This window comes from Microbacterium sp. B19(2022) (assembly GCF_012030385.1).
Classification (GTDB): domain Bacteria; phylum Actinomycetota; class Actinomycetes; order Actinomycetales; family Microbacteriaceae; genus Microbacterium; species Microbacterium oxydans_B.
The window spans coordinates 56,438-114,108 of record NZ_JAAUVO010000004.1; the positions used below are offsets into that span (position 1 = coordinate 56,438).

Annotated in this window: 51 protein-coding genes (2 of these 51 running past the window's edge); 17 read left to right on the forward strand and 34 right to left on the reverse strand. The window is 68.1% G+C overall.

Annotation, left to right across the window (positions count from 1 at the left end):
* The 3 genes in view from efeB to efeU are tightly spaced (at most 38 nt apart) and all read right to left on the reverse strand, a layout consistent with a single transcriptional unit that may run on beyond the window.
* A protein-coding gene (efeB, locus tag HCX50_RS04600; RefSeq protein WP_167633172.1) for an iron uptake transporter deferrochelatase/peroxidase subunit crosses the window boundary here: on the reverse strand, positions 1–887 show its 5' portion. The gene continues 418 nt to the left of window position 1, outside the view; the window shows 887 of its 1,305 coding nt (coding positions 1–887); the start codon lies at positions 885–887; its stop codon lies beyond the left edge, outside the window.
* A 38-nt stretch (positions 888–925) separates the two neighbouring features.
* A complete protein-coding gene (gene efeO, locus HCX50_RS04605; protein ID WP_091033551.1) occupies positions 926–2,158 on the reverse strand; it encodes an iron uptake system protein EfeO in 1,233 nt (410 codons plus the stop codon).
* Positions 2,155–3,099, reverse strand: a complete 945-nt coding sequence (gene efeU, locus HCX50_RS04610) for an iron uptake transporter permease EfeU (RefSeq protein ID WP_091033554.1) — start codon at positions 3,097–3,099, stop codon at positions 2,155–2,157. The genes efeO and efeU overlap by 4 nt, the downstream gene beginning before the upstream one ends.
* 169 nt (positions 3,100–3,268) lie before the next feature.
* Here efeU and HCX50_RS04615 point away from each other — a divergent pair, with 169 nt between their 5' ends.
* Positions 3,269–4,273, forward strand: coding sequence for an isopenicillin N synthase family dioxygenase (locus HCX50_RS04615; RefSeq protein WP_091033556.1), 1,005 nt, complete (start codon positions 3,269–3,271; stop codon positions 4,271–4,273).
* Positions 4,274–4,281: 8 nt separating this feature from the next.
* On the opposite strand, the gene HCX50_RS04620 is transcribed toward HCX50_RS04615, so the two are convergent.
* The 4 genes from HCX50_RS04620 to HCX50_RS04635 all read right to left on the reverse strand — a co-directional run bounded on the left by HCX50_RS04620 (position 4,282) and on the right by HCX50_RS04635 (position 7,700).
* A complete protein-coding gene (locus tag HCX50_RS04620) occupies positions 4,282–4,611 on the reverse strand; it encodes a transcriptional regulator (RefSeq protein WP_091033559.1) in 330 nt (109 codons plus the stop codon).
* Positions 4,604–5,473: a hypothetical protein gene (locus tag HCX50_RS04625; protein WP_167633173.1), complete on the reverse strand. Its 870-nt coding sequence runs from the start codon at positions 5,471–5,473 to the stop codon at positions 4,604–4,606. Before HCX50_RS04625 ends, HCX50_RS04620 begins: the two co-directional genes overlap by 8 nt.
* A gap of 75 nt (positions 5,474–5,548) precedes the next feature.
* Positions 5,549–6,214, reverse strand: a complete 666-nt coding sequence (locus HCX50_RS04630) for a GntR family transcriptional regulator (RefSeq protein ID WP_167381605.1) — start codon at positions 6,212–6,214, stop codon at positions 5,549–5,551.
* A gap of 19 nt (positions 6,215–6,233) precedes the next feature.
* Positions 6,234–7,700 carry a chlorohydrolase family protein gene (locus HCX50_RS04635; RefSeq protein WP_091033568.1) on the reverse strand — a complete coding sequence of 489 codons (1,467 nt, stop codon included), beginning with the start codon at positions 7,698–7,700 and terminating at the stop codon, positions 6,234–6,236.
* Positions 7,701–7,892: 192 nt separating this feature from the next.
* On the opposite strand from HCX50_RS04635, the gene HCX50_RS04640 reads away from it, so the two are divergent.
* The 7 genes from HCX50_RS04640 (at position 7,893) to HCX50_RS04670 (ending at position 16,188) form a co-directional block, all read left to right on the forward strand.
* A complete protein-coding gene (locus HCX50_RS04640) occupies positions 7,893–8,906 on the forward strand; it encodes an ABC transporter permease (RefSeq protein WP_244175991.1) in 1,014 nt (337 codons plus the stop codon).
* Positions 8,907–8,952: 46 nt separating this feature from the next.
* Positions 8,953–10,677 (forward strand): ABC transporter substrate-binding protein, encoded by a 1,725-nt coding sequence (locus HCX50_RS04645; RefSeq protein ID WP_167633174.1) that lies wholly within the window; start codon positions 8,953–8,955, stop codon positions 10,675–10,677.
* Positions 10,678–10,746: 69 nt separating this feature from the next.
* Entirely contained in the window at positions 10,747–11,745 is a 999-nt protein-coding gene (locus HCX50_RS04650; protein ID WP_091033576.1) for an ABC transporter permease, read from the forward strand.
* Positions 11,745–12,767, forward strand: coding sequence for an ABC transporter ATP-binding protein (locus HCX50_RS04655; protein ID WP_167633175.1), 1,023 nt, complete (start codon positions 11,745–11,747; stop codon positions 12,765–12,767). Before HCX50_RS04650 ends, HCX50_RS04655 begins: the two co-directional genes overlap by 1 nt.
* Positions 12,764–13,795 (forward strand): ABC transporter ATP-binding protein, encoded by a 1,032-nt coding sequence (locus HCX50_RS04660; protein ID WP_091033581.1) that lies wholly within the window; start codon positions 12,764–12,766, stop codon positions 13,793–13,795. Before HCX50_RS04655 ends, HCX50_RS04660 begins: the two co-directional genes overlap by 4 nt.
* The gene (locus HCX50_RS04665) at positions 13,782–14,990 is read left to right on the forward strand and encodes an amidohydrolase (RefSeq protein ID WP_167633176.1); all 1,209 of its coding nucleotides are present in this window, start codon (positions 13,782–13,784) and stop codon (positions 14,988–14,990) included. Before HCX50_RS04660 ends, HCX50_RS04665 begins: the two co-directional genes overlap by 14 nt.
* Entirely contained in the window at positions 14,974–16,188 is a 1,215-nt protein-coding gene (locus HCX50_RS04670; protein WP_167633177.1) for an MFS transporter, read from the forward strand. The genes HCX50_RS04665 and HCX50_RS04670 overlap by 17 nt, the downstream gene beginning before the upstream one ends.
* Positions 16,189–16,261: 73 nt before the next feature.
* On the opposite strand, the gene rpsO is transcribed toward HCX50_RS04670, so the two are convergent.
* Positions 16,262–16,531, reverse strand: coding sequence for a 30S ribosomal protein S15 (gene rpsO, locus HCX50_RS04675; RefSeq protein ID WP_017830938.1), 270 nt, complete (start codon positions 16,529–16,531; stop codon positions 16,262–16,264).
* 186 nt (positions 16,532–16,717) lie between these two features.
* Between rpsO and HCX50_RS04680 the strand changes: the two genes are divergently transcribed.
* On the forward strand, positions 16,718–18,010 hold the full coding sequence (locus HCX50_RS04680) for an MFS transporter (protein WP_091033588.1): 1,293 nt from the start codon (positions 16,718–16,720) through the stop codon (positions 18,008–18,010).
* Positions 18,011–18,043: 33 nt separating this feature from the next.
* On the opposite strand, the gene HCX50_RS04685 is transcribed toward HCX50_RS04680, so the two are convergent.
* The 4 genes from HCX50_RS04685 to HCX50_RS04700 form a co-directional block, all read right to left on the reverse strand.
* Entirely contained in the window at positions 18,044–18,598 is a 555-nt protein-coding gene (locus tag HCX50_RS04685; protein ID WP_167633178.1) for a YceI family protein, read from the reverse strand.
* A 181-nt stretch (positions 18,599–18,779) separates the two neighbouring features.
* Complete coding sequence (locus HCX50_RS04690; protein ID WP_029263650.1) at positions 18,780–19,148, reverse strand: FKBP-type peptidyl-prolyl cis-trans isomerase; 369 nt, start codon at positions 19,146–19,148, stop codon at positions 18,780–18,782.
* A 207-nt stretch (positions 19,149–19,355) separates the two neighbouring features.
* Entirely contained in the window at positions 19,356–20,036 is a 681-nt protein-coding gene (locus tag HCX50_RS04695) for an alpha/beta fold hydrolase (RefSeq protein WP_091033595.1), read from the reverse strand.
* A gap of 39 nt (positions 20,037–20,075) precedes the next feature.
* Complete coding sequence (locus tag HCX50_RS04700) at positions 20,076–21,305, reverse strand: PrsW family intramembrane metalloprotease (protein ID WP_237682346.1); 1,230 nt, start codon at positions 21,303–21,305, stop codon at positions 20,076–20,078.
* Positions 21,306–21,394: 89 nt separating this feature from the next.
* Between HCX50_RS04700 and HCX50_RS04705 the strand changes: the two genes are divergently transcribed.
* Complete coding sequence (locus tag HCX50_RS04705) at positions 21,395–22,264, forward strand: fumarylacetoacetate hydrolase family protein (RefSeq protein WP_091033598.1); 870 nt, start codon at positions 21,395–21,397, stop codon at positions 22,262–22,264.
* A gap of 67 nt (positions 22,265–22,331) precedes the next feature.
* Here the strand turns inward: HCX50_RS04705 and HCX50_RS04710 are convergent, their stop codons facing one another.
* The 4 genes from HCX50_RS04710 to HCX50_RS04725 form a co-directional block, all read right to left on the reverse strand.
* Complete coding sequence (locus tag HCX50_RS04710; RefSeq protein ID WP_091033603.1) at positions 22,332–23,792, reverse strand: aspartate ammonia-lyase; 1,461 nt, start codon at positions 23,790–23,792, stop codon at positions 22,332–22,334.
* 61 nt (positions 23,793–23,853) lie between these two features.
* Complete coding sequence (locus HCX50_RS04715) at positions 23,854–24,774, reverse strand: phosphodiesterase (protein ID WP_167633179.1); 921 nt, start codon at positions 24,772–24,774, stop codon at positions 23,854–23,856.
* Positions 24,775–24,833: 59 nt separating this feature from the next.
* A complete protein-coding gene (locus HCX50_RS04720; RefSeq protein WP_167633180.1) occupies positions 24,834–25,169 on the reverse strand; it encodes a peptidase in 336 nt (111 codons plus the stop codon).
* Complete coding sequence (locus HCX50_RS04725) at positions 25,166–26,545, reverse strand: inorganic phosphate transporter (RefSeq protein ID WP_167633181.1); 1,380 nt, start codon at positions 26,543–26,545, stop codon at positions 25,166–25,168. The genes HCX50_RS04720 and HCX50_RS04725 overlap by 4 nt, the downstream gene beginning before the upstream one ends.
* Before the next feature lie 156 nt (positions 26,546–26,701).
* Here HCX50_RS04725 and HCX50_RS04730 point away from each other — a divergent pair, with 156 nt between their 5' ends.
* Entirely contained in the window at positions 26,702–28,801 is a 2,100-nt protein-coding gene (locus HCX50_RS04730) for a prolyl oligopeptidase family serine peptidase (protein WP_167633182.1), read from the forward strand.
* Between the two features lie 55 nt (positions 28,802–28,856).
* On the opposite strand, the gene HCX50_RS04735 is transcribed toward HCX50_RS04730, so the two are convergent.
* The 6 genes from HCX50_RS04735 to truB form a co-directional block, all read right to left on the reverse strand.
* Positions 28,857–29,885, reverse strand: coding sequence for a 6-phosphofructokinase (locus HCX50_RS04735; protein WP_091033617.1), 1,029 nt, complete (start codon positions 29,883–29,885; stop codon positions 28,857–28,859).
* 202 nt (positions 29,886–30,087) lie between these two features.
* Complete coding sequence (locus HCX50_RS04740) at positions 30,088–32,232, reverse strand: DEAD/DEAH box helicase (protein WP_091033620.1); 2,145 nt, start codon at positions 32,230–32,232, stop codon at positions 30,088–30,090.
* A 233-nt stretch (positions 32,233–32,465) separates the two neighbouring features.
* Positions 32,466–33,419, reverse strand: a complete 954-nt coding sequence (locus HCX50_RS04745) for a bifunctional riboflavin kinase/FAD synthetase (protein ID WP_167633183.1) — start codon at positions 33,417–33,419, stop codon at positions 32,466–32,468.
* Complete coding sequence (locus tag HCX50_RS04750) at positions 33,416–33,853, reverse strand: hypothetical protein (protein WP_237682347.1); 438 nt, start codon at positions 33,851–33,853, stop codon at positions 33,416–33,418. The genes HCX50_RS04745 and HCX50_RS04750 overlap by 4 nt, the downstream gene beginning before the upstream one ends.
* Positions 33,854–33,910: 57 nt before the next feature.
* Entirely contained in the window at positions 33,911–34,279 is a 369-nt protein-coding gene (locus HCX50_RS04755) for a hypothetical protein (RefSeq protein WP_091033627.1), read from the reverse strand.
* Positions 34,276–35,175: a tRNA pseudouridine(55) synthase TruB gene (gene truB, locus HCX50_RS04760; protein ID WP_167633184.1), complete on the reverse strand. Its 900-nt coding sequence runs from the start codon at positions 35,173–35,175 to the stop codon at positions 34,276–34,278. Before truB ends, HCX50_RS04755 begins: the two co-directional genes overlap by 4 nt.
* A 108-nt stretch (positions 35,176–35,283) precedes the next feature.
* On the opposite strand from truB, the gene HCX50_RS04765 reads away from it, so the two are divergent.
* Positions 35,284–36,180 (forward strand): A/G-specific adenine glycosylase, encoded by an 897-nt coding sequence (locus HCX50_RS04765; RefSeq protein ID WP_167633185.1) that lies wholly within the window; start codon positions 35,284–35,286, stop codon positions 36,178–36,180.
* Positions 36,181–36,185: 5 nt separating this feature from the next.
* Here HCX50_RS04765 and HCX50_RS04770 read toward each other — a convergent pair whose 3' ends face one another.
* The 5 genes from HCX50_RS04770 to nusA all read right to left on the reverse strand — a co-directional run bounded on the left by HCX50_RS04770 (position 36,186) and on the right by nusA (position 43,089).
* Entirely contained in the window at positions 36,186–38,114 is a 1,929-nt protein-coding gene (locus HCX50_RS04770; RefSeq protein ID WP_167633186.1) for a response regulator transcription factor, read from the reverse strand.
* Positions 38,115–38,423: 309 nt separating this feature from the next.
* Positions 38,424–38,849, reverse strand: coding sequence for a 30S ribosome-binding factor RbfA (gene rbfA, locus HCX50_RS04775; RefSeq protein WP_029263667.1), 426 nt, complete (start codon positions 38,847–38,849; stop codon positions 38,424–38,426).
* 94 nt (positions 38,850–38,943) lie between these two features.
* Positions 38,944–41,694, reverse strand: a complete 2,751-nt coding sequence (infB, locus tag HCX50_RS04780; protein WP_167633187.1) for a translation initiation factor IF-2 — start codon at positions 41,692–41,694, stop codon at positions 38,944–38,946.
* 94 nt (positions 41,695–41,788) lie between these two features.
* A complete protein-coding gene (locus HCX50_RS04785; RefSeq protein WP_081859939.1) occupies positions 41,789–42,043 on the reverse strand; it encodes a YlxR family protein in 255 nt (84 codons plus the stop codon).
* Between the two features lie 62 nt (positions 42,044–42,105).
* On the reverse strand, positions 42,106–43,089 hold the full coding sequence (gene nusA, locus HCX50_RS04790) for a transcription termination factor NusA (protein WP_091033646.1): 984 nt from the start codon (positions 43,087–43,089) through the stop codon (positions 42,106–42,108).
* 127 nt (positions 43,090–43,216) lie between these two features.
* Here nusA and HCX50_RS04795 point away from each other — a divergent pair, with 127 nt between their 5' ends.
* Positions 43,217–44,572, forward strand: coding sequence for a flavin monoamine oxidase family protein (locus tag HCX50_RS04795; protein ID WP_167633188.1), 1,356 nt, complete (start codon positions 43,217–43,219; stop codon positions 44,570–44,572).
* On the opposite strand, the gene HCX50_RS04800 is transcribed toward HCX50_RS04795, so the two are convergent.
* A complete protein-coding gene (locus tag HCX50_RS04800; protein WP_167633189.1) occupies positions 44,541–45,581 on the reverse strand; it encodes a TIGR00730 family Rossman fold protein in 1,041 nt (346 codons plus the stop codon). The two genes, HCX50_RS04795 and HCX50_RS04800, sit on opposite strands and share 32 nt — an antisense overlap.
* Before the next feature lie 143 nt (positions 45,582–45,724).
* On the opposite strand from HCX50_RS04800, the gene HCX50_RS04805 reads away from it, so the two are divergent.
* Entirely contained in the window at positions 45,725–46,228 is a 504-nt protein-coding gene (locus HCX50_RS04805) for a pyridoxamine 5'-phosphate oxidase family protein (protein ID WP_091033651.1), read from the forward strand.
* Positions 46,229–46,263: 35 nt separating this feature from the next.
* On the opposite strand, the gene HCX50_RS04810 is transcribed toward HCX50_RS04805, so the two are convergent.
* Genes HCX50_RS04810 through HCX50_RS04820 form a run of 3 tightly spaced genes read right to left on the reverse strand, consistent with a single transcriptional unit; the run spans position 46,264 to position 49,938 of the window.
* On the reverse strand, positions 46,264–48,021 hold the full coding sequence (locus tag HCX50_RS04810) for a proline--tRNA ligase (protein ID WP_167633190.1): 1,758 nt from the start codon (positions 48,019–48,021) through the stop codon (positions 46,264–46,266).
* A 42-nt stretch (positions 48,022–48,063) separates the two neighbouring features.
* Positions 48,064–48,834 (reverse strand): isocitrate lyase/PEP mutase family protein, encoded by a 771-nt coding sequence (locus HCX50_RS04815; RefSeq protein WP_167633191.1) that lies wholly within the window; start codon positions 48,832–48,834, stop codon positions 48,064–48,066.
* A gap of 48 nt (positions 48,835–48,882) precedes the next feature.
* The gene (locus HCX50_RS04820) at positions 48,883–49,938 is read right to left on the reverse strand and encodes a zinc-dependent alcohol dehydrogenase family protein (protein ID WP_091034491.1); all 1,056 of its coding nucleotides are present in this window, start codon (positions 49,936–49,938) and stop codon (positions 48,883–48,885) included.
* A gap of 107 nt (positions 49,939–50,045) precedes the next feature.
* Between HCX50_RS04820 and HCX50_RS04825 the strand changes: the two genes are divergently transcribed.
* Positions 50,046–51,461 carry an RNB domain-containing ribonuclease gene (locus HCX50_RS04825; RefSeq protein ID WP_167633192.1) on the forward strand — a complete coding sequence of 472 codons (1,416 nt, stop codon included), beginning with the start codon at positions 50,046–50,048 and terminating at the stop codon, positions 51,459–51,461.
* Between the two features lie 61 nt (positions 51,462–51,522).
* Here HCX50_RS04825 and HCX50_RS04830 read toward each other — a convergent pair whose 3' ends face one another.
* Together HCX50_RS04830 and ispG are read right to left on the reverse strand one after the other, a co-directional pair.
* Positions 51,523–52,392: a hypothetical protein gene (locus HCX50_RS04830; protein WP_167633193.1), complete on the reverse strand. Its 870-nt coding sequence runs from the start codon at positions 52,390–52,392 to the stop codon at positions 51,523–51,525.
* A gap of 15 nt (positions 52,393–52,407) precedes the next feature.
* Complete coding sequence (gene ispG / locus HCX50_RS04835) at positions 52,408–53,559, reverse strand: flavodoxin-dependent (E)-4-hydroxy-3-methylbut-2-enyl-diphosphate synthase (RefSeq protein ID WP_208617658.1); 1,152 nt, start codon at positions 53,557–53,559, stop codon at positions 52,408–52,410.
* Between the two features lie 60 nt (positions 53,560–53,619).
* On the opposite strand from ispG, the gene HCX50_RS04840 reads away from it, so the two are divergent.
* Together HCX50_RS04840 and HCX50_RS04845 are read left to right on the forward strand one after the other, a co-directional pair.
* Positions 53,620–54,246: a pyroglutamyl-peptidase I family protein gene (locus HCX50_RS04840; RefSeq protein ID WP_091033665.1), complete on the forward strand. Its 627-nt coding sequence runs from the start codon at positions 53,620–53,622 to the stop codon at positions 54,244–54,246.
* Positions 54,247–54,417: 171 nt separating this feature from the next.
* Entirely contained in the window at positions 54,418–56,301 is a 1,884-nt protein-coding gene (locus HCX50_RS04845; protein ID WP_091033667.1) for a chorismate-binding protein, read from the forward strand.
* Positions 56,302–56,305: 4 nt separating this feature from the next.
* Here the strand turns inward: HCX50_RS04845 and HCX50_RS04850 are convergent, their stop codons facing one another.
* Positions 56,306–57,671: the end of a DUF4135 domain-containing protein gene (locus HCX50_RS04850; RefSeq protein WP_167633194.1), read on the reverse strand. 1,370 nt of this gene lie beyond the right edge of the window; only the last 1,366 of its 2,736 coding nucleotides appear in the window; its start codon lies beyond the right edge, outside the window; its stop codon occupies positions 56,306–56,308.

Sequence of the window (57,671 nt, forward strand, 5' to 3'; positions counted from 1 at the left end):
GCGATCTTGCGTGCGACGAGGTAGGAGCCACCGGCGAGCCAACCGGGCTCATCCTTCTCGGACACCCAGACGTGGTCCGTGAGCGCCTCGGTGTCGTCGGCGAGGATGTTCGCCGTGCCGTCTTTGAAGCCGAAGAGGTTCCGGGGCGTCGCCTGGGCGGCGGTCGTGCGCGAGGTCTTGCCGAATCCCAGCTGCGACCAGCGCAGGCGGGCACGCCCGAAGGCGATGCGGCTGAGGTTGCGGATCGCATGCACCGCGACCTGCGGGTCGTCGGCGCACGCCTGGATGCAGAGATCTCCGTGGGACGCCTGCGGGTCGAGATCATCGCCGAGGAACGCCGGGAGCCGTTCGAGCCCGGCCGGGCGCTGCGCGGCGATCCCGTAGCGGTCGCCGTCTTCGTTCTCGAAGAGGCCGGGCCCGAACCCGAAGGTGATCGTGAGGCCGGCCGCCGGGAGCCCCAAGGCCTCGCCGGTGTCGTCCGGCGGCGCCTCGCCCGGCCCGCCGACCGCTCCACTCGCGCTGACCTCCAGTCCCTGCGACATGCGGGATGCGGCGTAGGACCAGTCCTGCAACAGGGAGATGAGGTCATCGCGGTCACTGCGCGGCATCATGTCGAAGCTCGCGAAGTGCAGATGATCCTGCACCGGCGTGGTGATGCCGGCCTGGTGCATACCGAAGAACTCGTACGCGGAATGCGCGTCCTCCGCCGCGCGGGCACGGCCCAGCGCCACCCCTCCGGCGAGGCCCGCGCCGGCGCCGACCGCAAGCCCTGCCACGCCACCGCCGATGGCGAGGCCGAGGAGTCCGCGTCTGCTCAGTCCGCCCGGAGCCGGGGCATCACCCGTCGATGAGGTGTCGGGCGAGGCCCCCGCGTCTGGTTCGTTCACGTCCGTGATGGTATCCGTTCGATTCCGCTCGACGCTGATCAGTCGAGGACGGTACTGGTGAGCTGCGAGAGCGGCTCGGCCAGTGCGTTGATCAGGTCGGTGAACTCGCGCTTGTCGTCTTCGGTCAGCTCCGCATAGGCGACGAACCCGTCGGTCAGCGAGCCGTGGGCGGCGAGAGACTCCTCGAGTGCGGCGTAGCCGCCTTCGATCTCGTCGACGAGGGCCTCACCGTCGTCACCCTGAGCTGCGGCGAAGTCCTGCACGAGCGAGAACGCCATCTTCGAGCCCTCGACGTTCGCAGCGAAGTCGTAGAGGTCGGTGCCCGACCACCAGTCCTCCTCGCCCGAGATCTTGCCGGTGGCGACCTCGTCGAGCAGCGCGATCGAGCCGTTCGAGATGCCTCCGATGCCCTGATCGTCGAGAGCCGTCGTGAAGTCGTCGGAGTGCACGTAGTCGTAGAGCTCCTGCACGTCGGCGAGCAGCAGGTCGCCGAAGTCGGCCCGCTCTGCCGGTGTCGACGGAGCCCAGTCCTGCCGGGCCGGGGTCTCGCCGTCGGCGTTCAGCGCGTCCTCCGCCGGCACCCACAGGTCCTTCTCGATGCGGTGGAAGCCCGTCCAGTCCAGCCCCTCGGCCACGGCGTCGACCTCGCGGTAGTCGATGCGCGGGTCGAGATCCCCGAGCGCCTCGGCGACCGGCTCGATGCGCTCGTAGAACGCGCGGGTCAGCGGGAACTGCTCGCGAGCGGTCTCGTCGTCACCCGATTCGTAGGCCGCGACGAACTCCTCGACGGCCGGGACGAGCTGGCCGACCTGGTCCTTGACGAACGCGGCGTAGAGGTCGACGGCCTTCTGCTTCTGCTCGGCATCGGGGCCGTCGACGGCGACGCGGTCGCCTGTGACGGTGAAGGCCGCCTTGCCGACGCCGTCGCCGAGCATGCCGGGCTTGCAGAGCGTGAAGTAGTCCCCCGGCTGTGCGACGACCGTGAGGGTGCGCGACGCGGCGGGCGCGATGTTCTCGACCTCGCCGACGATGCGCAGACCGTCCTCGGCCAGCAGATAGAACTCCGAGACCTGATCCGTGTCGTTCTTCACGTCGAACGTCAGCGTTCCGCTCTTCGCCGTGGCCTCCGAGACCGCGCAGTCCCCCTCGGTCGACGAGACGTCGAACGCGGCATCGGCGGCGACATCGCTCTTGGCGACGCAGCCACTCAGGACGAGAACCGCAGCGCCCGCGGCGGCGAGTGTCCCCAGGACACGGTGAGAGGTGGTCATGCTGCTCCTTGTGGTGAGAGAGAGGTCGTGTCGGATTCGGGTTCGGTCGAAGCGCGGGGCTTCGGAGCACGGCGCGAGCGGAGACCGCGGACGTACAGCGACCCGACGATGAGGATGTAGAGAGTCCAGGCGGAGACCTGCAGCCAGGTCATCGCGGGCATGAAGCCGACCGTGGCCTGCAGCACCGCCGCCAGCGGACCGCTCGGAGCGATGGCCGACGACACATCGAAGGCCCAGCCGAACGGGAAAGCCATCCACCCGATCGCGACCGCCCCGGTCGACGGGTCGAGCGGGGCCGCGGCCGTGAACGGGCCCGGCAGGGCGCCCGCCTCCTGGAGATCCATCAGGGCATACGCGAGCACACCAGCCGCGACGATGACGAGGAAGCCGCCGGTCCATGCGAAGAAGCGGCGGAGATCGAGCTTCACGGCTCCGCGGGAGATGAGCCAGCCGATGATGACGGCGGCGGCGAGGCCGAGCAGAGCACCGAGCAGAGCGGAGGGCGCATCGCCGAAAGCCTGCACCATCGACCACAGCAGCAGAGTCGTCTCGATACCCTCCCGCGCGACGGAGACGAATCCGATCGCGACGAGAGCCCAGAGCCCGCCGGTGGTGAGCGCGCGATCGAGTCCGCCCTCGAGCGTCGCCTTCATGGTGCGTCCGGCACGCTGCATCCAGAAGATCATCCACGTGACCATGGCGACGGCGAGCAGCGAGAGCCCTCCGCCGATCAGCTCCTGCGCCTTGAACGTGAGCTCATAGGCGCCGAAGGTGAGCACGGCACCGATGCCCAGGGCCAGGACGATCGCGAGGCCGACGCCGACCCACATCTTCGGCAGGGCGTCCTTCCGGCCGAGACGGCGGAGGTAGGCGACGAGGATGCCGACGACGAGCGCAGCTTCCAGACCTTCACGGAGGCCGATGAGAAAAGTGGCGAGCACGGAGACGATTTCTGTTGCGACGACTGAGGTAAGGCAGCCCTTACCTACGAGACTCTAGCACCGCGGTGACATCATGCCGGAACACCGTTGCCGCCGGCAGACGACGACCCGGCGGTAACGCGGCGCAACAGTCGCCCTCCCTCTCGGAAAGGCGACATACCCTCGGTCCATGCCTGAACTCTCGCTCCCGATCCTCGACCTGTCCCAGCTCGATGAAGGCCCGGAGGCCGCCGCGCGATTCCGCGACGACCTCAGGGCGGCGACGCACGACGTCGGCTTCTTCTATCTCACGGGCACGGGCATCTCCCCCGAGCTGGAAGCACGGCTGCACCGCGCGGCCCTCGACTTCTTCGCGCTCCCGGAGGCGGACAAACTCGCCATCGAGAACGTCAACAGCCCGCACTTCCGCGGGTACACCCGCATCGGCGGGGAACGCACACAGGGACAGGTCGACTGGCGCGAGCAGATCGATATCGGCCCCGAGCGCGAACCCGTCGAGGGCGGACCGGCGTTCAACCGCCTCGTCGGACCCAACCTGTGGCCAGCGGCGCAGCCGGAGCTGCAGGAGGTCGTCGCCGAATGGCATGCGACGCTGTCCGACGTCGCCCGGCGGTTGCTGCGGGAATGGGCGCAGACGCTCGGAGCCGACGAGACCTACTTCGACGATCACTTCGGTGAGCCCTCGACACTGATCAAGATCGTCCGCTACCCGGGAACACACGAGCCCGAGCCGCAGCAGGGCGTCGGCGCGCACAAGGACTCGGGCGTCCTCACGCTCCTCTGGGTCGAACCGGGCAAGGGCGGCCTGCAGGTCGAGCGCGACGGCGCCTGGGTCGACGCTCCCCCGGTGCCCGGCGCCTTCGTCGTGAACATCGGCGAGCTGCTCGAGTACGCCACCGGCGGCTACCTCAAGGCGACGAACCACCGGGTCGTGTCGCCGAAGGCCCCGAACGACCGGATCTCGATCCCGTTCTTCTTCAACCCCGCCCTCGACAAGCGCCTCCCGCTGATCGAGCTTCCGCCGGAGCTGGCGGCCGAGGCGAAGGGTGTCACGAAGGACCCGAGCAACCCGATCCACGCGCTCTACGGCGAGAACGCCCTCAAGTCACGCCTGCGCGCCCACCCCGACGTCGCGGCGATCCACCACGCCGACCTCGTGGAGGCCCCCGCCTGAGCGAACACTCACAGCGCCTGCCCACCGCCGAGAGCGACGATCTCACGCAGGGCCTGGAGGTGTGCAGCGAAGGCATCGCGACCCGTCGCCGTCGAACGGACCCAGGTGCGCGAGCGACCACCGACGTTCGCCTTGCGCGCGAACACGTAGTCAGCGGCCTGCAGATGCGTGATGGCCTTGCTCAGCGGCGAGTCACCGCACTGGAGGACTTCCCGAAGCGTCGGGAAGTCGAGCTCCATCCCGTCACCCAGCGCCGCCATCAAGGAGAACCGGATGGGCGAGGCGAAGTTGTCGTCCAGCTGGGTGCGCGGGTGAGGCCGGGAGGCCGACTCAGCCACGGCTCTCCCGCCCGGGGACGAAGGAGACGAGGGCGAAGAGCAGGATCACGACGACACCCCCGAGAAGTCCCGCCACCCCTCGGTCGCCGAGAGACTCTTCCCCGAGCGCGAGGCCGACGGGGATGCACGCCGCGACGAAGAAGGTGGCGACATGCGGCCAACGCCAGGCGGCTCCGACGGAGGGAAGCCCCAGCGGAGTGTTGAAGGCTACGATCCACGCGAGGAGCATCATCATCACCAGCAGCGTGATCACGCTCCGGAGCACGTCGTCGGGAGCCCCCGCCAGCATGGTGAGCACGCCGAGAGCGGCACCGACCAGGACCGTTCCCCACCGTACGGCGACGGGCAGCGGGGTCCAGGCAGGCCGCGGACGATGCGGATCACCTGACGCGCGGATGAGCTGCGCCACCCCGTAGCCGCCGATGCCGAGCAGAACCATGCCGGCAGGCAGGAGCACCCAGCCGACGGGGAGCGTGGTGTCCAGTGACACGAACCCGAACATCACGACGGCAGCGGCCAGCAGCACCCCTCCGCCCAAAATGACCGGCCACCGCGAACGAGTCATGCGCCACTGCATCCCGTTGCGCTGAGCCATGCCGCTCGCGAGCTGCCCCCACACCAGGAAGGTGAACAGGATCATCTGCGAGGCGATCACATCGTCGTTCCGGAGGACGAGCGCGAACGCGACGAGGTACGCCGCGGTGACCACTGCATTGAGGATCTGGAGCCAGGCGAGCGCACGTCGGTCGATCGCCCGGTCGCGGCGCCCCGCCACCGCATCAGCTGCAGCCAGATACTGCTGCGCGAGATCGGCATCCGGCGGGACGAGCGCGTCCTGACCGGGAATGGGCTTCTGCTCCACGATGGACCTCCTTCACTTTCCACACGGAAAGCTCCTACTTTCCTATCGGAAAGCAGGAGCGGGGTCAACCCGTCGTCACCAGTCAAGCGCCTGCGCGAGGGCTTCGATGATGGGTTCGCGCCCCTGATCGATGTGCGCGTAGGCCTGCGCAGCCGCCACCTCGCCGCGCCCGGCGACGATGGCGTCGAGCAGCTGTTGGTGCTCCACCGCGTGCTCCTGCTCCCGCGTGGCGTGCGTGATCCCGAAGATCCACTGCATCCGGCCGAGCATGGGCAGCAGACTGCGCTCGAGGATGCGATTGCCGGAGAGGCGGACGATCTCGAGGTGGAACCCGAGATTGGACTCCCCCAGCTCGGCCGTGTCACCCGGCGTGAGCGCACGCTCGAGGAGCTCGCGCAACCGATCCGCACTCGCCGCTCCCGAGTGGACACGGTGCGCCGCATGACGTGTCGCATAGGGTTCGATGCACAGCCGCGCGTCGTACAGCTCCTCGACGTCGGCTCTGGTCACCGGAGTGACACTCGCCCCCTTGTTGCGGGTCGTGACGACGAACCCGTCCGTCTCCAGCCGCTGGAGCGCCTGCCGGACGGGCACACGGGACACCTCGAACCGCTCCGACAGATCCCGTTCCTTCAGCCATGATCCCGGCGTGAGCTCTCCGACGATGATCCGGCGCAGCACACCGCGGTAGACCCGCTCGGCGAGGGCGGATCCGTCGGTGATCATGCTGTCGGAACTCATCGCGGAACCTCTCGGGGTATCAGGCATGACGGGGGAAGACCGGAGGGAAGAGCTCGTCCGTCGTTCCGCTCCGATGGTCGCGCCCAGTGTAGGCGTTCCGCATCCTCGCGAAGAGGATCTGCGTGTCGTCGCGGATCGCGTCGAGGTCGATCCCGTCGATCTTCCCGTCCCGCATGACGACCCGGCCGGCGACCATCGTCAGGCACGCATCGCGCGCCGTGCCGTTCAGCACGAGCGTGCGCAGCGGGTCATCGACGGCGCCCATCCGCACGTCGTCCAGCCGGAACGCCGTCAGGTCGGCCTGGGCGCCGACGGCGATCCGGCCAAGGTCCGGGCGATGCAGAGCCCGAGCTCCTCCGAGTGTCACCGCGTCCACGTAACCCGCGAGGTCACCGGCAGCCAGACTGCCGTTCTGCACCTTCGCCACCGACACCCCGGTGTCGATGCCGCGGATGAGGTCGGGCGGGAACGAATCCGTACCGAGGGCGATGTTCACCCCGGCGTCGCGATAACGCTGGAACGTCTCGAGCTCGGAGCCGTAACGCGCATTGGTCAGCGGACAATGCACGATCGACACCCCGGCGTCGACCAATCGGGCGAGGTCGCCGCGGTCTTCCCCGTGCACCCGCGGGTTCACGTCGAGGAACACGCCGTGCGGCACGAGGAGGCGATCGTTCAGCAGCCCCGACTTCTCGATCAAATCGAGCGGAGTGCAGCCGTGGGCATCGAGGATGAGCTCGCGTTCGACCTCCCCCTGCAGTGCGTGCAGCCGGACGATCGCACCACGCTCGGCCGCCGCCGCTCCCGTCGCCGCGAGCAGCTCGGGAGTCAGGGTCTCGATGCGACAGGGAAGGAAGACCGGGGTCAACAGCGGATCGTCGAGCGCTGCGAGTTCGTCGTGGAAGCGGACGGCGTCGGCGAATCCGGCCTCACCCTCCTCCGGAGCGAACCGCACGACGCGTTCGCCCGACGCTGTGACGGTGTTCACGCCCGAGCGATAGGACGGACCGAGGAATCCGCGCAGGCCGAGCCTCCGCGAGAAGTACGCCATCCGGTGGAGATCGGCCGCAGACTCCGCCCAGACCGAGTGCACCTCCGAAGCGATCGGCATGAACGAGGTGATGCCGTGCAGCGCGAGCTGCACCAGCGCGATCTCCCGGATCCGTGCGCGCTCGTCCTCATCGAAGACATGCCGTCGACGGTCGAAGTACTCGTCGGACCACTGCAGTCGGGCGGCCTGCTCCCGGGTGCCCCACGCGTCCAGGATCAGGTGATCGATGTCGGTGAGCGCGTCCAGATCGATGAGTCCGGGCATGAGCAGGCTCTCGCCGAGATCGATGCGCTCGTCGACGCCAGACGGCGCGTCCCCGGCCGGACCGACGTAGGCGATCACGCCATCCTCGACCACCACAGCCCCCTGCCGGAGTTCCGTGTGAGAAGTGCCGTCGAACGCCAGCACATGGTCGGCCGTGAGGAGTGTGCGCATGAGAGCCCCGATGATCTGAGATGCGATTTGGTATCCAAAAACTATCCCACGTCTCCGACCTTCTCAACACACACGCCCATCGCATTCGAGAAAACCGGCTATCTCGCCATGATCTCCGAATTTGGTATCCCAAGCTTGCCCACGCTGGTATACAATTCTGAGCACCCGCTCCCCGGACCATCAAGGAAGATCGTGACGGACACACAGACGCTGACCCCGAAGACGGAAGCGCTGCCCACCGCGCCGCCGAAGATCGCGACCGGACGCTCGCTCCTCGGGACGGCATGGCTGCGCATCCGTCGGAGTCCGGTCGCCCTCGTCTCCTTCGGGGTCGTCGTGGCGATCGTGCTCTTCGCTTTGCTCGCCCCGGTACTGGTCGCGATCGAGGGGCAGGATCCGTTCACCACGAACACCGGCCCGGAAGTCCTCGACAACTTCAACACCCCCGGCCTGCCGCTCCCCGCCTACATGTATCCCTCGGTGGAGCACTGGCTCGGCGTCGAGCCGGGACTCGGACGCGACATCTTCGCGCGCATCGCGTACGGAGCCCAGGTCTCGCTGCTGATCGCCCTGCTGTCTACCGTGGTCTCGGTCGTCCTCGGAACCGTGCTCGGGGCCGCGGCCGGTTACTTCGGCGGCAAGGTCGACATGGTCATCAGCCGCATCATCGACCTGTTCCTCGCTTTCCCGCACCTGCTCCTGGTGCTCTCGCTCACCCCGATCCTGCAGTCCCGGCTGCGCGACACGCCCCTGGGCCAGGGCAGCTTCGTCCCCATCGCCTCCCTCGTGCTGATCCTCGGATTCTTCGGCTGGGCATACCTGGCCAGAGTCGTGCGCGGCCAGGTGCTCAGCATCCGCGAGCAGGAGTACATCGAGGCGGCGAAGTCCTATGGGGCCTCGCACCGGACCATCATCTTCCGTCAGGTGATCCCGAACGTGCTCGGGGTGGTGCTCGTCTACGCGACCATGATGATCCCCGCGAACATCTCCGCCGAAGCCGCGCTGTCCTTCCTCGGTGTGGGCGTGAAGGACCCGACACCGTCCTGGGGGCAGATGCTCAACGCCGCGCAGGCGGGCAACTGGTACCTCAGCGATCCCTGGTTCCTCATCGTCCCCGGCACCGCGCTCATCATCACCGTGCTCGCCTTCAACCTGCTCGGCGACGCCGTGCGCGACGCGCTCGATCCCAAGGCCTCGCGCAGCTGACCTTCCCGACCCCGAACACCCGACCCCCACCGAAAGAGAACGCGTCATGAGACACCGCAGTCCCCTGCTCGCCGCTGCGACCGTGGCCATCGCCCTGGTCGTCACCGGTTGCACCAGCGTCACCGCACAGAACGGGCAATCCGCCCCCACCGGCTCGAAGGACCCGTATGCCGCGCACATCGTGCAGCCGGGCTTCGACGAGGCCGGCGGCAACGTCAACGTCCTGATGTCGAGCGACTTCATGACCCTCGACCCCGGCAACAGCAACTATGTGCAGACCGCGAACGTCGGCCAGCTCTACTACCGCACGTTGACGATGGCGAAGGAGACGGCCGGAGAGCCGCCCACGATCGTCGGCGACCTCGCAACCGACACCGGCACCGCCTCGGAAGACGGCCTCACCTGGACCTACACCCTCAAAGACGGCCTGAAGTACGAGGACGGCACGCCCATCACCGCCGCCGATGTGAAGTACGGCATCGCCCGCACGTTCGCGCGCGACGTCTTCACGCAGGCGCCTCAGGAGTTGAACTCCGCTCTCGACGCCGACGACTACAAAGGCCCGTACTCGGGCGGCGGCGATCTGACGGCCGTCGAGACCCCCGACGACACGACGGTGATCTTCCATCTGAAGCAGCCGAACCCCGACTTCGCCGCCCTCGTGTCGCGCTCGAACACGGCGCCGGTGCCGCAGGCGAAGGACACGAAGCTCGACTACACGAACCACCCCATCTCCTCGGGCCCGTACATGATCGAGAGCTACGACCGCGGCCGGGAGCTGAAGCTCGTGCGCAACCCCTCCTGGGATCCCGCGACCGACGAGAACCGCACCGCGCTCCCGGACACCTTCACCTTCTCGCTCTCGACCGCGCAGGCGACCATCAGCCAACAGCTGATCTCGGATGCCGACCCGACCGCGATCACACTCGACTCGAACGGCGCCCTCCAGGCATCGGACACGTCACGCCTGACCGAGTCGTCCGTCGCCCACCGCACCGCCTCCGGACTGCTCGGCTGCACCGATGTGCTGAACTTCAACACCGAGACCATCACCGACCCCGACGTGCGTCACGCGCTCGCCCTGGCGATGGACCGTGCGGCTATCCAGGTGCAGTACGGCGGTGCGCGCTTCGGCAAGCTCACCAACTCGTACCTGAACGACTCGCAGGTCGGCTACGTCGCCGAGACCACCGACCTCGACATCGACGGCGCCCCGCAGCTCGAGGCCGCCAAGAAGCTGCTCGAGGGCAAGGATGTCCCCGCCTCGCTCACGTACGGCTACTCGAACGCGATCGACCGGTACAAGAACCTCGGCACCGTGCTCCAGCAGAACTTCACCGAGCTCGGCATCGACCTGCAGCTCGTGCCGATCCCTGCCGCGAACTACTACACGGTGCTCGCCAGCGACGAGATGCCCGACCTCGCCCGCGCCGGCTGGTGTGGCGGTGCAGCTTCCGGCTCCACCCGGACAACGGTCGACCCCAACATCGGCCCGAGCCTGGACGGAACGACGTACGGCTTCAGCAACATCTCGCGCTTCTACGACGAGAAGCTCTCCGGTGACATGTACGAGCTGCGCAACACCAACGGCACCTCCGAAGAGCTGAACACGCGCTGGGCCGAGCTCTACAACGAGGCCATGGAGTCGTACCCGCTCGTGCCGCTCATCCGCACCTTCACCAACAGCGTCGTGGGCTCGAAGATCCACAACGCCCAGGTGGGGTACTTCTTCGGAAGCATCGATCTGTCCACCATCGGCGTCGAGCAGTAACGGCCGACACCACACCTTCGGAAAGGACGGGGCCGACCGCTCGTTCGGTCGGCCCCGTACGGGACAGCAATGTTCGGATTCATCGTCCGCCGCGTGACCGCGCTGGTCATCCTCCTGCTCGTCGTGAGCTTCGTGACGTTCGCCCTGTTCCAGATCGGCCCCGCAGACCCTGCGGCAGCCGCCTGCGGCCAGGAGTGCACCCCTGAACGCATCGACCAGGCACGCGTCGCCCTCGGCATGGACAAGCCGTTCCTGGTGCAGTACTTCACCTACATCAGTGGATTCTTCGGCGAACGGCTCATCGGAGCCCCCGGCGCCGAGCAGGTCTGCGCCTGGCCCTGCCTGGGCAAGTCGTTCCAGACCAACGAGAACGTCACCGACGTCATCGTCAGGGCGCTCCCCTATACGCTCTCCATCGCCGTCGGCGCTGTCGTGCTGTGGACCGTGGTCGGCGTCGGCCTCGGACTGCTCGCAGCCCTCCGCAAGGGCAGGGCGACGGACAAGATCATCGTCGGAGCCGCATCCGTCGGCGTCTCGCTCCCCGTCCCCGTCACCGGGCTGCTGCTCCTGCTCGTGTTCGTGAGCGCACTGCACTGGCTGCCGTTCACGAGCAATCAGATCTCCTCCCCGTTCGGCCCCGCCGGACCCGGGGCATGGTTCACGAACTACCTGCTCCCCTGGGTGGCGCTGGCCATCCTGTTCAGCGCGCAGTACATCCGCATCACGCGGAACAACATGATCGAGACCTTCGGCGAGGACTACATGCGCACCGCGCGGGCGAAGGGTTTGAGCCCCGGACGGATCACGAGACACGGAGTCCGTGCCGGCATCACTCCGATCATCACGATGCTGGGCCTGGACATCGGTGCCCTGCTCGGCGGTGCCGTGCTGACCGAGCAGATCTTCTCGGTGCCCGGCCTCGGGTTCACCGCGGTGCGGGCAGCCACCTCGGGAGACCTGCCGGTCACCATGGCGATCACGATGCTCGCCGCCTTCTTCATCATCACCGCGAACGTCATCGTCGACCTCGTGTACGCGAGCGTCGACCCGAGAGTGAGAGTCAACTGATGACCACGCCGATCCTCGACATCCGCGACCTGCGGGTGACCTTCCCCACCGACGACGGTCTGGTCAATGCCGTCAACGGCATGGACCTGACCGTGCAGCGCGGAGAGACCGTCGGCATCGTCGGCGAATCCGGCTCCGGAAAGACGGTGACCAGTCAGACCCTGATGGGGCTCCTCAAGGGGACCAGCGCCAAGGTCACCGGACAGGTGCTCTTCGACGGCACCGATCTGGTGCCGCTCAGCGAGAGCGAGATGCGCCCCTACCGCGGACGGAAGATCGGGATGATCTTCCAGGATCCGCTCTCGGCGATGCACCCCTTCTACACGGTGGGTCGGCAGATCGCCGAGGCGTATCGCGTGCACAACAGGGTGAGCGCGAAAGCCGCGAAGGCCCAGGCGATCGAGATGCTGAACCGCGTCGGTATCCCCGACCCGGTCGCGCGGTACGACTCCTATCCGCACGAGTTCTCGGGCGGTATGCGGCAGCGGGCGATGATCGCGATGGCGCTCATCTGCGAACCGGAGCTGCTCATCGCCGACGAGCCGACCACGGCGCTCGATGTCACCGTGCAGGCGCAGATCCTCGATCTGATCGGATCGCTCCAGGCGGAGACCGGCTCCGCCGTGATCTTTGTCACGCACGATCTGGGCGTCGTCGCCGAGGTCTGCAAGCGTGTCGTCGTCATGTACGGCGGCCAGTGCGTGGAAGAGGCCGACGTGCACGACCTGTTCTTCCGCACCGCGCACCCCTATGCCCAGGGCCTGCTCGCATCGATGCCCTCGATGGTCGACGAAGCAGGGCGGCTCACGCCCATACCCGGCTTCCCGCCGTCGCTGCTCGATCTCCCGCAGGGCTGCCTCTTCGCCGATCGCTGCCCCGTGGCAGCCCTGGTCCCCGACGACAGATGCCGCACCGAGCGCCCCGCCCTCACCCTCGTCGGCTCGGACCACCGCGCACGCTGTCACCTCGCGGAAGCCGACATCCAGACATCCGCGCTCGACCTGCAGGAGGTGGCCCGATGAGCGAACCGCTGCTGAGTGTCGAGAACCTCGCCAAGCATTTCAGCGTCAGCAAGGGATTCCTGCGCGGTTCCTCGCAGGTGAAGGCCGTGGACGGCGTCTCCTTCACACTCGAACGCGGATCGACGCTGGGGCTGGTCGGTGAATCCGGCTGCGGCAAGTCCACCACCGGACGACTGCTGATGCGTCTGCTCACGCCGACGTCGGGGCGGATCCTGCTGGACGGTGCCGACGTGTCGCAACTCCGCGGAGCCGACCTGCAGCAGTTCCGGCGCCGCGTGCAGATGGTCTTCCAGAACCCTTCGTCGTCGCTGAACCCGCGGCAGAGCGTGGGCGCCGCGATCGCGGCTCCCCTCCAGGCCCAGGGCATCTCCCCCCAGGAGGGCATGAAGAATCGGGTCGCGGCTCTCATGGACAGGGTGGGGCTGCGGCCGGAGCACTACAACCGGTTCCCCCACGAGTTCTCGGGCGGACAGAAGCAGCGCGTCGGCATCGCCAGGGCACTGGCGTTGGAGCCCGACGTCCTGGTCTGCGATGAGCCGGTCTCCGCTCTCGACGTCTCGGTGCAGGCGCAGGTCATCAACCTGCTGCAGGACATCCAGGCCGACACCGGCATCTCCTACGTTTTCATCGCACACGATCTGTCCGTCGTGAAGCACTTCGCCGACGAGGTCGCCGTGATGTACCTCGGACGCATCATGGAGCACGGCACCAGGGACGCGGTCTTCGGAGCTCCGCAGCACCCGTACACGCAGTCGCTGTTGTCCTCCGTTCCCAGTCCCGATCCCACCGCCGACCGCAGCCGACGTATCCGTCTCGTCGGAGATCTCCCCCACCCGTCGAATCCGCCCAGTGGCTGCGTGTTCCGCACGCGATGCCCGGTGCTGCCCCTCCTCGACGAGGACCGGCGCCGGCAGTGCGTGGAGCAGGTTCCCATCGGCGCCGCCGCGTGCCATCATCTCGCTGAAGCCGCCGACCTCGCGTCACGGCTCGGCTCCCCCGAAGAAAGGAAAGTCCATGCTGATTCGTGACGTGCGCCCCTGGGGCGGATCCGCCTCCGATGTCCTGATCGAGGACGGGCGCATCACCCGGATCCTCCCCCACGAGGCGGCGCCGGGGTCCGGTGACGACGTCGACGGACGCGGGCGGCTTCTGCTGCCCTCCTTCAGCGATGTACACGTGCACCTGGATTCGACACGGATCGGACTGCCGTTCCGTGAGCACACCGGCGCTCCCGGCGTCTGGGGCATGATGATGAACGACCGCGAGAACTGGCGCAACGCCGAGGTCGACCTCCCCACGCGGGTGGCCGGCACCCTCGAGCGCATGATCGCGCGGGGCACGACTCGCGTGCGCTCCTACGCGCAGGTCGACGTCGACTGCAAGCTCGAGAAGTTCGACGCGGTGATCGCGGCGAAGGAGAAGTTCGCCGCGCACGCCGACGTCCAGGTCATGACCTTCCCCCAGGCGGGCATCCTCCGCGAAGAGGGCACGGTCGAGTATCTGGAGGAGTCTCTCAAGCAGGGCGCAGACGTGATCGGCGGAATCGACCCGTCGCAGCTCGACCGCGACCCCGCGAAGCACCTGGACATCGTGTTCGGTCTCGCCGAGAAGTACCAGGTCGAGGTCGACATCCACCTGCACGAGCCCGGCGCGCTCGGTGTGTTCAGCACCGAGCTCGTGATGGAGCGCACACGCGCGCTCGGCATGCAGGGCAAAGTCACGATGTCGCACGCGTACGAACTCGGTTCGGTGAACGAGGCCACCAGCCGTCGTCTGATCGAGGAGTTCGCCGAGCTGGACATCTCGATGGCGACGGTCGCCCCCTCGACCAGCAATCACCTGTCCCTGGTGCAGCTCGTCGAAGCGGGCGTGCGGATCGGACTCGGTCAGGACGGCCAGCGCGACTACTGGAGCCCGTACGGCAACACCGACATGCTCGACCGCACCTGGCAGCTGGCCTTCACGAACGGCTTCCGCCGCGACGACCACATCGAGATGGCGCTCGCGGTGGCGACGATGGGCGGGGCCAGCATCATGTCCCTCGCCTCGCCGCGCCTGAACGGGATCGACGATCGACCCGGCCTGGCCGAGGGAGACCGAGCCGACCTGCTCCTCGTCGACGGCGAGACGCCCACCAGCGCGGTGATGGACCGGGGAACCGACCGACTCGTGATCCACGACGGCCGCGTGGTCGCCGATGGCCTTCGTGTCCTCCCACTCTGAGCGACGAGGCAGCCAGTTCCGCGATCGGGCGGTCGGGCTCGGCGCAGCCCTGCTGATCGGACTCAACCTCCGCCCGGCGATCACTTCGGTCGCCGCCCTGCTCGAGCCGACCAGGGCGGCGTTCGACCTCGCTCCCGTGCAGTTGAACCTGCTGGCGACGCTGCCGGTGATCGCCTTCGGTGTCAGCGCCCCGATCGGGCCGCTGCTGGCCCGTCGCATCGGTGTGACCAGGGCACTGATCTGGGCCATGGTCGCGCTCGCGGGGTCGCTCGCGCTGCGGGTCGTCGTCCCGGGCGGCATGCTCCCGGGAACGTTCCTCGCCGGGGTGTCGATCATGGCCGCGGGGACGCTGCTTCCCCAGTACCTGAAGTCGCTGCGGGCCGGCGGGCTCTGGATCGGGCTGAGCAGCATGTCTTTCAGCGCGGGTGCCGCGCTCGGAGCCGGCCTCACGGTGCCGCTGAGCAGAGCGACCGGCGGACCCGCCGTGGCCCTCGGCCTTTGGGCCGTCCCCGCGCTGATCGCTGCCGGTGCCATGGTCGCTGTCGCCATGCGGACCGACGCTCCCTCACCCTCCTCATCGCGGATGACGCTGCCACGGTCGGCCCGATCGACGGTCGCCCTGATCACGGCGATGTTCGGACTCCAGGCGATGCTGTTCTTCGCGGTGGCCTCGTGGCTCCCCCGCATCCTCGGAGATCGCGGCGTGGACGCGCAGACCGCCGGCTGGCTGCTCGCGCTGACCAGCGTCGCGGGCCTCGTGCCGACGCTCATCGCGCCGATCCTCGCTCGACGCCGCCGCGTTCTGCGCCTGTTCGGTCCGGGCCTGGGCATCGTGATGCTGGCGGCGTTCATCTGGCTCGCCTCCGGCGACGAGTCGTACATCGCGATCACCGTCGTGCTCGGTGCCGTGCAGAGCGCGACGTTCGGACTCTCCCTCGCGCTCATCGTGATGCTCGCCGCCAACGAGGCCTCGGCGGGCTTGCTGTCCGCTGTCGCGCAGGGCGTCGGCTACGCCTTCGCCGGAGCAGGGAGCCTGCTCGTCGGGGTCCTGCACGACCTCACCGCCGGCTGGACGGCGAGCCTCGTGTTCATGATCGTGTGTGCCGCGGCGCTCGCCGTCGTCGTGGGGTTCGTGATCCGCTGCCGCCCGGTCGATCTGCAGGTGCCGGCCGAGGTGCCCGCACTCCCCCGAACATGACGAAGGCCGCCCCACACCGTGGGGCGGCCTTCTCAAGAATGTTCTGCGCGATTGTACGCAGGTTCGCAGTGCCTTAGCGGCGGAGTCCGAGACGCTCGATCAGCGAGCGGTAGCGCGCGATGTCGATGTCCTGGAGGTAGCCGAGCAGACGACGGCGCTGACCCACGAGCAGGAACAGCCCACGACGCGAGTGGTGGTCGTGCTTGTGCTCCTTGAGGTGCTCGGTGAGGTCCTTGATGCGCTGCGTCAGCATTGCGACCTGCACCTCGGGGGATCCGGTGTCACCGGGGTGCGTCGCGTACTCTTCGATGATCGCCTTCTTGACGTCTGCTTCCAGTGCCATAGATTCGATCCCCTCTCTGCTTGTTGCGCGGCGCCCGACGCCTGATACGTGGGCTCTCTTTATCCGCGGCCGATCAAACGGCAACCTGAAGAGTCTACCAGCCGAGGACTCCCCCGCGTGACAACGCCGAGAGGGGCGCTCGACCGGGGTCAACTAGGCTCGAACGGTGCAGAAGAAGATCGACGAGTGAGCGGCCGACGCGGTCTCCTGATCGACCTCACTCCACTGAAGACCAGTCCCGCCTTCGCACGGATGTGGATCGGATCGACGCTCTCCGGCATCGGCGGTCAGCTGACGATCGTCACCGTGATGCTGCACGTGTTCGTGCTCACCGAGAGCACATTCGCCGTGTCCATGATCGCGGTCGCGGGACTCATCCCGATGATCCTCGCCGGCCTGTACGGCGGGATGCTCGCGGACGCCTTCGACCGGCGTCGCGTGGCTCTGATCGCGGCCACAATCACGTTCGCATCCACTGCCATGCTCGCCGCCCTCACCTGGACGGGCACCGAGACCATCTGGTGGCTCTATGCACTGAGCATCGTCAACTCCGCCGCGAACTCCGTGGGCATGGCCACCCGTACCGCCATCGTGCCGCGTCTGATCCCCCGTGAGCAGCTCGCCGCGGCATCCGCGCTCAACGGCGTCGCCTTCGGGCTCACGGTCATGGCGGGCCCCGCGCTGGCCGGTCTGCTCGTGGCCCTCACCGGCTACGGCTGGACCTACACGATCGATGTCGTGCTGATGCTGTCGATGTTCCTCGGGTTGTGGACGCTTCCGACCCTGCGACCGGAGGGCGAGATCGTGCGCCCCGGCCTGGAATCGCTCGTCGACGGCTGGCGCTTCCTGCGCAAGGCGGGCAACATCCGGATGCAGTACATCATCGACATCATCGCGATGACGTTCGGGCAGCCCCTCGTCCTCTTTCCGGCCCTCGGAACCATCCTCTTGGGCGGCGGCGCCGTGACGACCGGAATCCTCACGGCGGCCGTCGCCGTCGGAACCTTCACGTCGAGCCTGTTCTCGGGGCGCGTCGTGCAGTACCGCTGGCACGGGCGCGGCATCGCGCGCGCGGTCGAGGCGTACGGCGCATCGATCCTGTTGTTCGGCGTCGTGCTGCTCGTCGGCGCCTTCTCATCGCCGGCCAGCGAGACGGCCCCGCACATCGGACTGATCGTCGCCGCCTGCGTCGCGCTGGCGTTGTCGGGCGCCTCGGACAACGTCAGCTCGATCTATCGCAACACGATGATGCAGGCGGCGGTTCCGGATGCGATGCGCGGACGACTGCAGGGCCTCTTCGTGGTGGTCGTCGCCGGCGGCCCGCGCGTCGGAGCCCTGTACGCCGGCACACTCGCCACGCTGACCACCCTGTGGTTCCCGCCCCTGCTCGGCGGTGTCCTGGTGATCGCCCTCGTCGCGATGCTCTCGCGCCGCAACCGCCGATTCCACGACTACGACGCAGAGAACCCCGAGCCCTGACGGACCCGGGGTTCGAGGAACTGCGTGACGGCGTCAGTCCTGCTGCAGCGCGCCCTGCAGGTCGAGGTTGATCGTGATGTCCTTGCCCACGAGCACGCCACCGGTCTCGAGTGCAGCGTTCCAGGTGAGGCCGAAGTCCTCGCGGTTGATCACGGCCTTGGCGGAAGCGCCCGCCTTGTAGTTGCCGTACGGGTCGGTGCCGAAGCCGCCGAAGTCGAGCTCGAAGCTCACCGGCTTGGTGATGCCGCGGATGGTGAGGTCTCCGTCGACGAACAGCTCGTCGCCCTTGACACGCGCGCCGGTGGAGACGAACTCCATCGTCGGGAAGTTCTCGGTGTCGAAGAAGTCGGCGGAGCGCAGGTGGGCGTCGCGACCCTCATCGTTCGTGTCGACCGAGGTGACGTCGACAGAGGCTTCGACCTTGGCCTCGAGCGGGTTCTCGGGCGCGACCAGAGTCGCGTTCTTGACGCCGAAGGTGCCGCGCACCTTGGAGATCATCATGTGGCGGACGCTGAACGTCACCTCGCTGTGCGAGGGGTCGAGCACCCAGGTGCCGGGACGGTAGCCGGGAATGTCGATGCTGGTCATGGTTTCTCCTCCGGAGACATCGGCCGCTGATGCGGCTTCGGACAGGGGCCGCGTTCACCGCGACCTCTGTGACAACTTACATTCATTCGCATATATTCCCCTGAATGCGGAAGTTCTTCCGATATACAGCAGAGACGCCCCTCCTCTGAGGAGGAAGGGCGTCTCTGCGTGCAGTCCGGACTCAGCCGACAGCGACGAGATCGATGATGAAGATCAGCGTCTTTCCGGAGAGGAAGTGGCCGCCGCCGACCGGGCCGTAGGCCAGGTGCGGCGGGATGATCAGTTCACGGCGTCCGCCGACCTTCATCCCGGGGATGCCGTCCTGCCAGCCCTGGATCAGGCCGCGCAGCGGGAACTGGATGGTCTCGCCGCGACCCCAGGACGAGTCGAACTCCTCGCCGGAGTCGAACTCGACGCCGGCGTAGTGCACGGTCACGGTGTCGCCGGGCTTCGCCTCGGCGCCGTCACCCTCGATGATGTCGCGGATGACGAGCTCCGCGGGAGCAGGGGCGCTGGGGGCATCGAACTCAGGCTTTGTGCGATCAGTCATGCCTCCATCAAACCCGAGCCCGCGGAAGGGGTCAACGCGATCGCACCTGCTCACAGCGAACACTTCGACAGGCGCACCGGCAACAGCCTCTTGACACCCTCCACGGTCGGGTGCACCCTGATTACAGACCAACTCAGCGCCCGGGAGACTCGCAGGCATCGCCGCAGCACCGGGCGCTGAGTCTTGCCACGACAGGGGCTCCGGGGATCAATCCAGGTAGCCGACGAGCAGCTCCGCGAGTTCGACCGGCCTGCTCAGCATCGCGCAGTGCCCGCCGGGGATCTCGTCCGCGACGACCCCGAGCCGCTCTCGGGCGAGGTGGCGGAGAAACCTCGGCGGGAAGAACCGATCGTCCGCGAACACGATGAATCGTGTCGGCACATCCGGCCACTCCTCCAGAGGCCACGGCGCCTCCATGGCCGCCTGGGACGGATGTGCGCGCTCCTGCCGCAGTGCTTCGTCGGCCAGCTCTCGCGGCACATCGTTGTAAAAGCTCACGTACGGGTCCTCATTGCCCGTCAGCCCCCCATCGATCGCCGCCTGCGCTTCGGCGGCGGCGACATAGCCCGACTCGGCCCACCACCGCTCCGGCGGCTCACCGGCCGCCGGGATCATCCCGGCGGCCAGCACCAGGAGGTCGGCCGCCAGTCGCTCGGCGACCAGGGGCGCCGTGAAGGCCCCGAACGAGTGGCCGAGCACGACGACATCGCGTCGCGGCCCCACTTCTGCCACCACGGCGTCCGCGTAGTCCTCGAGAGTGAGGGAGTCGTCGTCGGCGGGGAGATCGGGCGCGAAGACCTCGTGCCCGCGCGCCACGAGTTCCGCGGCGACCAGATGCCAGGACCACCCGACATCTCCCCCGCCGTGGATCAGGATGAACGTGCTCATCGCGACCGCCTCCTCAGGACGAGTATCCCGATGTCGAGCTCAATACGCCAGCAATGCGGCCCTCGCGGCACGGGTGCGGATCAGCAGCGCGCGTTCGTCTTCGATGGCCAGCGGATCGCGTCCCGTGATCGCGCGCTGACGGACAGCGGCCAACGCGGTCGCATCCTTGATGAACTCGCGCATGATCGGACGCCGGTCGCCGCGAAGAGTTCGCGCCCAGGTGAGACCGGCCTTGCGTCCACTCGATGTCGCGAGCATCGTGACCTCTTCGGGGGTGAACCATCCGGCGTTCGCATACTCGGCGAGGCGCGCGCGAGTGAGACGCGCCTCCTCGCGGCGGAGGGCGACGATGCCGAGGATGAAGCCCACGAAGAGCGGCACCTGCAGGGTGAAGTACAGCCCGAAGAAGTCGGCGAAGGTCGCGGACCCGTTCCAGAGTGCGTGCAGGAGAACCGCTCCGAGCATGCCCAGCAGGCCGGCACCGATCGCGGAACTCGCGGATCCGTGTCGCCGCGCGACCAGGCCGATCGCGAAGCCGGTGACCGCCGTGAACATGGCGTGCGCGAAGGGAGAGAGGATCGCGCGCACGGCGAAGGTGACGGTGAGCTGCTCGCCGCCGCCCTCGATCAGGCTGAGCGCGAAGTACTGGATGTTCTCAGTGAAGGCGAACCCCGCACCCACCAGCGCTCCGTACACGACACCGTCCACGGGACCGTCGAAAGCACGACGGGCGAGCAGGAAGATGAGGAAGATCCCGAGTCCCTTCCAGAACTCCTCGACGATCGGCGCCTGCACCACCGCGGTGAAGGCGTCGGAGGTGGGGCCGATCAGGATCTTCAGGCCCACGTCGACGAGCAGAGTGAGCCCTGCGGCCGCCAGCGCGCCCCAGGCAATCGCGAAGAACACGAGGCGCTTCGGCTCCGGCTCCCAGCGGTCGATCATCCGGACCCCGAGGAAGACGACGGTCAGCGGGATGAGCGCGAGCACCAGGCCGACGACGGAGGCGAACACACCGAGCGCCCACCCGAAGTAGCCGACCAGAGCGAGCAGCAGGAAGCCCAGGAAACCGAAGAGCCAGAGGGAGATCGTGCGCCCCTTGCGCGTCGGCACCGGCAGCGCAGGCAGCGATTCGGCCGGCGACGGCGCGACCGGCGCGGGAGGTGTGTACGGTGTCGGCTGAGCCAGACGCGAGGCATAGGCCGGCTGCCGCGGGGGCGGCGGCATGTACGGCGAGGGCTGCTGCGGCGGCGGGGGTCCTCCGAAACTCATAGCCAAAGCTTATGGGGAACAAGAGAGGTGCCTCGGGTATGGCGGACTCCTCCACCCGCTCGTCGCCCGCCAGCCGGTAGCGTAGAACCATGCGGTTCGCTCACCTGCGCCGTCCTGACTCCCCGCGCACGGTTCTGGCCGTGGTGCAGGACTCGGACGCCATCCTCGTCTCTGATCTCCTGAACGACGCCCCTGCCACGCTGCAGCAGCTGATCGAGGGAGGGGACCCCCTGCTCGAGCGCCTGCGTGCCGCGCTGGCCGAGGGCGACGCCGTCCGCCATCCGCTCGGCGACTGGGCGTTCTCCTCCGCCGTGATCGCTCCCCCGGCCGTGCTGGCAGTGGGCCTCAACTATGCGGCGCATTCCAGCGAGCTGGGCTTGAAGACCGATGCCGCACCGACCGTGTTCACGCTGTGGCCGAACTCGCTCACCGGGCACGAACAGACCACTTCCTGGCCGCGGTCTCTCAGCGAGGCCGTCGACTACGAGGCCGAGCTCGGGGTCCTCATCGGAAACCCCGCCAAGGATGTCAGCGAGGCGGATGCGCTGTCGCATGTCTGGGGCTACACCGTGGTGAACGACATCACCGCCAGGAACATCCAGTTCTCCGAGGCGCAATGGTCGCGCTGCAAGTCGTTCGACGGGTTCACCCCGACCGGACCGTTCGCGGTGACGGCGGATGAGATCTCCGACCCGCAGGATCTGCACATCTGGGCGGTCGTGGACGGCCACACGGTGCAGGACGCCAGCACGGACCAGATGGTGCGCTCCGTCGCGAAACTGATCGCTCACCTCTCCCAGTCCCTCACGCTGCTGCCCGGCACTCTCATCTCGACGGGAAGCCCCGGTGGCGCCGGGTACTCGCGGGATCCGCAGATCTTCCTGCGCGACCACTCCACCGTGACCGTCGGCATCGACGGCATCGGCGAGCTCACGACGCACTGCCGCATCAGCGACTGAGAAGCCGGACGCACGAAGAGGGGGATGGATGCCGCGGCATCCATCCCCCTCTCACGTTCGCAGGGGGTCAGACCTCGACGCGGTCCTCCGGCGAGATCACCGGGATCGCCGCGGTGATCGTCTCGAGCCCGGAGAGACGCGCCGGCGAGAGCTGCTTGACGACCTCGTCGCGCGACATCAGACCGGCTTCGACGACCAGGTCCGCGACGCTCCGGTTCGTCAGGAGAGCGGTCTTCGCGAGCGCCGCAGCGGCCGCGTAGCCGATGAACGGAGTCAGTGCGGTGATGACGCCGACCGATGCACCGACCATCGCGCCGAGACGATCGCGGTTGGCGGTGATGCCGTCGACGCAGTTGACGCGCAGGGTCCACATCGCCTGGCGCATCCACGTGATCGACTGGAAGATCGAGTGCGCGATGACCGGCTCGAACGCGTTCAGCTGGAGCTGGCCCGCCTCGGCGGCCATCGTCACCGTCATATCGGCGCCCGCGACGGCGAACGCGACCTGGTTCACGACCTCGGGGATGACCGGGTTCACCTTGCCGGGCATGATGCTGGATCCCGCCTGCATCGCCGGGAGGTTGATCTCGCCGAAGCCCGCCTGCGGGCCGGACGAGAGCAGACGGAGGTCGTTGCAGATCTTCGACAGCTTCATCGCATTGCGCTTGAGCGTCGAGGAGAACGACATGAACGAGCCGGTGTCGCTGGTGGCCTCGACGAGGTCGCCGGCCGTGCGCAGGTCGAGCTGCGTGATCTCCCGCAGGTGCTTGAGCACCGCAGGTGCGTAACCGGGGTGCGTGGTGATGCCGGTGCCGATCGCGGTGGCTCCCATGTTGATCTCGAACATGAGCGACGCGTTCTCGGTGAGCCGCGTGTGGTCGTAGCCGAGGGTCGTGGCGAAGCCGTTGAACTCCTGCCCGAGGGTCATCGGCACGGCGTCCTGCAACTGGGTGCGCCCGACCTTCAGCACGTCGTGGAACTCGCGGGACTTGCCGAGGAACGACAGCCGCAGCAGGTCGAGTTCCTCGAGCAGCGAGCGCAGCGTCAGCGACAGACCGATCTTCACTGCGGTCGGATACACGTCATTGGTGGACTGGCTGCGGTTGGTGTGGTCGATCGGCGACAGGAAGGCGTAATCGCCCTTCTCGCGGCCGGCCAGCTCGAGCGCGATGTTGGTGATGACCTCGTTCGCGTTCATGTTCGTCGAGGTACCGGCACCGCCCTGGATGACGCCCACCGTGAACTGCTCGTGGAACTCGCCGTCGATCACGCGCTGCGCGGCACGGTCGATCAGGTCGGCGCGCTCGTGATCCAGCACGCCGATCTCGCGGTTCGCCCGCGCACTCGCCTGCTTGACCATCGCCAGGCCGACCACGAGGTCCGGATAGACCGAGATGGGTCGTTTCGTGATCGGGAAGTTCGCGTCGGCGCGGGCGGTGTGGATCCCCCAGTACGCGTCGACGGGAATCTCCATGCTCCCGAGCGAATCGGTCTCGGTGCGGGTCGGGGTAGGCGCGGCAGAAGCCATGTCACATCCTCGTGGGTCGTGGCGGGTGAGAAAGGTGGGGGATGCCCTCAGTCTACGCCGCTCACCGGGCGGGCTTGCGGGAGAACGCCTCGAGTCGCTCCTCCGGCGTGAGCGCCGCCATCCGCTCGAGCCACTCCGCGGAGAAGTAGTCCCCGGTCGTGGCCTGGGTCACCGGCACCACCGTGTGCGTGATCGTCTGCGGATACACGTGCACGAGCTGGAAAGCCTGGGCTGCGTCCATGCCGTTCACCTCGGCCGACGGACGCGCCACGTTCATCGTGTAGCACGTGGCTGACGCGACGCTCACCGGGACGCCGGCGAACGTGCCCTGCGACGAGTAGTGCAGATGCCCGGCGAGGATGCCGCGGACGTCGGTCCCGCGGATGACCTCTGCGAGCTCGTCCTGATGCCGCAGCTCCAGGATGTCGAAGAGCGGCAGATGACTCGGGAGCGGTGGATGATGCATCGCGAGCAGGGTGCCGTGAGGGGCAGGGTCCGCGAGCGCATCGGCGAGCCAGGACAGCTGCCCCTGATCGACGTCGCCGTGATGCCAGCCGGGGACGCTGGTGTCGAGAGCGATGAGGCGAAGCCCGTCGAGGTCCCAGATGCCCGTCACCGGGTCTTCGGTCGGCTCCGCGTCGAGCAGTCCTGCCCGCAGGGCCGGGCGTTCGTCGTGGTTGCCCGCGACCCAGATGATCGGAGCGTCCAGCTCGTCCGCCACCGGCTCGACGGCGTTCCTCAGTCGACGATAAGCATCGGGCTCGCCCAGATCGGCGAGGTCGCCGGTGACGACGATCGCCGACGGATGCGGGTGCACGGCCTTGATCGCATCGAGCGTTCGGGCGAAGTTCGCCTCGACGTCGTACCGACCGCCGAGCCGGGCTCCCTCGGCGAGGAAATGCGGATCACTGACGTGGATCAGCACATGGCTCGCGGGCTCATGGCGGCCGAAGGCATACACGTTTCCGGTTCCTGCGGACATGCCAACAGCCTAGGCCTCGACCCCGCGCCGGCGTTCGACCTGCAGACGCCGCGCTCGGGTCAGTGCCCGATGACGAGGAGCAGGATGCCGGCGACCACAGCGGCGGCGCACAACGCGAAGCACCCGTACGCGCCGAAGAGCGCCAGGGTCTTCTGCCCCTCGGTGAGCGGGCTCTTGCGCGCCGCCTTCGCCGCCTGCTTCTCCGCGCGCTTGAGCTCCTTCTCCGTGATCACCGTGATCGCATCCGTGAACTCGGCGGGGCTCACCACCGGGGCGCGACCGCTGCGCACCAGCAGACGGAGACCGAGGGCGTAGAAGGTGACGATGGCTGTCGCGCCGATGAGCGCGGCGAGGAACACCTGGAGGAACGCGATCCAGTCGATGACGACGTTCATTCCGAGTCCCCATTCCGATTCGCGTCCGAGTTCTTCGACGACGAGGCAGACTTGGCGCCCTTGACGTTCGCCTTTGCCTGAGCCTTCTTCTTCGCCTTGGCCTGCGCATCCTTCTTCGCCTGAGCCTTCACCTGCTCACGGGCTTCGGCACGGGCCTTCGCCTCGGCCTTGGCCTGCTGGATGCGCTGCTGACGACGCGTCGGCGGCGGCATGTCCGGAAGCTCGATGGCCATGCCCGACTCGGCGACGTCGCTCATCGCATTCGCGGACGTGACCGCGTCGCGGCGCGAGCGCATGAACAGTCCGAGGATGATCAGCACCGCGATGACCGCGTCGATCACCACTCCCCAGTTTCCGAGCCACACGACGAGAAGGGCGGCGAGAGCGCCGACGGCTCCCGCTGCGGGGAGGGTGAGCAGCCAGCCGACGCCGATCCGACCCGCCGTCCGCCAGCGGACCGTGGAGCCCCTGCGACCGAGGCCGGAGCCGATCACAGAGCCCGATGCCACCTGCGTGGTCGAGAGAGCGAAGCCGAGGGCGCTGGAGGCCAGGATGGTCGCCGCCGTCGAGCTCTCCGCCGCGAAGCCCTGTGCGGGCTTCACATCGGTGAGTCCCTTGCCGAGGGTCCGGATGATGCGCCAGCCGCCGAGGTACGTGCCGAGTGCGATCGTGAAGGCGCAGGCGACGATCACCCAGAGCTGCGGTTCGTGGTGCACGCCGGACTGCCAGCCGATCGTGATCAGCGCGAGGGTGATGACGCCCATCGTCTTCTGCGCGTCGTTGGTGCCGTGCGCGAGGGCGACCAGGGAGGACGTGAAGATCTGACCCCAGCGGAAACCGTCGCGACCGTCGGGCTTGCTGTCGTAGCGTCGTGTGATCGAGTAGGCGATCTTCGTCGCTGCGAAGGCGATGAGGCCTGCGGTGACGGGGGCGATGAGCGCCGGCAGCACGATCTTCGAGAGCACCATCCCGAAGTCGATCGCGCCCAACCCGGCCCCCACGAGCGTGGCGCCGATGAGGCCACCGAACAGTGCGTGCGACGAGCTCGACGGAAGGCCGAGGAGCCAGGTCAGCATGTTCCACGTGATGGCGCCGATCAGGCCCGCGAAGATCAGGGACAGGAACAGATCCGCCCCCGCGGAGATGATCGCGTCTTCACGGATGATGCCACCGGAGATCGTCTTGGACACCTCGGTGGACAGGAATGCCCCCACCAGGTTCAGGACGGCGGCGAGGAGGACGGCGGTCTTGGGCTTGAGCGCACCCGTGGCGATCGGCGTCGCCATGGCATTCGCCGTGTCGTGAAAGCCGTTGGTGAAGTCGAAGAAGAGTGCCAGCGCGATGACAAGCACGACGATGAGGGCTGCGGTTTCCACCGTTCGCTTTCGGTCGTTTGAGGAAGAAGGAGATGTCGACGTGATCGACGTGACGAACGAAGAGTTCACCGTGGGTTTGACTTCCGTTAACCGGCCCCGCTAAATCCTCCCACCCTCCCCCGTGCCGGTCAACTCGACCTGGGATAGCGTGGGACGGTGACTGACGCTCCTCTCGCTGCCCGCCGCTCCACGCTCCGCACGCACCACGGTGACACCTTCGACGACCCGTACGAGTGGATGCGGGCGAAGGACTCCGCAGAGGTCATCGCGCACCTCGAGGCGGAGAACGCCCACACCGACGCCGAAACGGCACACCTCGCCGATCTGCGCGAGCGACTCTTCGAGGAGATCAAGAGCCGCGTGCAGGAGACCGATCTGTCCGTGCCCACCCGACGCGGCGACTGGTGGTACTACAGCCGCACCGAAGAGGGCGCGCAGTACGGCATCCATTGCCGGGCCGCAGCAGCGCACGACGACTGGACTCCCCCGAAGCTCGAGGCCGGCGTGCCGGTTCCCGGCGAGGTCGTCCTGCTCGACGGGAATGTCGAGGCCGAGGGGCACGAGTTCTTCTCGCTCGGGGCTTTCGACACCTCCGACGACGCGACGAAGCTGCTGTGGTCGACCGACTTCGAGGGCGATGAGCTGTACACGGTGCACGTGCGCGACCTCGTCTCGGGCCAAACCCTCGACGACGAGATCCCGAACACCGGCGGCGCGTTCTTCACCCCGGACGGCACCGGAGTTCTCTACACGACGCGGGATGAGGCCTGGCGGCCCGACACCCTGTGGCTGCACCGTCTCGGTACGCCGGTCGCGGATGATGTGCAGCTGTTCCACGAACCCGACGAGAAGTTCTGGCTCGGCGCCGGGATCACCCGCAGCCGCCGCTACCTCGTGATCGGCGTCGGTTCGAGCATCACCAGCGAGGAGTACCTCGTCGACCTGACCGGCGACCTCACCGCGGCACCGCGCCTGGTCTGGCCGCGCCAAGAGGGAGTGGAGTACTCGATCGATCACGCCGTGGTGGACGGCGAGGACCGGCTCTTCATCCTGCACAACGACGGCGCCCTCGACTTCGAGCTCGTCTCGGTGGCGGCGTCCGAGCCTCAGGGCGAGCGGCGCCGGGTCGTCGCCCATGAGGCGGGCAGGCGTCTGCTCGGCATGGATGCGTTCCGCGACTTCGCCACGATCGAATACCGCAGCGAAGGGCTCGAGCGCGTCGGGCTTCTCGACTACACCACGAACGCCGTCGACGAGATCCCCTTCGACGAGCCGCTGTACTCGGCCGGAGTGAGCGGGAACCCCGAGTGGCACTCCCCCTTCCTGCGACTCGGATACACGTCGTTCGTCACGCCCGGCACGGTATACGACCTCGACCTGTCGAACCGCGAGCTGGTCCTGCGCAAGCAGGTGACCGTCCTCGGCGGGTACGACCCGGACGAGTATGGCCAGAGGCGCGAATGGGCGACGGCATCAGACGGGGTGCGGGTGCCGATCTCGCTCGTGTGGAAGCGCTCATTCGGCGAGCCCGGCGTGGAAGCACGCCCCGTGCATCTCTACGGCTACGGTTCCTACGAGCATTCGATCGACCCCGGGTTCTCGGTCGCGCGGCTCTCGGAGCTCGATCGCGGCGTGATCTTCGCGGTCGCTCACGTGCGCGGCGGCGGCGAGATGGGCCGCCAGTGGTACGAAGACGGAAAGCTGCTCAGCAAGCGCAACACCTTCACGGACTTCGTCTCCTGCGGAGAGCACCTGGTCGCGACCGGCGTGACCACGCCGAGCCGGCTGGTCGCCGAGGGCGGCAGCGCCGGCGGCCTGCTGATGGGCGCGGTCGCCAACCTCGCGCCCGAACTCTTCGCCGGAGTCCTCGCGGGGGTGCCGTTCGTGGACGCATTGACGACGATCCTCGACCCGTCCCTGCCGCTGACCGTGATCGAGTGGGACGAATGGGGCGATCCTCTCCACGATGCCGACGTGTACGAGTACATGAAGTCGTACTCTCCGTACGAGAACGTCCGAGACGGCGTCCGTTACCCGCGAATCCTCGCGGTGACATCGCTCAATGACACCCGCGTGCTCTACGTGGAGCCGGCGAAGTGGGTCGCACGCCTGCGCGAGGCCGGTGCCTCCGATGTGCTCCTCAAGTGCGAGATGGTCGCCGGGCACGGCGGCGTGAGCGGACGCTACAACTCGTGGCGCGAGCGCGCCTTCGAGCTCGCCTGGCTGCTCGACACGCTCGGCCTCGCCGAGGTCTGAGAGGCGACGACGAAGCCCGCCCGTTCGAACGGGCGGGCTTCGTGGAGCTGAAGGCTCAGCCGAAGAGTGCGGCGGCCTCGTCGTAGCGGTAGCGCGGAACGGTGTTCAGCTCGCCCAGCGCGTCGGCGAACGGGACCCGGACGATGTCGGTGCCCTGCATCGCCACCATCTGCCCCCAGGCGCCGTCGACGAGCGCGTCCGCGGCGTGCAGTCCCAGTCGCGTCGCGAGGACCCGGTCGAACGCCGACGGGGAACCGCCGCGCTGGATGTGGCCAAGGATCGTGGCGCGCGTCTCGATGCCCGTGATGCGCTCGATCTCGGGAGCGATCAGATCGCCGATGCCACCCAGCCGGGGCCGGTTGAAGGCGTCGAGCCCCTTGTCGCTGTATGCCTCGTCCATGCCGAGGAGCTTGAAGCCTTCGGAGACGACGACCAGGGGCGCACGGCCGCGGTCGTGGGCGCTGGTCACCAGCTCGGTGACGTCGTCGATCGACATCGGCACCTCGGGGATGCAGATCACGTGCGCGCCGGCGGCCATACCAGCGTGCAGGGCGATCCAGCCGACATGACGCCCCATGACCTCGGCGACCATGCACCGCTGGTGGGAGTCGCCCGTGGTGCGGAGCCTGTCCATCGCGTCCGTGGCGATGTTCACCGCCGTGTCGAAGCCGAACGAATAGTCCGTCGCCTGCAGGTCGTTGTCGATCGTCTTGGGGACCCCGATGACCTTGATGCCGTCCTTCGCCAGACGGTCGGCGGCGGCGAGCGTGCCCTCGCCGCCGATCGCGATGATGCCGTCGATCTTGTGCCCGTAGAGGGTCTTGGCGATGTTCTCCGCTCCCCCGCGCTCACCCTCGTAGGGGTTCGTGCGGCTGGTGCCGAGGATCGTGCCGCCGACCTTGGACAGGCCCTTCACCTCGTGACGCGTGAGCGGCATGAAGTCGCCGTCGACCAGCCCGCGCCATCCGTCACGGATGCCGACGAACTCCAGGTCGTACGTGGTGGTGCCCTTGAGCACGATGCCGCGGATGACCGCGTTGAGGCCGGGGCAGTCGCCGCCGCTCGTCAGGATGCCGATCTTCATGCTGGTGCCTTCAGACGTTCGGGAGATGGGGGAAAGAGGCGACGCTGCCTTCGATCGACACTAGCGCCCCGCGTACCCGGGCGCCATTCGAAGCCGACGAAAACCGTCGATCTTGACACCGCGATCCGCCGATATCGAGGAACTTCCTGATCTCGGACGCCGAAGAGGCAAAACCGACGTTAAGAATCGGCGTTCTTCGCGCCTATGCCGCGCCCAGAGCCTGACGCAGCAGGTGCATCAACGCCGCCAGCTGCACCGGCTCTGCGGCCGACTCCTCGACGGCCTCACCGTCGAGCGCGCGTGCTGCGAGGCCCTGCTTCTGGTCGATCAACTCCGCGATCTTGGTGTCGATCGTGTGCGCGGCGATGATGCGCCAGGCGGTGACGGGCTCGTCCTGACCGATGCGGTGCACACGGTCGATCGCCTGAGTCTGCTCGGCCGCCGTCCACGAGAGCTCGGCGAGGACGACGTTCGACGCCGCCTGCAGGTTCAGGCCGACTCCGGCTGCGGTGAGCGAGCAGACCGCGATCCCCACGGAAGGGTCGCTGTTGAAGTCGTCGATCGCCTGCTGGCGAGTCGTCGAGGTCTGGTCTCCGCGGATCGACACCGACCGGATGCCCACGGCGGCGAAGTGCGCCTCGGCACGGTCCATGACGTCGATGTGCTTCGCGAAGAAGACGACCTTCCCGACAGACCGCTGCAGCTGCGCGGCATAGTCCGCCGCGAGCTGTGCCTTGGCCTGTCCGATTCGGCGGACCATCGTGAAGACGTTGTCTCCCCCGGTGCCCGCAGCCTTCGACTCCTCGAGCTCGTTCTGGGCGACGAGACGAATGATGTCTTCGTCGATTTCGCCGGGCGCCAGTCCACGGTCTCCGCGGGCCTCGATGATGCGGCGATACCGAGCCGCGAGTCGCTCGCCGAGTTCGCGCTCGGCCTGACGGATGCTGCGTCCGAACTCGTCGTCGAGCTGCACCGGCAGGTCGGCGATCAGCTTGTCCGGCAGATCGGCGGCGACGTCCTTCTTCTTGCGCCGGACGATACCCATCGAGATGACGGCGTCGCGTGCCTCAGGGTAGAACGCCTTGTCGGCCGGGGTGAACCCCGTCGCATCGAGCTTCTCCATCAGCTCGGGACCCGGCTTCTCGCCCGTGGTCCACCCCAGGAAGCGCCAGATCGCGTCGAAGTCCTCGACGTCGTTGATCAGCGGCGTGCCGGTGAGGGCGAGCATCAGGGGATCGTGTCCCGGCGTGCGCTCGCGCACCTGAGCAGCCAGCGAGAGCACGTTCTGGGAGCGCTGCGACGAGAGGTTCTTGATGAAGTGCGCCTCGTCGACGACCATTCCGCGCAGACCGATCGAAGCCAGCCACGACATGTGCCGGTCGAGGATCTCGTAGTTCACGATGAACACGTCGGCGAACGCGTCGATGTCCGTGCCGTCGCCCTGGATGACCGTGGCGCGACGCTGCGGCGTCCACCGCTCCACCTCACGCGCCCAGTTCATCTTCACGACGTTGGGCACGACGACGAGCAGCGGGTAGGCACCGGCCACCGAAGCCGCGAGCACCGACTGCGCCGTCTTGCCGAGGCCGGGCTCGTCTGCCAAGAGGAAGCTGCGGTGCCCGGCCTTCACGGCCTCCAGGAACCGCGACTGATGCACCATGACCTCGAGGCCCTTGGGCGAGAGGTGGTCGTACTCCGGCGCGGGCGGCAGATCCATCGATGCGGCGGATCCGCCGGCACCGGTCTCGAACGCCTTGTACAGCGGGCCCATGAGCTCCCAGCCGTCGAGACGGCGGCGCGGCGTCGCAGCCGGTCGCGGCGTCAGGTCCGGAGCCAGGAACGGGTTCGCCAGCTGCCGAGACTCGACCGACGGCGGTGTGACCTGTCGCTCGGCGATCGCCGCGGGGACCGTGGAAATCTGAACGGGTGCAGCGTCGGCGATGATCAGCTCTTCGGGAGCGAGCTCCGCTCCCGATTCGAGGAGCCAGTCGCGTCGCATGCGCTTCGCCACCGGCGACGTCGCCTGGTCGGCCTCGAGCAGCTGGATGAGCGACGTGTCGCGCGCGGCCGTCTTCGCGAGGATCGTGGCCACACCGTCGAGCCGCTTCAGCAGCTCAGCGCGTGCGGGATCGCCGATCTCGGCGTCAGCCTTCACTCTGGCGCGCTCCTCGCGCACCAGGAACGCGATCACCTGGAACTTCACCCGGTTGGTGGGACCGAGCTTCCCCCGCTGCGACTTCGCCTCGATCTCGCGCACCTTGCGCGCGAGGATCGGGATGAGGGGTGCCTCATCGTCGCGACGGGACGTCTTCTTGCGCCGTGTGGTGGCGGTTGCCGTGGTCGGCATGCTCCTCCTGAGCGTGAAGGCTCGGGCTTCCCCATGAAGCCTCGGGCCGTTCTCGTTGTCCGCGTGTGGCGTGAGCCAGGACCGTACGAACAGTGGGTCGTCTTCCCGTCGAAGCACGCGAGAAGCGTGAGAATCGGCGGGAGCCGACTCCATTCTATGTCATCGGACGGATGTCCTGCAGATCACCCACGCCGAGTCGTCGAACGACGACCGGGAACGCGGCGGCACGGTGACTATCCGGTCGTGATGCCGAGAGCCCGCGCGGCATCCGTGACGTCCGCCCCCATCTGCTCCATCAGCTTCTCGATGCCCTCGAAAGCGACCATGCCCCGCAACCTCGCCACGAACTCGACAGTGACGTCGTGTCCGTACAGGTCGAGTCCGGTCTCTCCGAGAACGTGTGCCTCGACCTGGCGCACCAGAACGTCGTCGAAGGTCGGATTCGTACCGACAGAGATCGCGGACGGATGGCGGATGCCGGTGTCGTGATCGACGAGCCACCCGGCGTACACGCCGTCGGCGGGAACGAAGGCGTCGACGATCGTCGAGAGGTTGGCGGTGGGGAACCCCAGCTCCCGTCCGCGCTTGAGGCCGTGGACGACCTCGCCGCGGACATCGGGATAACGCCCGAGCACGGTGGCCGCCGACGCGACGTCGCCCTCCATCAGCAGCTCGCGGACCCAGCTGGACGAGACCCTCCGCGTGGAGCCGGAAAGATACACGTCGTCGACGACCTCGACGGAGAAGCCGTAGCGGGGGCCGAGCTCGCGCAGCAGCTCGGGGGTGCCCGCACCTCGGTGCCCGAAGCGGAAGTCCTGGCCGACCAGGACCGTCGACACCTGCAGGGAACCGACGAGGATCTCGACGACGAAGTCCTCCGCGCTGCGGGCTGCCATCTCCTGGTCGAACGTGAGCACGAGGGTCGCGTCGATCCCGAGGTCGCCCAGCAGCTCGAGCTTCCGGTCGACGGTGACGACGTTCTCGGGACACCGATCCGGACGGATGGTGGCCAACGGGTTGCGGTCGAAGGTCACCGCCACGGATCGACTTCCGGTGGCGGCGGCTGCCTCGTTCAATCGCGCGATGACGGCGCGGTGTCCGGCATGGACGCCGTCGAACTTGCCGATGGCGACGGCGCTCGGTCCGAACCCGGCCGGTACTTCCTCCGGGCTGCGGAAGACGATCACGCGTGCACCTCGGCCGGAATCACGGCGTCGACGGGGCGGTGCGTGCGCAGCCACCAGATTCCGAACACCGGGAGGACCAGCGGGATGAACAGGTATCCGCGCCCGAACAGCGACCACACCGTTTCGTGCTGGAACAGTGCCGGCATCAGGATGCTCAGCAGCCCGACGACGAGAACGCCTGTCAGTTCGAAGACGATCGCGATCCAGGCGACGGTGTACCACCCGCGCCTGCGGGCGAGCACCAGCGCGAGGGTCGCGAGGATATAGACGACGGCAGCGAGTGCGGAGAGGGAGTACGCCAGCGGCGCCTCGTCGAATCGGCGGACGATCTGCACGAAGCTGCGGCCTGTGGCGGCCAGCGCCATGACGGCGTAGACGATCACGAGGACGCGACCGATTCCGGTCATCCGAGTGGAGGGGGCGGTGGAGCTCATAGCGCATTCCATCCTAGAGCCGCGGGAGGGCACCGGACTCCGCCGCGACGCCTCACGTCACGCGATCTGGACGGTCCAGATGACCTGCATGCGCCACAGCATGATCGCGATCGCGAGCGCAGCCACACCCAGGATCACCGTGCTCCACCGGCTGCGCTCCATGAGCGCCCACAGTACGGCTCCGATGGGCAGGAGCACCGCCGACACCAGGTAGACCCAGTACTCGAGCAGGTCGCCCGTCGGCGGGTTTCCCGCGAGGGGTGCGACGATCGCGACGATCACCTGGACGACGAGCAGCACCTCGACGAGGGCAAGCGCACCCACGCTGAAGTCACTCGGCCGTCTGCCGAGCAGACCCGCGACGAGGCAGAAGACGCCTGCTGCGACCGCGATGATGATCTGCGCGATCGTGAACCACAGGATCATCGGTCAACCTCCGGCATGTTCATAGCGCTCTTGAGGTCGGCGCCGCGCTTCTCGACGATGCCCACCAGAGCGCCGTCCGGGTCGATGGCCGCCGTGACCGCGCCTGGGCCGTCGAAGCGGCCGGCCTGTCCCTGGAGCCGCTTTCCGTGGCGGAGGTCGCGCGCCTCATCGGCCGACACCTCGAGCACGGGAAGGATCCGCCCGGCGGCGTCCGCCGGAGTCAGTGTGGGGGCTCCCTCGAGCCCGTCGATTCCGACCGCGTCGCCCACGACAAACGGCCCCACTCTCGTACGCCGGAGGGCCGTCAGGTGCCCGCCGACGCCGAGTGCCGCACCGAGGTCGCGGGCGAGAGATCGGATGTACGTTCCGGACGAGCAGTCGACGATCACATCGAGGTCGAGAAAGCTCTCCTGCCGACGCCGCTCCGATACGTCGAAGCGCGAGACGACGACGTTCCGTGCGGCGAGCACGACCTCTTCGCCGGCACGGACGCGATCGTATGCACGCCGTCCGTCGACCTTGATCGCGGACACCGAGCTGGGAACCTGCGAGATCTCGCCGGTCAACGCCAGGATGCCCTCGTCGACCGCGGCATCCGTGACCGCGCTCCATGCCTCGGGTTCGGCGGTCGTCAGGATCTCGCCCTCGGCGTCGTCGGTCCCGGTGGTATGTCCGAGACGAATCGTCGCCTCATAGGTCTTGTCCGCGCCGACGATGTAGGTGAGCAGTCGGGTGGCTCCTTCGATGCCGATGACGAGGAGTCCGGTCGCCATCGGATCGAGTGTTCCCGCATGGCCGACCTTCCGTGTGCCGAACGCGCGCCGCGTGCGGGCGACCACGTCGTGGCTGGTCAGCCCAGCGGGCTTGTCGACGAGAAGGATGCCGGGCGAGACCATCCCCCCAGCCTACCGACGACGCGCCTGCCACCCGGTCCGGAAGGGCCGCCGGTGGCGCGCCGCGGATCGCCGACCGGCCGCGGGTCGCGGCTCACGTACGCTGGAGGGATGCCCGGACCGCAGGCCCCCTCCGAAGTCGTATCGCGCCTGCCGACGTGGTACCGCGCGACCGCTCGCGACCTGCCGTGGCGCCGCACCGATTTCCATGACGAGCTCGGCGCCTGGGGCGTTCTGGTGAGCGAGTTCATGCTCCAGCAGACACCTGTCTCCCGGGTCGTCCCCCACCTCGAGGCGTGGTTGGATCGATGGCCGACCCCTGCCACGATGGCGACGGCGTCGGCAGCGGACGTCGTGAAGCAATGGGCGAATCTGGGATACCCCCGGCGCGCGCTCTGGCTGCACCGCGCCGCCGTCGAGATCACCGAGCGGCACGGCGGGATCGTGCCGCGCGACGTCGAGGCTCTCCTCGCCCTGTCCGGTATCGGCGACTACACGGCCCGCGCGGTCGCGGTCTTCGCTTACGGCGACCGTCACCCGGTCGTCGACACGAACACTCGGCGCGTCCTGGCCAGGGCTGTTCAGGGGCGGGCCCAGCCGGCACCGCCCTCGCGGCGCGACCTGGAGCTGATGGACTCCCTCCTGCCCGACTCGCTGGCCGACGCCGCGGAGTTCAACGCCGCCATGATGGAGCTCGGCGCGACCGTGTGCACGTCGCGGGCGCCGCGATGCGAGCAGTGTCCCCTGGCCAACAGCTGCGCGTGGCTGGCAGCCGGCAGGCCGGACACCGGGGATGAACGCCGTCGCCAGGCCGCCTACGAAGGCTCGGATCGACAGGCACGCGGTGCCGTGCTGCGGCTGCTGCGCGACCGCTCCCCCGAACCCGTGCCGCTCGACCTCGTGCTCCCGGACTGGCCGGATCCCCGTCAGCGCGACCGGGCGATCGACTCGCTCATCGCCGACGGCCTCGCCGAAGCCGACGGGATGGCCCTCTCGCTGCCGCGCTGACGAGCTCAGAGGTGATGGTCGGTGCGATGTGCCAGCACCGTCAGCTCGACCCGACTGCGGACATCGAGCTTCGTAAAGACCCGGCCGAGGTGCACCTCCACCGTACGGACCGAGAAGTTGAGCATCTCGGCGATGTCACGGTTCGCCGCCCCGCCGACGGCGTACATCGCGACTTCCAGCTCGCGCGCGGTCAGCTGCAGCGACCATGCGGCTCGACACGCCGCCAGCGGATCGACGGTGGGAACGATGCTCCCCTCCTTGGCGTCCAGCCTGTCCAGCCGTCCGCGGATCGTGCGCGCCCAGGCCGTCGCACCGCACAGCTCGAACAACCTCTCGGCGTGCTCCAGGTGGATACGAGCCGAGGGATGATCGTCGCGGATGGCGTACTGGGTGCCGAGCATCGTCTCCACCCTCGCGCGCGCGAACGGGGAGCGGAGCGTCCGCGCCTCCTCGCGCACTTCGACGCACTCGGAACGCCAGCGACCATCCCCAGCCGTCGCCAGCCGGACGCGCAGACTCTGCGCGAGAGCGATCTCCGGCGGCTCGATGGATGGCGCGGGTGTCGAGCGTCCGTCCGGATCGAGCGCCAGCTCGTCGAGCGCAGGAACCGTCATGGTGGTCCGCGCCGATCCGAGGTCGGCCCAGAGACGGATGGTAGCGGCGGCGTCGTCGAACGAACCGGCGAGGAAAGACTGGATGCCGCGATCGACGAGGCGGTCGATCCTCGAGCCCGCCGGCAATCCCGCAGTGAGCGATCGGGCGTACGGTCCGAGTTCGCCGAGCACGGCCAGGTCGAGACGTCTGGCGAGCACCACACCCAGTCCGGCGAGTGGCAACGCCAGCGGCAGCACGAGTGCCGCCTGGATCAGCCGGTCGCGCGCCAGGCCGATGTCACCGCGCCACACCAGCAGCAGAACCTCGACGACCGCGCGATACGACTGGACGACGGGGCTGTGCTCGAATCCCGGGACGAACGGATCCGCCTCCGCGGACATCCCTGATCCGCCTCTCGCGAGCACGCGCAGCCCCAGGTCGATGTCCCCGTCCATCGCGGCCTGCAGCGCGCGCAGCATCCCTCCCGTCACCGGCCCGGACCCAACGGTCGCGTCGATGTCGCGTTCACCCGCGATCAGCCAGCTCAGCGCGACGACGGGGTCCCTGAGCTCACGCTCGACACCTGTTCGAGTGGCGCCTTCCCGCACGGCGTCGAGCCAGACGCGCATCCCGCGTCGATCGCCCCGTTCGGCGCACATCACCGCGGCCAGAGCAGCGGCCTTCGTCCAGTGAGACCAATCGGCGGCGTCATCCGTGCACGGACGCAGCACTCGCGGGTCCACTTCCGGCACTGCTCCCTGCTCGAACGCCTGAGCGACGAACAGGCCACCGAGTCCCCTGAGCCGCCGATGCTCCGCCGCGTGCGGGTACAGACCGCTGAACCACGCCACCGCTTCCGCGGCGAAACCGGCGCCGACGGCCGAAGCCCCCGCGACGAGATGCGCTTCGTCGCGGGCGCCGCCCACCGCGTGCCCCGCCGCCTCTCTCGCGAGCAGCAGTGCTCGTTCGGGGTGGCCGGCCTCGCTGAGTTGTCGCGCGACGACTGTCAACTCGACCGCGCTCTCCGGAGCCGCCTCGAGGGAAGCGCGAGCGCGGTGCCAATCCTCGCTCACGCGGTCTCCGCGACGCCGGAAGATCACGCTCAGCCGCTCATGGACCCGGGCGATGACCGCGGTGCACGTGGTCGCTCTGATCCAGATGGAGAGGCGGGGGTCGGCGAACCGCGAGTGGCCGGCATGCAGACGTACGTGCTCCCCCACCGGAGCGGCGGCGATCGCGGCCGCCGACCTCCCGTCGAACTCGAGGAGGGCGTCGAGCCCACCGTCGAGGCAGACCGAAAGCGCCGTCAGCAGCTCGCGATCCCTGCCATCGAGCTGCAACGTCTCGAATCTCCGTGTGATCGAGGGTACGAGCGGCAACGGGCTGGGTAGCGGGCGTAAGCCATGTCGTTGATCCGCCGACAGCCGCTCGGCGACTTCGCGGATCGTCGGAGAATCCGCGTCCAGCTCGGCAGCGAGACGGGCGAGCACATGGGGCGCACAGGCGAGGTCGACCTCCAGGAGCTCGTCGAGCAAGAGGCCCAACGCGGCGGGCGCGACGAAGAGAGCCCCCTGTGTACCCGTACCCTCGATGCCGTTCCCCCAGCTTCACGGAAGCGTTCCCGCGAAGCCGAGCGTATCAAACGGCGATCACTCCGGGTCGTCCTCCGTGCGGTACGGATCGGTGTCGCCGGCGTGGGATGCGGAGGACGCGAGTTTCGCGACGTCGGCATCGCGCTGCTGTGCCTCGCGGAGCAGCGCACCGATGTGGTCCGCGTTCTCCGGGAGGGCATCCGGGATGAACTCGAGCGTGGGCACCAGACGGGTGCTCAGCTGCCGTCCGACCTCGCTGCGCAGCATGCCGGTCGCCGAGGTGAGCGCAGCACCGCTGGAGATGCGCTCTTCTTCCGTGCCCAGCACCGTGTAGAACACCGATGCGTGCTGAAGGTCACCGGTCACACGGACGTCGGTGATGGTGACGAAGCCGAGGCGCGGATCGCGCAGCCCCTTCTCCAGCCGCTCGGCGAGGATCACGCGGATACGATCCGCGAGTCGGGCCTGTCGTTCGCCTGCCATTGTTCTCTCCCTGTCCAGGAACCCTCAGGGCGTCCTCCTCTCCGCGCTCCGGAGGAGCGGGAGCGAAGGACGCCCGAAGGTGTTTCGAAATTGATCAGCCGCGAGGCTTCTCGATGAGCTCGGTCGTCTCGATCTCGTCGCCGATCTGGATGTCGTTGTACTTTCCGAGACCGATACCGGCCTCGTAGTCGGTACGGACCTCGGTGACGTCATCCTTGAAGCGACGCAGCGACTCGATGGCGAGACCATCGGCCAGCACGACGCCGTCGCGGATGACACGAGCCTTGGCGTTTCGCGTGATCGTTCCCGAACGAACGATGACACCGGCGATGTTGCCGAACTTCGAGGAGCGGAACACCTCGCGGATCTCGGCGACACCCGACTGGACCTCTTCGTACTCCGGCTTGAGCATGCCCTTGAGCGAGCTCTCGATCTCGTCGATCGCGTTGTAGATGACGGAGTAGAAACGGATGTCCACGCCTTCACGGGCGGCGCGCTCGCGCGCCTTCGTGTCGGGGCGGACGTTGAAGCCCACGATGATCGCGTTGTCGATCGTCGCCAGGTTCACGTCGGACTCGGTGATCGCACCGACGCCGCGGTGGATGATGCGCAGCTGCACCGAGTCGTCGACCTCGATCTTGAGGAGCGACTCCTCCAGCGCCTCGACGGCACCGGAGACGTCACCCTTGATGATGAGGTTGAGCGACTCGACCTTGCCGTCTTCGAGAGCACGGGTGAAGTCTTCGAGCGAGATGCGCTTGCGGGCCTTGGCCAGCTGGGCGTTGCGCTCGACTGCTTCACGCTTCTCCGCGATCTGACGGGCCATGCGGTCTTCCTCGGTGACGATGAAGACGTCACCGGCACGCGGCACGGAGTTCAGACCCTGCACCTGCACCGGACGCGACGGGTAGGCCTCGAGGACCTGCTCGCCGTTCTCGTCGGCCATGGCACGCACGCGACCGTACGCCGTTCCGGCGACGATGGCGTCACCGATCCGGAGCGTTCCGGACTGGATCAGCACGGTGGCGACAGAACCGCGACCCTTGTCGAGCTTCGCCTCGATCGCGACACCGCGGGCACCCTTGTTCGGGTTGGCGGTCAGATCGAGACCTGCGTCGGCCGTGAGCAGCACGGCGTCCAGGAGCTCCTGGATACCCGTGTTGGCGCGAGCGGAGACGTCGACGAACATGACGTCGCCACCGAACTCCTCGGCGACCAGACCGTACTCCGTGAGCTGCTGACGCACCTTCGACGGGTTGGCGTCGGGCTTGTCCACCTTGTTCACCGCGACCACGATCGGCACGTTCGCCGCCTGGGCGTGGTTCAGCGCCTCGACCGTCTGCGGCATGATGCCGTCGTCGGCTGCGACCACGAGGATCGCGAGGTCGGTGACCTGCGCACCACGGGCACGCATGGCGGTGAACGCCTCGTGACCCGGGGTGTCGATGAACGTGATGGCCCGCTCGATGCCCTCGTGCTCGGTCCAGACCTGGTAGGCACCGATGTGCTGGGTGATGCCGCCGGCTTCGCCCTCGATGACGTTGGTCTGACGGATCGCGTCGAGCAGTCGCGTCTTACCGTGGTCGACGTGGCCCATGACGGTCACGACCGGAGGACGGATCTCGAGGTCGTCCTCGCTCTCCGCCTCCAGCTCGGCCTCGAGGTCGAGACCGAAGCCCTCGAGGAGCTCCTTGTCCTCGTCCTCGGGCGAGACCATCTGGATCTTGTAGCCGAGCTCAGCGCCCAGGACCTCGAACGTCGCCTCATCCAGTGACTCGGTGGCCGTGGCCATCTCGCCGAGGTTGAAGAGGATGGTGACGAGGGTTCCGGGCTGGACCGTGTAGCCGGTCAGCGTCTCGATCTTGTCGGCGAAGTCCGAGATGGATGCGCCGCGGCGCATGCGGATGACCTCTCCGTTGCCGCGGGTGACGTTGACGCCACCGACGACCGGAGCACTCCGCATCTCGAACTCTTGCCGCTTCGCCCGCCGCGACTTGCGCTGCTTGCTCTTGCCGCCGCCCTTGCCGAAAGCACCTGCGGTACCACCGCCGGGACCACGGCCACGACCGCCACCGCCACCGGGACGACCGGCGAAACCGCCGCCACCACCGGGACGTGCGCCAGGACCGCCGGCACCGCCGGGTCCACCGGCACCGCCGGGACGACCGGGACCGCCGGGACGCTGCTGGAACGGAGCGCCGGGACGACCGCCGCCGCCGCTACGGGGTGCGCCGGGACGCGGCGAACCGGGACGCGGAGCACCCGGACGGGGCGCACCGGGGCGCGGAGCCTGCGGACGCGGGATGTTGCCCGGCGTCGGGCGCTGACCCATGCCCTGCGCGGATGCGAAGGGGTTGTTGCCCGGACGGGGTCCGGCCGGGCGCTGACCCATCCCCTGCGCGGAGGAGAACGGGTTGTTGCCGGGACGCGGGGCGCCGGGAGTCGGTGCGCCGCCCTCTGCGGGCTTGGATGCTTCCGCGGGTGCTGCTGCAGGGGCCTCTGCCGCGGGGGCAGGCGCCGGTGCAGCAGGCGCGGGCGCCTCGGGGGCCGGAGCCTCCGGGGCAGGCTTGGGACCGGGCTTCGGACCCGGGGTGGGCGCGGGCTTGGCGCCCGGCTTCGCTGCCGACTTGGCGGCAGCCGGCTTGGCCGCAGGGGCAGCCTCAGCCGCACCCTTGAGCGACCCGTCGGCCTCGATCGCCGCGCGCAGCTTGCGCGCCACCGGCGGTTCGATGGTCGAAGAGGGGCTCTTCACGAACTCACCGAGTTCTTTGAGCTTTGCAAGAGCGACCTTGCTGTCGACGCCGAGTTCGGCGGCGATCTCATGTACGCGTGGTTTACCAGCCACAATTCTCCTGTCTGAGTCGGTCCACCCAGACAGGGCAGACCACTAGTCGCGGACGGGTCTCATTTCGAGCCGTTCACTTTGTTTCCATAGCTGTTCAGCCTTTGTTTCTTGGTGGGTGCTGTTCGAAGGTCCGCGTGTCCAGCTCAGTGGACACGCGCAGTGCTCTTCCGAATGCACGGCGCCGCAGAGCGGCATCCATGCATTCCCGGGTCGGATGGACCCACGCGCCGCGCCCCGGCAGGACAGCACGGTCATCGGGGATGAGGGTGTCGTTCTGGGCCACCACCCTGAGCAGGGCAGTGCGGGGAGCACGCGTGCGACAACCGACGCACGTTCGTACGGGTTCCATCTTACACCTGCGTTTCACCCCGCCTCGCCCGCACGCCGGGCGAGGCGGAAGGCCGGAGCCGGTCAGTCGAGGACGCTGTCCGGCTGGATGTCGATCTTCGCGCCCGTGAGCTTGGCGGCCAGACGCGCGTTCTGACCCTCCTTGCCGATCGCGAGTGACAGCTGGTAGTCGGGCACCAGCGCGCGGACGGCTTTGGTGCTCGCGTCGAGCACGAAGGCGCTCGTGACCTTCGCCGGCGACAGCGCGTGTGCCACGAACGTGGGCAGATCGGCGTCGTAGTCGACGATGTCGATCTTCTCCCCCGCAAGCTCCTCCGTCACGGCGCGCACGCGGCGTCCGAGCTCCCCGATGCAGGCGCCCTTCGCGTTGATCGACGGGTCGTTCGCCTTGACCGCGATCTTCGTGCGGTGACCGGCCTCTCGAGCCAGGGCCACGATCTCGACGAGACCGGCAGCGATCTCCGGCACCTCGAGCGCGAAAAGCTTGCGGACGAGCCCCGGGTGGGTGCGGGATACCGTGATCTGCGGTCCCTTGAGCCCCTTGGCGACGCTGGTGACGTACACACGCAGGCGCGATCCGTGGGTGTACTCCTCGCCGGGCACCTGCTCCTCCGGGGGCAGGATCGCCTCGACGGCGCCGAGGTCGACGTGGATCATGCGCGGGTTCGGCCCCTGCTGGATCACACCGGCGACGATGTCACCCTCTTTGTCCTTGAAGTCACCGAGCACGACGTCGTCCGCGATGTCACGCAGACGCTGGCTGATGACCTGCTTCGCAGCGAAGGCCGCGATGCGACCGAAGTCGTCGGGGGTCGCATCCTCTTCGCCGATGATGGCGTCTTCCTCGTCGCGGACGACCTGCAGGATCGCGACATGCCCGGTCTTGCGATCGAGGTGCACGCGGACGCCCTCGGGCGTCGCACCGTCGTCGGAGACATGCTTGGAGTACGCGGTCAGGATCGCCTGCTCGATGATGGCGACGAGTTCGTCGAAGGGGATCGCCTTCTCCTTCTCGATCCCTCGCAGAAGACTCAGTTCGATGTCCATGACGGCCTCTCTATTCAGCTCTCGTCGCGCCTGTTCGCACGCGCGACATCCGTACCACGATACCCTGTGCCAACCGGCCCCTGCCACGACGGCAGCAGTTTTCCGCGCCGGAAGTCGAGGAGGACAGATGGGATCGTTCGACACCATCGTGATCGGTGCGGGAATGTCGGGTGTCACAGCCGCCCGGATGCTCGCCGATGCCGGGCATCAGGTCGTGGTCCTCGAAGGACGCGACCGCGTCGGCGGGCGTATGCACACCGACCGGGAGGCGGGGTTTCCCGTGGATCGCGGCGCCTCCTGGATCCATGGGATCGATGGTTCGCCGTTGTGGGATCTCGTCCAGGTGCTCCGGATTCCGACGATCGAGTACACGGTGGGCAGTTTCCAGGTCGGCGGGCGAGCCATCGAGAACTTCGACGGAGAGGGAAGGGCCATGGGCGCCGACGCCACCGCCCAGTGGATCGACGACGTCGACGCGGTCGATCGACTTCTCCTCGACGAGATCGACTCCTCCTCCCCCGACGACACCTATCGGGATGTGACCGAGCGCGCGCTCGATCGTTCCGGCCTCTCCCCGGAGCGCATCGACGACATCCGCGAATTCTTCCGCCACCGGGTCGAGGAGCAGTGCGGAGCCTGGATCGGAGACCTCGACGCCCACGGCCTCGACGAAGACGCGATAGACGGCGACGAGGTGATCTTCCCGCGCGGATACGACGAGGTGCCTCGACGCATCGGCGCCGGCCTCGACATCCGCTTCGAGACGACAGTGACGAAGATCATCCGCTCGACCGGAGGAGTGATCGTCCATGCCGGCGACACGGCGTTCACCGCGGATCAGGTCGTCGTGACGGTGCCGTTGGGAGTACTCAAGGCAAGGTCGATCGAGTTCGAGCCGGCACTGCCGGATGCCGTGGCCGGTCCTCTCTCACGTCTCGGGATGGGAATCTTCAACAAGGTCTTCATCCAGTTCGACCAGCGGTTCTGGGACGAGGACAGCTACGTGCTGCGCGCGCTCGGCGAAGCCGGCGAGCACTGGCATTCCTGGTACGACGTGTCCGCCGTCAGCGGGCTGCCGACCCTGCTGACCTTCGCCGCCGGACCGTTCGGGAGGCGCATGCAGGAGCTTCCAGACGAGGAGGTGGTCGCCGACGTCGTGCGCGCGCTCCGTGCCCTCTACGGCGACGCGGTCGGCGAGCCCCGGGCACACTGGGTCACACACTGGGGCGCCGACGAGTTCTCGAACGGCTCATACTCGTACCTCGCGCAGGGGTCGACCCATCACGATCATGATGACCTGGCCGGCCCCGTCGACGGAGTCCTGCACTTCGCGGGTGAGGCCACCTGGGGAGACGAGCCCGCCACTGTCGGTGCGGCCTACTACTCGGGGCAGCGGGCCGCGGAACGGATCCTGGGCCGGGCGATCGACCTCGGCGACTTCGCAGCCGGCATCATCGAGCGGGAGCAGAAGGAAGCGCGTTGATCGCGCCGATCAGCCGGAACAGATTGCCGACCTGACGCTGATCGAGGCGGAGTATCAGCCGCGGTAGCTCCAGCAGGTCGTCGTCGGCGACCTCGGGCTGCCGGGGTGCGGTGCGCTCGATCCGCCCGGAGGAGAGCATCGGGGCGAACTGCTCGTTCAGTGCATCGATCTCGGCATCCGTCGGCTCGGCACGCAGCCGCAGCACGAGCGCATCGCCGACCCATCGCAGCGAGTCGTAGTTGTGCCAGAAACCGGTGATCTCCGCCCGAGCGGCATCCACGGAATCGGTGATCACGACACGATCGAAGTCTCCTTCCGAGATGACTCCGGTCGGGGCGAGGTGGTCGTCGATGAAGCTGCGGAGGCCCTGCCAGAACGTCCCGCCCGGCTGATCCAGGAGCACGATCGGCGTCGGCTCGGCCTTGCCGGTCTGCTGGAGGGTGAGCAGCTCGAACATCTCGTCCAGGGTGCCGAATCCACCGGGCAGGCAGATGAACCCGGCCGATTCCTTGATGAGCATCAGCTTGCGGGTGAAGAAGTACTTCATCGCGACCACGTGATCCTGCCCCGTGACGAGGCCGTTCGCCTTCTCTTCGAACGGCAGGCGGATCGAGACTCCGAGCGAAAGTGCCGGCCCCGCGCCCTCGGAGGCGGCCTGCATGATGCCGGGGCCGGCGCCCGTGACGACCATCCAGCCATCGCCCGCCAGCGCTGCGGCGACATCGCGCGCGGTGAGGTACAGCGGATCGTCCTGCCGGGTGCGGGCCGAACCGAAGACCGTCACCTTGGGGACTCCGCGGAACGGGGCGAACAGACGGAAGGCGTCGCGCATCTCGGCCAGAGCCGCCGAGGCGATCTTCAGATCGAGGCGGTCGGCGCCGTCCTCGCCGAGCAGGATCGCCGTGCGCAGCATCCGCATCACCAGCCGTCGGTCGGCGTGCACCCCGGCCTCGTCGAGGACGGCGTTGATCTCGGAGCTGAGGGCTTCGGGCAGTGGTTCGTCGATCATGACACCAGCGTGGCACGCGGCGCCGAGAGCGCGGCCCGCAACGCCGGGCATCGCGTCGACGTCCGACAGTGCGGTGGCGAGCACTGCCCGGCCGCGCTGTCAATGCCCGTGTCCTCCGCCGCCCCGCACGGCACTCTGATGACATGACAGAGATCACAGGACCCGAAGCCCTCGCCCGCGTCGCCGAGCTCGTGGAGGACATCGACTTCACGATGCTGACAACGGTGGACGACGACGGCAACCTCGTCAGCCGGCCAATGTCGACCCGGCAGATGGACGACGCCGGCGACATCTGGTTCTTCACCGCCGAGGACACGGAGAAGGTCGAGGAGGCCCGACGGCACCACGACGTGGGCCTCGCCTATTGCGACGCCAAGGGCATGCGCTACGTGTCCGTGGCGGGCACGGCCGAGATCGTGCACGACCGCGCGAAGATGGAGGAGCTGTACTCGAGCTCGCTGGAGATCTGGTTCGCGGATGGACTGGACACGCCGGGCATCGCTCTCCTCCGGGTCACCCCGAAGGTGACGGAGTTCTGGGAGCCGGCGAAGGGCAAGCTCGCAATGGCAGCCGGCGCCCTGAAGTCGCTCGTCACCCGCGACACTCCGGACGACGACATCATGAACCACGGCCACATCGTCTGCTGACGACGCGGCCGTGGACTCTCAGGAAGCGAGGACTCTCAGGAAGCGGAGAGACGCCCCACGACATCTTCCACCGAGACCGTGTCGCGGTCGCCGGTGCGGCGATCCCACAGCTCGACCTGACCCTCGGCCGCCCCGCGTCCGACGATGACGATCTTCGGCACTCCGACGAGTTCGGCGTCACCGAACTTCACGCCGGGCGAGACCTTCGGGCGGTCGTCATAGAGCACGTCGAGACCAGCGGCCTCGAGCTGAGTGGAGAGTCCCTCTGCCACCTCGAACGCGACCTGGTCCCGGCCGGCGGCGACGACCTGCACGTCGAACGGCGCGACGGAAGCAGGCCAGATCAGGCCCTTCTCGTCGTTGTTCAGCTCGGCGATGATCGCGAGGATGCGGGTCACGCCGATGCCGTACGAGCCCATCGTGACGGTGACGAGCTTGCCGTTCTCGTTCAAGACCTTGAGTCCCAGGGCCTCGGCGTACTTGCGGCCGAGCTGGAAGACGTGACCGATCTCCATGCCCCGGGCGAGCTCGACCGGGCCGGAGCCGTCGGGGGCGGGATCGCCCGCACGCACGTTCGCGATCTCCACGATCCCGTCGGCGGCGAAGTCGCGACCGGCGACCACCGAGTGCGCGTGCTTCTGATCGATGTTCGCGCCGGTGATCCAGCTCGTGCCCTCGCTGACGCGCGGGTCGACCAGATAGCGGATGCCGGTGGCCGACTCCTCGCCGAGTACCGCGCCGGTCGGCGACCAGGGGCCGATGTACCCCTTGACCAGCAGTGGATTGTTCTCGAAATCGTCCGCCGTGGCCGTCTCGACCTCGGCGGGCGCGAACGCCACCTCGGCGCGCTTCTCGTCGACCTCGCGGTCGCCGGGGACGCCGACGATGACGAGCTCGCGGGTGCCGTCCAGGTGGGTCAGGGCGAGCACCACGTTCTTCAGCGTGTCGGCCGCCGTGTACTCCCCCTCGAGCTCGCGGTTGCTGTGCGCGACCAGCGTCTCGATCGTGGGAGTGTCCGGCGAATCGAAGATCACCGGCGCGGCATTCTCGTCGAACGGGATCGCATCGGGAACCGCAGTGGTGAACGCCTCGACGTTCGCTGAGTATCCGCCCGCGCTGCGCACGAAGGTGTCTTCGCCGACGGGGGTCGGGTGCAGGAACTCCTCGCTGCGGGACCCGCCCATCGCACCGGCATCCGCCTGCACGATGACGTACTCGAGGCCGAGCCGCTGGAAGATGCGCTCGTAGGCATCCCGCTGCGCCTGGTAGCTCACGTCGAGGCCCTCATCCGACGAATCGAACGAGTAGGCGTCCTTCATCGTGAACTCGCGACCACGGAGCAGGCCGGCGCGGGGACGCGCCTCGTCGCGGTACTTGTCCTGGATCTGGTAGATCGTGAGCGGCAGATCCTTGTACGACGAGTACAGGTCCTTCACCAACAGCGTGAACGCCTCTTCATGCGTCGGCGCGAGGAGGTAGTCGCCGCCCTTGCGATCCTGCAGGCGGAAGAGCAGATCGCCGTACTCGTCCCAGCGACCGCTGGCCTCATAGGCCTCTCGCGGCATGAGCGCCGGGAAGTGGACCTCCTGCGCGCCGGCGGAAGCCATCTCGTCGCGGATGACCGTCTCGATCTTCGCCTTGACGCGAAGCCCCAGCGGCAGCCATGCGAAGATGCCGGCGGCCTGCGGGCGGATGTATCCGGCCCGGATCAGCAGCCGGTGGCTGGCGACCTCTGCGCCTGCAGGGTCTTCGCGGAGCGTGCGGAGGAAGAAGTTCGAAAGACGAGTGACCACGGAGCAAGTCTACTGAGCCGTGGCCGCTCGTCTTCGACGCCGTCAGTTGAGCGCGGGGAGGTTCGCCGGCACGACGCCGCCGGCGTACAGGTCGGCCGCGAGCTCCTGCAGCGCGGTGAGCGCGACCCGCTGCGGAAGCGGACCGTAGGAGATCCGGGCGACGCCGAGCTTCTCGTACTCCGACGCGGCGAGAGCGCCGGGGATCCCGATCACGCTGACCTTGCGCTCTCCGATGCCCTCGACGAGCTGCCGGGTGACGTTCATGTCGAGGATGCCGGGGACGAACACGGCGGTCGCCCCAGCGTCGAGGTAGGCCCGCCCACGCTGGATCGCGTCGGCGATGCTCTCCGGCACCGGGCGTGCGCCGGCGCGGACGAAGGCGTCGGTGCGGGCGTTGAGCGCGAACGGAACCCCTTCGGCCTCTGCCGCCTTGACGATCGCCTCGACGGCGGCGACGGATTCGTCCAACGGCTTGAGGCGGTCTTCGACGTTGGCACCCACGACACCGACCCCGATGGCGAGACGCGTGGTCTCGCCCGCGTCGCCGTAGCCGTCGTCGAGGTCGGCCGTGACCGGCACCTGCACGGCAGCGGCGATCCGCCCCACCATGTCGATCATGATCTCGCGCGGGGTCGCGCCGTCGTCGTAGCCGAAGGACGCGGCGATGCCGTGCCCCGCGGTGGCGAGCGCCTTCGTCTCCGGGAGGGCGGCGACCGCCCGCGCGGACACGACATCCCACACGTTCACGACCCGGAGGATCTCCGGAGCGTCATAGAGTCCGACAAGGGTCTGGGCCTTGGATGCAGTCGTCATGATTACACGCTAACGCGGGACACGGACGGTCGGGCCGAGTTCGACGCATCAGGCGTTGAGCACCACCTTGAGCGCCTTGGTCTCCGCCGCACGACTGAACGTGTCGTATGCGCTCTCGATGTCGTCGAGCGCGAACAGATGGCTGACGAAGCCGCTCGGATCGATACGCTGCTCCGCGACGAGTGCGGTCAGCATCCGCGCGGTGTTCGCGTTGACGAGACCCGTCGTGATCGTGAGGTTCTGAATCCACAGCCGGTCGAGTGGGAACTCCACCGGTGCACCGTGAACGCCCACGTTCGCCACATGACCGCCCGGCCGGACCATCTCCACCACCATCTCCCACGTCCGCGGAATTCCCACCGCCTCGATCGCGACGTCGACGCCGAGTCCGTCGGTGAGCGCCATCACCTGTTCGCGCCAGTCGCTGTCCGAGGAGACCACGGCGTGCGTGGCACCGAACTGCAGCGCGAGTTCTGCGCGATTGGCGTCGAGATCGATCGCGATGACTTTGCTCGGCCCGTAGAGCTGAGCCGTCATGACAGCGGCGAGGCCGACCGGCCCGGCGCCGACGACGGCGACGACGTCGCCCGCTTCCACCCCTCCGTATTGCACGCCGATCTCATGCCCGGTGGGCAGGATGTCGCTGAGGAGCACCGCCGTCTCGGGCGCGAGTCCTTCGGGCAACCTGTGCAGGGAGGTCTCCGCGAACGGGACCCTCACCAACTCGGCCTGGGTCCCGTCGATCAAGTGCCCGAGGATCCACCCGATACCCGATGTGCCCTCGGCCGCGAGGCAATGCGACTGCAGACCGTCGACACAGAAGTCGCACTTGCCGCACGCACTGATGCACGAGATGATCACCCGGTCCCCGACCGCGAGTCCGGTCACGGCCTCGCCGACCTCGGTGATGACGCCGACTCCCTCATGCCCCAGGATCCGTCCGTCCGCGACGGCGGGGACGTCTCCTTTCAGGATGTGGAGATCCGTGCCGCAGATCGTCGTGCTCTCGATCCGGACGATCGCGTCGGTCGCGACCAGGATCGTCGGATCCGGCACCTCCTCCCACGCCTTCCGACCGGGACCGTGGAAAACAAGTGCCTTCATGAGCTTCTCCTTCATCGAGGATTCCTGGATCCCCTCCAGTAAAATTTTACCATCTGGAACGCCGTAGCGCCCGGGGTGATCGCCGTCGCGCCGCCTAGTGTGGACCCATGCCGCAGCGCCGATCGCATGTCTCTCCGTCCGCCGCTCAGACCGAGCTCGCCGCGGCCCTCGCCGGACTGCGGGAAGCCGCCGACGCGCCGGTCGGATTCCCACCCGCCGTGCTCGCGGAAGCGGAGCGAGCCACGCCGCCCCTGCCGTCGCTGGATCTGCGGGACCTCTCGTTCGCGACTCTGGATCCGGCGGGCTCGAGGGATCTCGATCAGGCGTTCCAGCTGGAGCGCACCGCATCCGGTTACACCGTTCGATACGCGATCGCGGACGTTCCGGCGTTCGTCGTCCCCGGCGGAGCAGTGGACGCCGAAGCTCGTCGTCGTGGGCAGACACTGTACGCGGCGGACGGCAGGATCCCCCTGCATCCGCCCGTGCTGAGCGAGGACCGCGCGTCGCTCCTCGCCGGGCTCGATCGCCCCGCATTGGTATGGACGTTCTTGCTCGACCCCACGGGCGCGGTGACGGAATTCCGGCTCGAGCGGGCACTGATCCGCTCCCGCGCGCAACTCGACTACGTGGGAACGCAGCAGTCGCTCGAGCGGGGCGAAGACGGACCGGCGTCGCTGCTGCCCGAGATCGGCGCCCTCCGCATCGAGCAGGAGCGACTGCGGGGCGGGGCGAGCCTCAACCTGCCAGACGAAGAGGTCGTGCGCGCCCCGGATGGCACGTATGCCATCGAACGCCGCAGCCCCCTCCCCGTCGAGGAGTGGAACGCACAGCTCTCACTCATGACCGGGATGGCGGCGGCATCACTCATGCTCGACGCCGGCATCGGGATCCTTCGCACGATGCCGGAACCGGATGCCGAGGCCTTCGAAACCTTCCGCCACCAGACCGAGGCCCTCGGGCGCCCGTGGACGACGGGCACGTACGGCGAGTACCTTCGCGAACTCGATCGCCGCGACCCGATCACCCTCCCGGTGCTCGAGGCGGCGGCATCGCTGTTCCGGGGTGCAGGCTATCGCGTGTTCGACGGAGCGCCTCCGAAGGATGCCGTGCAGGCGGCGATTGCGGCCCCGTATGCACACGCGACCGCTCCCCTGCGCCGACTCGTCGACCGTTGGACGCTCACGATCTGCCTCGCCGTTTCGAACGGTGAACCGGTGCCGGAGTGGGTGCGAGGATCGCTCGACGAGCTCCCCACCCTCATGCAGGAATCCGGCCAGCGGGCGTCTCGGTTGAACGCGGCCACGATCAACACCGTCGAGGCTGCACTGCTCACCCCGCTCGTCGGGACGACGATCGATGCGACCGTGATCGAGCTTCGGGGTGAGCGGGCGTCGATCCAGATCGCTGAGCCGGCTGTCACGGCGACAGCGCCGGTTCCCCCCGGTGCGAAGCCGGGCGAGGCCGTGCGGCTTCGCGTCGTTCGTGCGGACATCGGCGCCGGAGAGGTGGAGTTCGCTCTCTGAACCCGCCACCGCCACAGCCGCGCGCCCGCGTTCGGGTGCCGACCGAGTTCGTGCGCTGACGTCAGCCGGCGGCCGTCGCCGTCGTCGTCATCACGAGCAGCTGAGGGTCGGTCAGATCGAGCGACACCGAGATCGAGGAGAACTCGGACAGCGCCCGCACATGGGTGCCGCCGCACAGGATCACGGCCTCGCCTTCCGGGAGCGCGCAGTGCCATCGACGCCGATCGACGATCGTCGGCCCCTCCGTCTCGACCCGACTGGTGGCCCCTGCGGCGATCCACGCGGCGAGCTGAGCGTTGATCCGCTGCTCGCGATCGGCGAGGGTCGCGGCGAAGGTCTCGGTGTCGAAGCCGGCCCGGCGAAGGCTCTTGCCGAGACGGTACTCATCCACCGCCCCGTCCTCGTGGATACGACTGGACTGATTGGCGCGCCCCTCGAAGTCGGGATTCCCGAGCGCGTCCTCACCCGGATCCTTTCGCCACAGGTCGGCGACAGCGAGATCCAGGGCAAGAGAGGCGAGGTGGCAGGCTGTGTGACCGCGGCTGAGGCCTGCGCGTCGCGCGGCGTCGACGGTCAGCCGCACGCGCGAGCCGTCGGTCAGCCACGCGGGAGCCGCGCCGTCGATCCGGTGCGCCACGAGCCAGGTCCACCCCTCAGCACCGCGCTTGACGGGGATGTCGCCTCCGACGGCGAACTCGCCCTCGTCGGAGACCGCAGCCATCAGCGCCTCGGTGACCGGTATCGTCACGTCGTCTGAGGAGAGGGTGCCGGTATCACCCGGCTGGTCGGGCCAGGTGTGGTCGACCGGATGGAACGGCGTCGCGTCGACGACGACGACGACCGTCCCGTCAGTGCCGCTCTCGACCCGGGTGACCGTACCGTCCCCGGTGATGGCGCCGCCGGCGAAGGACACGATGGTAGGCGTCGACATGGCTTTCCTCCGCGGTCAGACCGCGACGACCTGAGCGGTGCCAAGGGGTGCTTCCGGGCCCATCTCGGCGGCGATCCGGTTCGCCTCTTCGATCAGGGTCGCGACGATCTCCGCTTCCGGCACGGTCTTGATGACCTCGCCCTTGACGAAGATCTGCCCCTTGCCGTTGCCGGACGCCACGCCGAGGTCGGCCTCGCGAGCTTCTCCGGGACCGTTGACGACGCATCCCATGACGGCGACGCGCAGCGGCACGGTCATGTCCTTGAGCCCCTCGGTGACGTCTTCCGCGAGCGTGTACACGTCGACCTGGGCGCGACCGCATGACGGGCACGACACGATCTCGAGCTTGCGCTCTCGCAGATTGAGCGACTGCAGGATCTGGTGCCCGACCTTGACCTCTTCGGCCGGCGGAGCAGAGAGGGACACGCGGATGGTGTCACCGATGCCCTCGCCGAGCAGGATGCCGAACGCCGTCGCGCTCTTGATCGTGCCCTGGAAGGCGGGGCCCGCCTCGGTCACACCGAGATGCAGAGGCCAGTCGCCCCGCTCGGCGAGCTGACGGTAGGCCTTCACCATCACGATCGGGTCGTTGTGCTTGACCGAGATCTTGAAGTCGTGGAAGTCGTGCTCCTCGAACAGCGACGCCTCCCAGACGGCGCTCTCCACGAGCGCCTCGGCGGTCGCCTTGCCGTGCTTGGCGAGGATCCGACGATCCAGCGATCCGGCGTTCACACCGATGCGCAGCGAGACGCCGGCCGCCTTCGCAGCTTCGGCGATCTTGCCGACGTTGCCATCGAACTCGCGGATGTTCCCCGGGTTGACACGAACGGCGCCGCACCCGGCGTCGATCGCGGTGTAGATGTAGCGCGGCTGGAAGTGGATGTCGGCGATCACCGGGATCTGGCTCTTCATCGCGATGATCTTCAGGGCGTCCGCGTCGTCCTGGTGCGGCACGGCGACACGCACGATCTCGCAGCCGGACGCCGTGAGCTCGGCGATCTGCTGCAGCGTCCCGTTGATGTCGGTCGTCTTCGTGGTCGTCATCGACTGCACGCTGACGGGAGCGTTGCCGCCCACGAGCACCTTGCCCACTTTGATCTGCCGAGATTTCCGGCGCGGGGCGAGGACTTCGGGGATCTTCGGCATTCCGAGGTTCACTGCTGGCACCCCCCAAGCCTACGCCGCCAGGATGCAAGAGGGCTGGACGGACGCACCTACGCTGGAGGGATGGCGGTCGTTCTTCTCACGGGCTTCGAGCCCTTCGACGGCGCGGCGCGCAACCCCTCGGCCGATGCCGTGAACACCGTCGCCGCCGACTACGACGGTCCGCACGAGCTCATCGTCGCGACACTGCCGGTCGCATTCGAATCCTCCGCGCGACGCCTCCGCGCGCTGATCGACCGGCACTCCCCCGACGCCGTCATCGCTACCGGGCTCGCCGGCGGACGTCCACAGATCGCGGTGGAGCGCATCGGCGTGAACCTGATGGACGCGCGCATCCCCGACAACGACGGCGCCCAGCCCCTCGATGCGCCCTGCGAACCCGATGGTCCCGCCGCCCGCTTCGCGACGCTTCCGGTCAAGCACCTGGTCCGGGTCCTGACCACACACGGGCTGCCGGCACAGCTCTCGCTGTCGGCGGGTTCCTACGTGTGCAATCACGTGCTCTACACCGCGCTGGGGGCCGTCCCGGACGGCACGGTGACAGGATTCGTCCATCTTCCGTGGTCGACAGGCACCGCCCCGGCGGGTGCCCCGCATCTTGCCGATGAGGAGTTGGCACGTGCGGTGCGCCTGGTCGTGGACCATGCCCTCGACGCTGAGGTCGGGGAACCCGGCGGGAGCATCTGGTGACGTCATCGCGCCGAAGCCGGCACCGGCGATGTGGTAGTTTCGGCCCCATGCTCGCGAACTTCACCTGGTGGCCCGCCTTCTAGGCGGTGTGTTCGCGTTCCCACGAATCCAGACCGCCTCCCGGGCGGTTTTTTCGTTGCGCCGAGCCGGAGCCTTGCACAGGAGACATCGATGACCCTCTCACGACTCGCCGAGCTCAACGCCGACCCGGCGGCATCCTTCGTCCTGATCGCCCGCGACGGCGCCGACACCGTCGAACTGCTCAGCGGCGATGTGGTGGATGTCGAGCTTCTCGCCGACATCCCGCTCACGATCGACGGCGCCCCCCGCGAGATCTTCGCGATGGTCCCCTATCGTCAGGTGCGCGAACGCGGATTCGTCGCCCAGGACGACGGCGCTCCGCTGCGATGCATCATCGTCGACGAGCATCTCCACCTGCCGACCTCGGAGCTGGTCGCGGCGCTCCCGTCGGATCCCGTCCCCCTGCACGACGACGGGTTCGACATCGCGGATGCGGAGTATGCGGCGATCGTCGAGAAGGTCATCGCGGAGGAGATCGGTCGCGGCGAGGGCGCGAACTTCGTCATCCGGCGCGACTTCACCGCGGACATCGACATGGACGACCGGACGGCGGCGCTGACCTGGTTCCGCGCCCTGCTCACGCACGAACGCGGCGCGTACTGGACGTTCGCCGTCTTCACCCCCGGCCACATCGCCGTCGGCGCGAGCCCCGAGGCGCATGTCGTCGCCCGCGAGGGCGTCGTCACGATGAATCCGATCTCCGGGACGTTCCGTCACCCCGCAGGCGGGGCCACCAAAGAGACCCTGATCGACTTCCTCGCCTCCACCAAGGAGACCGAGGAGCTGTTCATGGTCGTGGATGAAGAGCTGAAGATGATGAGTGCCGTGTGCTCCGACGGTGGACGGATCACCGGTCCGCACCTGAAGGAGATGTCGCGACTCACGCACACCGAGTACATGCTGCGCGGACGCAGCACCCTGGACCCGCGCGACATCCTGCGCGAGACGATGTTCGCACCGACCGTGACCGGGTCCCCGATGCAGAACGCCTGCGCCGTGATCCGACGTCACGAACGGAAGGCTCGCGGATACTACTCGGGCGTCGCCGCACTGTTCACCCCGAACGCGGACGGCGGACACGACCTCGATGCGCCGATCCTGATCCGCACCGTGTACCTGCAGGACGGCGCGCTCAGTGTGCCCGTCGGTGCCACCCTGGTTCGTCACTCCGATCCGCAGGGAGAGGTCTCCGAGACCCATGGAAAGGCCGCAGGGGTGCTGGGTGCGATCGGTGCCATCGACCGGGATCGCGTGGCCGAGGCGCGCAGCGATGCCGATGCACCGGCCGAGGAGCGTGCTCTCGCCGATGATCCCCAGGTCGCCGCGCTGCTCTCTTCACGCAATGCGCGCCTCGCCGAATTCTGGCTGAACCCGCAGGGCGAGGAGTTCACCGGCCCGTTCGTCGGACGCACCGCACTGGTCGTGGACGCGGAAGACCGGTTCACGACCATGCTCGCCCATCAGCTCCGTCACCTCGGTCTCACCGTGACCATCGCCGGATGGAGCGAGGTGCAGGATGCCGACCTCGATGCCGCCGACCTCGTCGTCGCGGGCCCGGGCCCCGGGGATCCCCGGGATCTGCAGAACCGCCGGATCGCCAGGATGCGCGACGTGGTCGCCCGTCGCCTCGATTCAGGAGCCCCGTTGCTGGCGGTGTGCCTCAGCCACCAGATCCTCGCCGACCGACTCGGTGTGGCGCTGACCCCGCTCGACGCCCCGCATCAGGGTCTGCAGAAGTCCGTCCCGGTGTTCGAGGAGAATGCCTCGATCGGCTTCTACAACACGTTCACCGCACGCGTCCTCCCCGAGACGACGACGGTCGGGCCGGCGGAGGTCTCGGCCGACGCCGCCTCCGGCGACGTGTTCGCTCTGCGCGGTGCCCACTTCGCATCCGTACAGGGACATCTCGAGTCGATCCTCTCGCGCGACGGCATCCGCACGCTCGAGCGCCTCGTGTCGCACGCTTTCGCCTGAGCGGTCAGCCGAGCTCGTAGGACAGGGAGGCCAGCCGCACACTGGCTCGGTCGCGGTGCGCCGCGAGATAGAGAAGCTTGCCGGACAGCCCGGTGAACAGCCCGACCCTGCTCGCGTACGCCGGTTCGGCGACCTCACCGAGCGGATCGCGGATGAGCATCTCGAGCGCCTCACGACGCGTTCGATCGGCATCACGGCGTCCCCACCGGTCGATGTACGGCGCTGACTGCTGAACGATCGCACGGCCGAGGCTGCCGTGACAGAGAGACGTCCCCGTGAGAGGAGAACCCACCATCCTCTCGCGCAGTTCATCGATGCCCGACTCATGCCCCACCTGCAACCGTGACTCGATCTGGCCGGTCGCTCCCCAGCACCATGAACCGGAGAGTGCCTTCTGCGCCTGCTCCCTGTCCCCGGCAGCTTCCGCCTTGGCGAGGAGCGTCTGCTCGAGGTCGAAGCACTCGCTCACGAACGCACGCACGTCGGGATCGTCGCCCTCAGCGGCAAGAGCGAGCACGATCCCGGACAGCCCGTGGGCGAGGCCCGGCTCGGCACGCCCCTTCCTCAGCGTCGTGGCGACGATCTCGACCAGCCGGTCGCGAGCCGCCGAGCCGAGTCGCGACAACGGAGCTGCGCCGCGAATCGCCCCGAGACGCTCTGCAGCGAGCACCACACCGGCGGCGCCGTTGAGATGATCGGGGGAAGCCATGCTCGGAGACAGGCCGTCCAGTGCCGCACACACGACGCCCAGCCGATCGAGCGTCTCCGCGTCGTCGCGCAGCCGGGCGGCCTCCCCCAACGCGAGCGCCGCGCCGAGTGGGCCCTCGCCCAGTCCGAGCGAGAGCACTTCATCCGTCGATCGTGCCCGGCTCTCGACGAATCTCTCCAGCGCGCGCAGCAGCGAGGCGCTCGTCAGACGATAGAGATCGTCTGCCCGATGACTCTCCAGACCCGCAGCGCCGGCGGCGAGGACGATCCCCGCCAGTCCGTCGTAGACGCCGTTCCGCGTCACGAAGATCTCGTGGCGACTCGGAGAGTGCTGAATCGACGAGACCCACCACACATGATCGCCCGTCCGCTGCGCGGTCGCACGGAGCCGGTCGACGATCTGCTCGATCATCGGAACCGGGCTCGGCATCCGTCGCACGTCCTGTGGCACGGTCCGGGGTGTCGAGTCCACCGTCCAATCCGGATCCTCGAGGCCCAGCTCGAGACTCCGTCGCAGCAGGTGGGCCTGACCGGGCACCGCGCCCCGGTTCGTGAGGGCGAGGAAGCGCTCGGTCCACAGGCCGAGTACGTCGCGTCCGGTCTCCAGGGCGTTCCCCGTGCCCGACTCGAGGCGACCTCGCCCGACATCGACTTCGAACACG

Coding starts and splice junctions, on each gene's coding strand:
- HCX50_RS04710 (WP_091033603.1), bottom strand. CDS start 23,792: ATGGCTTCTGCCGCGCCTACCCCGACCCGCACCGAGACCGATTCGCTC.
- HCX50_RS04795 (WP_167633188.1), top strand. CDS start 43,217: ATGGGATCGTTCGACACCATCGTGATCGGTGCGGGAATGTCGGGTGTC.
- HCX50_RS04825 (WP_167633192.1), top strand. CDS start 50,046: ATGCCGCAGCGCCGATCGCATGTCTCTCCGTCCGCCGCTCAGACCGAG.
- HCX50_RS04840 (WP_091033665.1), top strand. CDS start 53,620: ATGGCGGTCGTTCTTCTCACGGGCTTCGAGCCCTTCGACGGCGCGGCG.
- nusA (WP_091033646.1), bottom strand. CDS start 43,089: ATGGACATCGAACTGAGTCTTCTGCGAGGGATCGAGAAGGAGAAGGCG.
- HCX50_RS04665 (WP_167633176.1), top strand. CDS start 13,782: ATGCTGATTCGTGACGTGCGCCCCTGGGGCGGATCCGCCTCCGATGTC.
- HCX50_RS04685 (WP_167633178.1), bottom strand. CDS start 18,598: ATGACCAGCATCGACATTCCCGGCTACCGTCCCGGCACCTGGGTGCTC.
- HCX50_RS04765 (WP_167633185.1), top strand. CDS start 35,284: ATGCCCGGACCGCAGGCCCCCTCCGAAGTCGTATCGCGCCTGCCGACG.
- HCX50_RS04660 (WP_091033581.1), top strand. CDS start 12,764: ATGAGCGAACCGCTGCTGAGTGTCGAGAACCTCGCCAAGCATTTCAGC.
- HCX50_RS04700 (WP_237682346.1), bottom strand. CDS start 21,305: ATGAGTTTCGGAGGACCCCCGCCGCCGCAGCAGCCCTCGCCGTACATG.
- HCX50_RS04630 (WP_167381605.1), bottom strand. CDS start 6,214: ATGAGTTCCGACAGCATGATCACCGACGGATCCGCCCTCGCCGAGCGG.
- HCX50_RS04845 (WP_091033667.1), top strand. CDS start 54,418: ATGACCCTCTCACGACTCGCCGAGCTCAACGCCGACCCGGCGGCATCC.
- HCX50_RS04690 (WP_029263650.1), bottom strand. CDS start 19,148: ATGACTGATCGCACAAAGCCTGAGTTCGATGCCCCCAGCGCCCCTGCT.
- HCX50_RS04735 (WP_091033617.1), bottom strand. CDS start 29,885: ATGAAGATCGGCATCCTGACGAGCGGCGGCGACTGCCCCGGCCTCAAC.
- HCX50_RS04635 (WP_091033568.1), bottom strand. CDS start 7,700: ATGCGCACACTCCTCACGGCCGACCATGTGCTGGCGTTCGACGGCACT.
- HCX50_RS04815 (WP_167633191.1), bottom strand. CDS start 48,834: ATGACGACTGCATCCAAGGCCCAGACCCTTGTCGGACTCTATGACGCT.
- HCX50_RS04750 (WP_237682347.1), bottom strand. CDS start 33,853: ATGAGCTCCACCGCCCCCTCCACTCGGATGACCGGAATCGGTCGCGTC.
- HCX50_RS04645 (WP_167633174.1), top strand. CDS start 8,953: ATGAGACACCGCAGTCCCCTGCTCGCCGCTGCGACCGTGGCCATCGCC.
- HCX50_RS04740 (WP_091033620.1), bottom strand. CDS start 32,232: ATGCCGACCACGGCAACCGCCACCACACGGCGCAAGAAGACGTCCCGT.
- HCX50_RS04755 (WP_091033627.1), bottom strand. CDS start 34,279: ATGATCCTGTGGTTCACGATCGCGCAGATCATCATCGCGGTCGCAGCA.
- HCX50_RS04615 (WP_091033556.1), top strand. CDS start 3,269: ATGCCTGAACTCTCGCTCCCGATCCTCGACCTGTCCCAGCTCGATGAA.
- rbfA (WP_029263667.1), bottom strand. CDS start 38,849: ATGGCAGGCGAACGACAGGCCCGACTCGCGGATCGTATCCGCGTGATC.
- HCX50_RS04820 (WP_091034491.1), bottom strand. CDS start 49,938: ATGAAGGCACTTGTTTTCCACGGTCCCGGTCGGAAGGCGTGGGAGGAG.
- HCX50_RS04800 (WP_167633189.1), bottom strand. CDS start 45,581: ATGATCGACGAACCACTGCCCGAAGCCCTCAGCTCCGAGATCAACGCC.
- rpsO (WP_017830938.1), bottom strand. CDS start 16,531: ATGGCACTGGAAGCAGACGTCAAGAAGGCGATCATCGAAGAGTACGCG.
- HCX50_RS04720 (WP_167633180.1), bottom strand. CDS start 25,169: ATGAACGTCGTCATCGACTGGATCGCGTTCCTCCAGGTGTTCCTCGCC.
- HCX50_RS04805 (WP_091033651.1), top strand. CDS start 45,725: ATGACAGAGATCACAGGACCCGAAGCCCTCGCCCGCGTCGCCGAGCTC.
- HCX50_RS04705 (WP_091033598.1), top strand. CDS start 21,395: ATGCGGTTCGCTCACCTGCGCCGTCCTGACTCCCCGCGCACGGTTCTG.
- HCX50_RS04650 (WP_091033576.1), top strand. CDS start 10,747: ATGTTCGGATTCATCGTCCGCCGCGTGACCGCGCTGGTCATCCTCCTG.
- HCX50_RS04695 (WP_091033595.1), bottom strand. CDS start 20,036: ATGAGCACGTTCATCCTGATCCACGGCGGGGGAGATGTCGGGTGGTCC.
- truB (WP_167633184.1), bottom strand. CDS start 35,175: ATGGTCTCGCCCGGCATCCTTCTCGTCGACAAGCCCGCTGGGCTGACC.
- HCX50_RS04785 (WP_081859939.1), bottom strand. CDS start 42,043: ATGGAACCCGTACGAACGTGCGTCGGTTGTCGCACGCGTGCTCCCCGC.
- HCX50_RS04655 (WP_167633175.1), top strand. CDS start 11,745: ATGACCACGCCGATCCTCGACATCCGCGACCTGCGGGTGACCTTCCCC.
- HCX50_RS04715 (WP_167633179.1), bottom strand. CDS start 24,774: ATGTCCGCAGGAACCGGAAACGTGTATGCCTTCGGCCGCCATGAGCCC.
- HCX50_RS04830 (WP_167633193.1), bottom strand. CDS start 52,392: ATGTCGACGCCTACCATCGTGTCCTTCGCCGGCGGCGCCATCACCGGG.
- efeO (WP_091033551.1), bottom strand. CDS start 2,158: ATGACCACCTCTCACCGTGTCCTGGGGACACTCGCCGCCGCGGGCGCT.